Below are 57,671 nucleotides of genomic sequence, written 5' to 3'. Positions count from 1 at the left end.
TCAAAACGACTGATAATACCAACAGCAGGCGTCTTTTGTGCACCGCGCCCTTGGGTATAGGGGCTAGCACTATCATTGCTTGCCAGCGGAATGACTACGTTTTCTGGTTTAAAACCTAATGCTACGGCGACGGCTTCTAACGCCTCACTATCCCAAACTTCTTGCACCGCAATAATATCAGCGTGGGTTTTGGCTAGTAGTTCTGTAATACCCCGTACTTTTTTATCGTAAGCTTTATGGTCGTAGGCTGGGGCGTTATCGTAATAAATTCGATTGGGATTGGCAAGGTTAAGTAAATTAGCGGTAGCAATATAGAACTGTTTACGATTGTCCGGGCCATCACGGTGCATGATAAGTTACCTGTCAGTTATAGTTATATTTTTTGAGGGTGTTAACTTTTTGTGGTTGTTAATATTACCTATAACCTGACAATTATTATTGGTTGGTACTATTACACATTAGATTTTCTACTCTTTACTTGGTATTAAACCTGTAGGAATAGAAGTTTGTTTGTTTAATTGCTCTAAATTTTAAGTATACTATATATAAGGCCTACTAAATATATAACATTTTATTTTTATCTGCGTATAAACCATTGAATAACAGAAAAGCTTTCAGAGTTTACTCTGAAAGCTTTTCTGTAGCGCTATAAAAATCATTTAGAGCTGCTGCCCAGTAGTTATCTACAATTGTGTGGGCCATAATAACAAAATGGCCCATTTATATACTGTTTATTGAGTTTAGACTGAGCCGATGTCCCTAGATTTGAGTCTGTTGATGATAACCTACTAACTATAATACTTTACTAATAACGTTGCAGTTTATGACACATGTTATGACACGCGATTCCAAGCATCACGAGAGGCTATCCGAGCATCTCCCCAAGCCATACGTGAATCACCTTTAACCTCATGCCAAGAGCTTTCTAGATCTGCTTCATGATCTTCAAAACGGGCATCAGCAGGATAACGAGCACGATTAGCATACCCTACTGCATAAGCGGGATGCATGTCACGATCAAAGTCATAGCCTTCTTTCTGATAGTCGAGATTGGCATGTTCTGCGCGCCAATAAGCTTCTTCACGTGTGGGGTCAATTGCTTCTGCTGATGCATGGCCTGCACCGCCACCTGCAATGGCACCGATTGCGCCACCGATTAATGTGCCTAACGGTCCGGCCATAGTACCGATAGCGGCACCTACTGCTGCACCGCCTACACCCCCAACGCCAGTACCTACTGGATGTGAACCCGGCTCGCCCGTAATAATATCGGCATTAAGATCTTTTTTTGACTCTTTTGATAAGTGCTTTACTGCATCGCGATCGATACTATCATGATTTTCTATAATATTATCGTCTTCATGTCTAATTACCGTATTATCAACTGCATGATGATCACTGCCAGTTACTCTACGCTCGTTATCGTCAATGATTCGCTCTCTATCACCTACTTCAAGGTAGTCATCATCAATCACACGATTATTAGGGTCTGTAATACGGCCATCGTTATTCATAGTATTGTCCTTAAATTATTTGTTGTATTTTGCTTTTATTGATTGCTAATCTAGACCAGGTCAGCAGTCTTATTTAACTCATCTAAAGTATAGGAAATTAAACACGAAACCAGATAGGCCGAATATGTAAATCTTGTCCAAATCACAATGACCTTAGGTTACAGTTTGTAGCCATATAGTGCTTCTGTATGACCGCATAGTATTTTGAGTAACTTTTAAGCTAGCCGTCTATATATCCATCAAGGCTCTCTTAACAGCTTGCTGCCATTTATAGAGATGCTGCTCGCGGCTATCAGCTGACATACTCGGCTCAAAGACACGATCAACCTGCCAGGATGTTTTCATTGTGGCTTCATCATATAAGCCACTTTTTAGACCAGCCAATAAAGCCGCACCTTTGGCGGTAATTTCGGTATCTTTGGGTCGTAGTACGGGCACGCCCAGTAAGTCAGCTTGAAACTGCATTAGTAAATCATTATTAGCCGCGCCGCCATCAACTCTTAGCTCGGTGAGAGGATGAAGACTGTCCTTTTGCATCGCAACTAATACATCATAAGTCTGATAAGCAACCGCTTCTAAGGCCGCTCGCGCAATATGCGCTTTGGTAGTACCGCGGCTCATGCCACTAATACTGGCACTGACATCAGAGCGCCAATAAGGGGCACCAAGTCCTGTGAATGCGGGCAGCACGACTACCGATTCACTACTGTCTACTTGTAATGCTAACGCTTCGACATCACAGCTTTGCTTAATCATACCTAAATTATCGCGTAGCCATTGCATGATCGCCCCAGCCATAAACACACTCCCTTCTAGTGCGTAATTTATTTCTCGGTTCATACCAAAACTGGACGGCTGTAACATGCGTTTTCCGGACTGCATAATCTGCCCTAGTGACCGATTGTCTATACGACTGGGCCCAATTTTTCGTTGCCAAGCTATGGTAGTTAGCAATTGATGTTCACTAAGCTGGGGGTTTTCACCGATGTTCATAAGCATGAAGCAGCCGGTGCCATAAGTATTCTTAGCCGTGCCAGCATCTAGGCAACCTTGTCCAAAGAGCGCTGCTTGCTGGTCCCCCAATACGGCATGAATCGGGATTTGCTTAGCGAATAAGCCTTTCTTGGTTTTGCCAAAGTCACCATCAGAGGGCAGTACTTTGGGTAATATGGACATCGGTATATCAAAGCGTGCGCACAGCTCATCCGACCAGGCCAATTTATGAATATCAAACAACAAAGTACGTGAAGCATTGGTGATATCAATGACATGCTCACCCCCTGTCAATTTATAGATTAGCCAGCTGTCGATAGTACCAACGGCTATCTGTCCACTGCTTGCCCGTGCTTTAATTTTAGAATTATTCTCAAGCAGCCAAGCAATTTTACTGGCACTAAAATAAGGATCTAAACGCAAGCCCGTGATACGTTGAACCTGTTTCGCCATATCCTCATTACTATTATCAGTACTGTTACTGACGCTTTTAGCAGCAAGTGCCTTACAATAATCTGCCGTGCGTCGATCTTGCCAAATGATGGCAGGTGCCAAAGGTTTGCCAGTTTGTTTGTCCCAAATGACAATAGACTCACGTTGATTGGTAATGGCAATACTACCGACATCAGTGGCCAGTAGCCCAGCTTGGTTAATGACATCATGAGCACAGCTGATTTGAGTCTGCCAAATTTGTTGTGCATCTTGTTCGACATAGCCAGCTTTTGGGGTTTGTAAAGTGGTCGGCTTTTGCACCATTTTAATCGGGCGGGCATGGTCGTCATACAAGATCGCTCGACTCGATGTTGTCCCTTGATCTAAAGCCAAAATATACCCTTCCATCACTAGTCCCTTTTTGTTTCTTAGATTAAAATATGTCTTAAAAATTATATTGCCACAGCATAATTATTAATTTTTAGTGTAGCCGATTCAATATAAAAGAAAGTCACTGCTAGCAAGGTACTACTGGTGTAATTTTTTCTGGCGTACTGCTGGCAGGCCTGTGGGAAGCGGCAAAAAATTCATCCCGATAGCACTGTGCCATTTCTCATTTGGATTGGCTACACGCGTATTTATAACAGGTGAAATATAGCATACACCATCATTATCTGACGATTATTAGCGCTACTGTATAAAACCAAAAAACTTATCAAAACTATAATGATTACTTCTAATAAACCTTTTATAATTTGTAAATGAATGGTGCTATGTTTTGTATCAAAAATTCTGTATCAAAAGTTCTGTATTAAAAAAATCCTGCGCCATGAATAGATCGTTTATTCAATGGCTAATAAAGGAACACTGAGCATTGACCTGTCATCATTGTCGCTCTAAAGTATACGCCTTGTTGTTGGCGATAGTTTTTTGGCGCCTGTAGCTGGTTACTCCTATCAATATTGCCTGTTATGGCCGATCCAGAAAGACTAATAGTGTGACTTGCTTGACAACACCCTACAATCTACCTAATGGCCTATGTAATTTATGAAACTTGTTCTGTCGTCTTTGCCTCCTACTATGGTTGCCATTATATTGACAGGGATATCTGTACCTACCTTGACGCGCTGATACAGTTAATCCAATTTAAAAACGACACAGTGCTGCTATTATGAATTTTTCGTAGACTCGTTCACGCTTGCGAACAGCAAGCAAGAAAATTTTATACCAGTAGCAGGCTGACACAAAAGTATCTATTTTATTTTGAACTGGCGATATCGACGTAGCAAGTAATCAACCCCAGAATACAGCAATGCCGATGACGGTCACCCAAATTGTCGATGCTGATATTCAGCTGCCGACATTATGCAAAGAATAATGCTTGTAAAAACGATGATATTAATCATATCGAAGACAACTGAATAAAGCGCTCACTACTAAATGGCTATGCTATGAATAAATCTACTCTGAATAACCCTACTCAAGCAGCAAAGTGGCAACACCTTATACTCAAAACATGGCGAAATACTAACAACTCTAATGTTTGGGCACATTGCGCCAGCGTAGGATTTTTTGGTTTTTTATCTATTTTTCCAATAATGGCCGTATTTGTACTGATTTATGGTTTGGCCTTTTCACCTGCTGAAATGGCAACACAAATCTCGTTTCTGCGCCCATTCATGCCTCCAACAGTATATGACGTCATTGATGCACGCTTGAGTGAGCTGGTTGCTAACACCACATCACGCCTGACTTACAGTCTAATCATCTCAACATCGTTGGCACTTTATGCAGGCTCTCGTGGTATCAAATACTTAATTATCCTCATAAACCTTGCCTTTAATATCACTCAAGAGCGAAATTTTATACAAGGGCTCATCCGCGCAATTGGTCTGACTTTTGCAGCACTGGTCATATTTATCATAGCGCTGGCATCAATTGCTGCCATTCCTTTAATAGCTGCGTATTTTCCTTTTCCGCAGATAGCAAAGACGATTGCGCTTTGGAGCAGATGGCCTATATTGGCGATCATCATATTCTTTAGTTTTCTAGGCCTTTATCGTTTTGCGCCAAACCGCGAAACAGTACGTTTCAAAAAACTAATACCAGGGGCTACCTTGGCAACCGTGCTTTGGATTGTATTGTCTATTGTGTTCTCAATCTATGTACAAAACTTTAATAACTATAGCGCTGAATTTGGTGCGCTTTCAGCTGCCGTAGTGATAATGCTGTGGCTTTATTATTCGGCGTTTATTGTGGCGCTTGGTGCTGTTTTTAACTCTGAACTCTTAGCAAGTGCTGATGCTGATGCTGATGCTGATGCTGATGCTATTTGAATATATCCTTGAACAGCTCGTTAAACGATTAAATTAGCCCTTTATTGTCTCCTCTACTGCTTTGGGAAACCTGCTGTTATGTCCGAACCTCACAATGAATCTGATAATGACTCTGATAATGACTCTGATAATGACTCTGATAACACTAAAGAATTAGACCCATCAGATACTCTTGATAACGAGCAAACATCTAATGCAGTTGAAACTGGTAGCGTAGAGCAAATAGCGCCTGATTATGATCGCGTTAAATCAGCAGCCACATCTGCGAAAAAATTGGCCGTAATAAAGAATCTATCCTGACGCTGTTGGTCATTATTGGGCTGTGGTTCCGTCAACGCGAACGCGGTATGCAAATTTTAATTTTTAGCTCGCTACTAATATTCTTCTTAAGTGGTTATCCTTGGCCGGCAGACCAACTGCCCGCAGCATTACAAGTCGTACGCTGGCTAGTACCAACCACTCTCGGTATTAATACTTCTGCACAGCTCAACCAAATATAGTTAAAATACCTTAAAAACGCGACGGTACTAAAAACTTACGCCAGCAGTAGGTTATGTATCGATATTACTTTTCATTGACTATAGCTGTCACCGAAGTATAAATAGGCAAAAAAAAGCGCCTGTATATTATACAGACGCTTTTTTATTACCACACACTTCCTATTTATAGCTTATTAAAATACCCGGTTTAAGCCATTTAATGCAGCTACCCGATAGGCTTCTGCCATGGTTGGATAATTAAAGGTGGTGTTCACAAAGTACTCAAGGGTAGCATTACACTTCATCACCGCCTGCCCAATGTGAATAATTTCTGAAGCATGATTGCCGTAGCAATGAATGCCTAGAACCTCAAGGGTCTCACGATGGAATAATATTTTTAAGACCCCAGAACGTTCACCAATGATTTGCGCACGTGCTAGGTGTTTAAAGAAAGCTTGACCCACTTCATAGGGGACTTTGGCATCAGTCAGTTCTTGCTCAGTCTTACCAATACATGATATTTCAGGAATGGTATAAATACCGGTCGGAACACTGGAAACAAATTCAGCATCACTATCGCCGACCATAAATGCTGCAGCACAGCGTCCTTGATCATAGGCGGCAGAAGCCAGTGATGGCCAACCGATAACATCACCAGCCGCATGAATATTCTCAACCTCAGTACGATAGGTGTCGTCTATTTTTAACTGGCCACGACCATTAGCTTTTAGACCAACTGCTTCTAAATTTAGACCTTCTGTGTTACCTGAGCGCCCATTTGACCATAAAATAGCATCTGATTTAATTTTCTTACCACTTTTTAAATGCAAGATAACACAGTCATCATGAGTCTCTAAATGATCAATCTCTTCATTACTACGAATAACCACCCCAAACTGTCTAAAGTCATGAGCAATAGCGTCACTAATCTCACTGTCGAGATAATTCAATAACTGGTCTTGGTTATTAATAAGATCCACTTTATAGCCCAGACCGGTAAAGATAGACGCGTATTCACAGCCAATCACACCCGCGCCATAAATAATAATCTTTTTGATGACATAATCCATTTGAAGGATTTTATCAGAGTCAAACACCCGAGGATGATCAAAGTCCAGAATATCAGGACGATAAGGGCGACTACCTACCGTAATAATGGCTTTATTAAAAGTAATGGTTTCAAAGGTATTTTCGCTGATTTCAATCCGTAAGGTATTTTTATCGACGAAATTTGCCCAGCCATGAATAACTTCTATTTGGTTACGCTCGTAAAAGCGTGTGTGAGTACTGACTTGCTGACGTATCACTTGACGTGCTTTAGCAAGTACAATGTTCAATGGTACTTGATGATAGTCCATCGCTTTAGTAAACATCTGATCGCGGCGAAAGTTGATCAAGTTAAATACCGATTGACGCAGCGCTTTACTCGGAATCGTACCAACATGAGTACAGTTACCACCAACTTGCTCGCGCGGATCAACCACCACTACTTTTTTGCCAGACTTAGCCAGCTTCATTGCTGCCGCTTCGCCAGCAGGACCGGCACCTAATACCACGGCATCGTATTCAAACTCATGCTGGTCATCTTTTATACGTTTTGAGTCTTTACTAAAGCCCGACTTGATATCGATACGCGTATCATCGAGCGGATTGACCAAATCAGGATGATGTATGAAGTCGTCAGTCACTTGCTCATGCGTTTGCTCAATTTGTTCTTTCTTGTCTTCATCTTTGGTGCGTTCAGGCGTGGTCACCGGCGCGCTGCCACTGTCTTTGTTAGAAACGTCAGTATGAATATCTTCACCAGTATCGTTAGTGGTGTCGTCTTTACCTTTTTTTCCCATGGTGTTCTCATTACTTATTGGTTTATTGTATAGTTTGGCTATTTATTGATTTATTTATGGTTTGCTAGAGTATTTTTGTGTGCTGCTAACAGGCTATTCAAGCGAGCCCACCATACGTTGTGGTTAGATGTTTTGCAATATTCAGTGCCCCATCAATCTCGTATAACCTTAACCAATACGACGCTTTAACCCAGTCATCTGCAAAATTCGCGTGGCAATCTCTTCAACTGACATCTCAGAGACATCAAGACTTGGAATACCTTGCGAGGTATAGATGCCTTGTATCGCTCGCTGTTCTTGCTGACACTGCTGATAGCTCGAATAGCGACTGCCCGCACGGCGTTCTTGACGAATTTTTACTAAGCGATCAGTGTCGATGATAAGACCGAACAGCTTGTCTTTATGTTCACGTAGCGCCTTAGGCAACTGATTGTCATACAGGTCGTCTTCAGTCAGCGGGTAGTTAGCAGCGCGAATACCAAATTGCAAGGCTAAATATAATGACGTTGGTGTTTTGCCTGAGCGTGAGACCCCAATAAGAATAATGTCTGCCGCACTATAATGACGGGTACGCGCGCCATCATCATTATCTAACGCGAAATGTACCGCATCAATACGTTCTTTATAGGTTTCAGAGTCGACATTATCATGTGCATGACCTGAGTCTGCATCAGGCTCAATACCGGTTTCTTCGGCGATACGCCCGATTAATCCCTCATACATATCCAAATTACAGCCATGCGCCGAATTTACTTTTTCGCGAATATCAGGATTAACAATGGTATCAAATACCAGTGGCAGCAAACCATCACGTTGGTACGCCATATTGATTTGCTCTACCGCATCTTCAGCGCGCTCCAAGCTATCCACATATGGCAATACCCGAGTTTCAAAAGGTACAGAAGCAAACTGACTCAAAATAGAGCGGCCAAGAGTCTCAGCAGTAATAGCAGTGCCATCAGAGATAAAAAACGCGCTTCTTATCGTCTGGGAGTTGTCTAAACTCAAGGCATGGCGATTTTGGATAGTGGATTTGTCTTGTTCAGATGGATTGTTAGCGTACATAGTGTAAAGACCTCGATAGTAGCGCGCTATGATGGGTGTTGATAAGATAGATGATACTGAAATAGATAAGTAATAATAAGATGAACCGTAATGTTATAAACAATGCTGCAAGGCGGTCTTGACTTTTTGTTGCCTCAGTATCTTCGTTGCGTAGTTATTTTGGACGTTACAATATCATTTAGGCGGGTCATCGTAGACCGCTATATATGAGTGATAGTTGTAGATAATCATCGTTGTGAATAATAATAACAGCAGCTATTGTTTTACTTGTTTTCACTGCTTGTTGTTATGATGTCCATTAGTTCCATAATCAAGATCCTAGCAGGATAAATAATGCCCTATGGAATAATAGTAGCCTTAGTAATCGCTCGTTAAGCGGCGGCATCGTACCTGCATTTGATCGTTATAAGCGTCATTGCGCACTTGATATTTTACCCTACATTATACGCATAATAGACGCCCAATAGGTATCAATGTTAGCATAACTGGCTAGCAACAATACTGGCTTGCAACTCCGGTTTTTTGTGCTATCTTCTATAGCATTAAATATTACGTGTGATATCTAGAGCTATCACTTAGAGGAATATCTAAGGCGTTATTGCCGTTTTATATTACATACTTATCGGCCGTTGTCTGGGTCGGTTATCACCATACTCTACAATTTGTATCTTTTTCACAAGTTTTTCGGTTCAGCTCTCGAAATTGTCCTAATATAGCGGTATAATTTAGCGTTATAATCCTTACTAAATAACCTTATTTCTTGGAGTTATCATGGCAGCGCAATCTTCAACACTTGTAATCAATCTTGATCAGCTAGGAAAAAACGATGTTGATACGGTTGGTGGTAAGAACGCCTCGCTTGGCGAGATGATCAGCCATCTATCTGATTTGGGTGTTAGTGTCCCAGGCGGCTTTGCCACTACCTCAAATGCTTTTAATCGCTTTTTGACTGATACCGGTCTACTTGACAAAATCAACAGCGAGCTTAGAGAGTTAGACGTCAATGACGTTACTAAGCTGGCGGCTACTGGTAAAAAAATCCGTAACTGGATTATCGAACAAGAGTTACCAAAGGATTTAGAGCAAGAAGTTCGCAAATCATTCGAGGAAATGAGTGATGGCAAGGATATTGCTGTTGCTGTGCGCTCTTCTGCGACTGCTGAAGATTTGCCAGATGCCTCATTTGCCGGTCAGCAAGAAACATATCTGAACATCCGCGGTATTGATAACGTTCTTATCGCTATAAAAGAAGTATTTGCCTCATTATATAATGACCGAGCTATTTCTTATCGAGTCCATAAAGGCTTTGAGCACGAAGGCGTTGCTTTGTCTGCAGCAGTTCAGCGTATGGTACGCTCAGAAACTGGCGCTGCGGGCGTTATGTTTACGCTAGATACTGAGAGCGGCTTTGATCAAGTGGTGTTTATCACTTCAAGCTATGGCTTAGGTGAAATGGTTGTGCAAGGCGCAGTTAACCCAGATGAATTCTACATCTCAAAACAGCTGTTAGCTAATGGCAAGCCTGCAGTTATTCGTCGCAATCTAGGTAGCAAGCAAAAGAAAATGATTTATGGCGATGAAGGCAGTACCGCTAAATCTGTCAAAGTCGTTGACGTTGAGAAGCAAGAGCGCATGCAGTTCTCTTTATCAACTGAAGAGCTGACTTCACTTGCCAAGCAAGCGATGACAATCGAAAAGCACTATGGTCAAGCGATGGATATTGAGTGGGCAAAAGACGGCGACACCAATGAAATATTTATCGTTCAAGCCCGTCCAGAAACCGTTAAGAGCCGCCAAGACAGCAATGTTATGGAACGCTATGTAATCAATACCACTGGCGCTAAAATATTGTGCGAAGGTCGTTCAATCGGTCAACGTATCGGCGCGGGTAAAGTGCGTATCGTTGATAACTTAAATGAAATGGACAAAGTACAAGAAGGCGACGTGTTAGTCTCTGATATGACTGATCCGGATTGGGAACCAGTCATGAAGCGCGCGTCAGCCATCATCACTAACCGTGGTGGTCGTACCTGTCACGCGGCGATTATCGCTCGTGAACTTGGTGTACCCGCTATCGTTGGTTGTGGTAATGCCACTGAGTTATTAGTTGACGGTCAAGACGTTACCGTTTCTTGTGCTGAAGGTGATACTGGCTTTATTTATGAAAGCCAAATTGATTTTGAAATACAGACCAACTCTATTGAGTCTATGCCAGACTTAGCATTCAAAATCATGATGAACGTTGGTAACCCAGATCGTGCGTTCTCATTTACCCAAATGCCAAATGAAGGTATTGGTCTTGCCCGTCTAGAATTTATTATCAACCGTATGATTGGTGTGCATCCAAAGGCGCTATTGAATATGAATAGCTTGCCACGTGAAGTCGCTCAAGCGATTAATGAGCGCATTGCAGGTTACGCCTCACCCGTTGACTTCTATGTTGATAAATTGGTTGAAGGTATCTCAACTCTAGCCGTCGCTTTTATGGATCAGCCTGTAATCGTTCGTATGTCAGACTTTAAATCAAACGAATATGCTAACTTGCTGGGTGGTAAATTATACGAGCCCTCAGAAGAGAACCCAATGCTAGGCTTCCGTGGTGCAAGCCGCTACGTCTCTGACAACTTCCGCGACTGCTTTGAGCTTGAATGTAAAGCCCTTAAACGTGTCCGTGATGACATGGGTCTAACGAACGTTGAGATAATGATTCCATTCGTCCGTACCGTTGATGAAGCGGCACAAGTAATTGAAATACTTGAGAAAAATGGTCTTAAACGTGGCGAAAATGGTCTACGCATCATCATGATGTGTGAGCTACCAACTAACTGCTTGCTTGCAGAAGAGTTCCTAGAACACTTCGATGGCTTCTCAATCGGCTCTAACGATTTAACCCAGTTAACATTAGGCCTTGACCGCGACTCGGGTATCGTCTCACATTTATTTGATGAACGTGATCCAGCGGTTAAAAAGCTACTATCTATGGCGATTGATGCTTGTCGCAAAGCTGACAAATACGTCGGTATCTGCGGTCAAGGTCCATCAGACCATCCTGATCTTGCTTTGTGGCTCATGGAACAAGGTATCAGCTCAGTGTCATTAAACCCTGACTCAGTACTTGATACTTGGTTCTTCTTAGCAGGTGAAGAAGTAAAGTAAACGGCCTAAGCTGCCACAGTAATAGGCAATAACACACTGGCGTAATAAACTTTGTCATTAGGGTCTGTTTGATATGGACAATACATTTTGTTAACTGTCTAGCAGACCCTATTATAGTGAAGCAAATATATAACCAGTACATGACAGACCAGCGGAAATTTTAGCTTGCTTGTCAACGCTGATATATTAAGTGAGTCTCACGTAGTAACAGGTTGATAATTGGTTTATTATACAATGACTTAAGATATGACTAACTATACAGGCAACTATGCAGATTTTCCTTGCTCGAAATAATGTACAAGCCGGTCCTTATGATTTGGATCAGCTCAATATCATGCTGAAATCCGGTGAAGTGACCCTAGAGGATTTGGTCTGGCATGACGGCTTAGATCAATGGCAGCGTCTTGGGAACTTAACCGGTAACCAATATACCTATCGTCCGGTAGGCAGTGCTGCGCCTAACGATTCTATTATTAACAATGTCACTGTTTTCCCTGAAGATGCTGATACTAATAGTAGTCAAGGTGCCAAAGATGTATCTATTGATAGATTATACGGCAAACCTGAACGTCCAAAACCTGACGCTAAAAGTGGCAAAGCCGACATGACCAGCAACCGTCATCAAACGCCGCATAACAATGTGTCATTGAACAAGACTGGTACTAAAAAACCTACTACCGCCAAAGATAAAGTAGTGGGCAGCATGGTACTGGCGCCTATCATGTCACGAATATTAGCCACCGCAATTAACGCCCTCATGTATTTATTAGCAATTTTTCCGCTCGTGATGGCCTTAACCAAGATGGATGTGGACTACTCTAAATTTCAAGACATCCAAAATATGGATGCCGCATATCAGTACTCAATGACACTAATGGAGAGCCTGCCAAGCGCCACGCTAATGGTGTCGCAGATTTTGGTCTTTGGTCTGTTTGCCCTACAGCTAGTATTTATCACGCTGCGCGGTCAATCATTAGGTAAGCTGATTACAGGGATTCGAGTGGTGGATCAGACTACCCATCGTCTACCGTCTTTAATTAAACTGATCGGTATGCGTACTCTGGTGCTGTTTGTAATTTACAATTTACTCTTCTCCTTCACTAGCTTTTTAGGCTTTGTAGTCATTGCCATTCATTATTATATGGCCTCTAAGAGCCCTGAAAGTATTGGTTGGCACGATAAGTTAGCCAAAACATTGGTGGTGAAAGCAGACAGCAGTCAATTGATCAAACAGCCAAAAGTAAAATAATTTATGAATACGGCTGTTTGAAACAAATAATATAACCATTATAAAAAGCAGCGCTCAGTCGTTGCTTTTTTGTTTGCGGTCATTTAGTCATAACCATTTATTTAAAAGTCTTTATTTATACTTATCTTTTTATAAACAACTACACCCTGATTAGCCTTTGTGTTGGCGCGCAGTTACTGTTATAATATGGCGCTTTATAAAATAAGCTTGTCTCCTAATTTTTGTTCGTTATTCTATTTGAGATAAGGCTTACTTTATAGATCTCCTTGCTATTAACATAGGGTTGATAGCTACTAATCCGTAAGGAGTCCATATGCGACATTACGAAGTGGTGTTAATTGTACACCCAGACCAAAGCGACCAAGTGGTCGGCATGGTTGAACGCTACATTAAGTTAGTTCAAGACAACAATGGTCTTATTCATCGTCTAGAAGACTGGGGCCGTCGTCAACTGGCTTACCCAATCAACAAGATTCATAAAGCTCATTACCTTCTATTCAACATAGAAACTGACGGTGAGACTTTAGCTGAACTTGAAGAATTATTCCGTTATAACGACGCGATCATTCGTAGCCTAGTTATGCGCCGTGACGATGCTATCACTGAAGAGTCGCAGTTAGCTAAGAATGCCGATGAAAAACGTGCACGCAAAGCTACTAGCCGTCGTCCAGACAGTCGTAATGAAAACGACAGTGACGATAATAACGACGACAACAACGACAACAGTGAAGACTAATTAAAGGAGAATACTCATGGCACGTTTCTATCGCCGTCGCAAATTCTGCCGTTTCACTGCTGAAGGCATCACTCACATCGATTATAAAGATGTTGAATTGCTCAAACAGTATATCAGTGAAAATGGCAAAATCGTACCAAGCCGTATTACCGGTACATCTACCAAATATCAGCGTCAATTAGCGACTGCTATCAAGCAAGCTCGTTATCTTTCGCTACTTCCGTATACTGACAATCATCAGTAATTGACGATTATCTAGGAGTGACACATGCAAATTATTTTGTTACAACGTATCGTCAACCTTGGTAAACTCGGTGAAACTGTCGATGTTAAACCAGGTTACGGACGTAACTTTCTTATCCCTCATGGCAAAGCATTGCCTGCGACTAAAGCGAACATTGAAAAGTTCGAAACACGTCGTGCTGAACTTGAAGCTGAAGAAGCTGTAGAGCTTAATGCTGCCCAAGAACGTGCTGACGCATTAACAGATGTTAACGTCATCATGCGTGCTAAATCAGGCGACGAAGGCAAGCTATTTGGTTCTATCGGTACTCGTGATATCGCTGAAGCGTTAACCAATTCAGGCTTAGAAGTTGACCGTTCTGAAGTTAAGCTTCCAGAAGGCGCACTACGTCAAGTTGGCGAATATAACGTTGATATCCAGTTACATCATGACGTTGTTGCTACTATTCTAGTCACTATTCTTTCTGAAGATGGCGATGACCAAGTAGAAGAAGCTGACAGCGAAGAAGATTATTCTGAAGAGTAATCTTTAGGATCATCTGCTTTAATGTTAATAAAGAAGCCAGTGACTTAGTTGCTGGCTTCTTTTTGCTTATCAATACTTGCAAATTTTTCATAAAGGTTTTATTTAATTGAGAAGCTAGCAGCTACTGGCTTTATTTTTCGCTCAGACATAACGTCATTTGGTTAAGACCAAACTTCCTCTATCCCATCTACTAATTAAAGCACTTCCATGTAAAACTATTTGATATGGACGTAACCGTCCATTACTATGAATGTTATTGACATATTTTTAAGATATTTTAAAAATATTATGATGTTTTTATCATGACGCTAAATAGTGCTATAAGTGTCTTTTTTTTATGTACTTATCACGAACTAGAGAATTCATATGACATTTTACTCAACGCCCAATTATTCTAAATACCTACATGAATGGCTCAAGCGCGGCAGAAATTGGCACATTGAATATGGAGGCTATCTATCAAATCACATCACCCACAATTGGATTGCGTTAGATGCTGCTGGTGCTAACCAGGAAAAAATGCAGTGGTGGGAGGATGTTTATACTAACAAAGCTGCCAACAAAACCACTGAAGCTACTGCCACAATATCTATCAGCACTGCAAATAAGCTAGAAGCGCCTCGCAATAACCCAATAGACTACACAGAAATAACCGATGCCAACTGGTTGAACAATTTGCAGTCTATTCGGATTGCTTTTCCTTTGTATCGTGATTTTTTTGATAAAAAAATAGCAGAGCTAGGCTTAAGCGCATGCCTTAAGCGCTACTACCCTGCGCTGTCAGAAGGCATGGCTGGTGCAGCCTTGCATGCCACGATACACCTCGGTTGGGCAGTTGATATTGACTCTACTGATATGGCAGCTGAAGGGTTAGCCTACATGGCAACCGCATTCCAACCTCTGGCTACTGGCTCAATCCACACCAAACATCAGCTTTGGTCACCCGATGCACCTTGCCCTATTCAAGCGCTTAAGCAGATCTTAGGTGATGACAGAATACTGCAACTGGCTGAAACAGCCTATTCGTTAAGTAAAACCCAAGACTATAAAAAGCTGAACAGAGGTGGTTTTCAGCAGCGATTGATCACTTTTGATAATCCACAACAACCGATGTCGCTGTTTCTCAACGAGATGGTGACGCTTAGATTGCCAGCTATTGGGCATGACTTGACCACAGCAGTTGAAGAGTTGAGCGTTATTACAGCGAGTGCCTTACGCAGCAGCAACAACGAATTTTTTATACTGCATGGGTTAACGAGTCTACACGCTGTTTTATCTGTACTACCACATCTTGATGAAAATGCGCAGAGAAATGCATTGGGTTATTGGTTTAGAGCGCTAGTGGCTACTATCGTAGTTCAAGGCAACCCCGGAATAAAAGATAGCCTTACATCACTTGAGGAATGGGGCGCAAATAGAGGTATAGAACAAGCTATTGGATATCAATTAAGTGACGAACAAAAAGCTTGGTGGCTGCAAACTCTAAAATCTGCCACCGACAGTCTGGATGAGCATGTGCCGAAGGCGGTTTACGTTTTAAAGCGTTGGGCTGAGTGGCAGGTTTTCTCAAGTGCATCCAACGATGTCTATGCTAAAGCGGCTCGTCATGTTGTAGCAGCCAATGAGAATGGCGGAGTACAAGATAACTTATGGTTTAGTAAAGGATTCTCAACGACCTCGCAAGACAATCGCAACAGGTACGATTAAGCTATATGGCTAAAGAAGAGGATCTTGCGTAATAATTCGTACCTATTGCACTACTTTGAGTTGAAGTAGCGGATGTTCATATACGCATAAAAAACTATTAAAATAGAACACCGCTATAGTGTGCTTACAATTTTAGCTAGTTGCCGTCGCTGTGCTTATTAAGTTGCTTGGTATCAATAGAGGTACTGCTAGGTGCTAGCTTGTTGATGATGGTATGAGTTAAAGGCGTTTTGATAAGTCCTGTTGGTATTGAGCATATATAAGTACTTCGATATCAACAATAATACCAACATTTTATATAGGACGCTATACCCCTACATAACCCTAGAACCTAAAAAACACGCAAAAATAAAGGCTTACCGTGTCGCTACGAGTAAGCCTTTATTAGTGTGTGGTGGAGATGGCGGGAGTTGAACCCGCGTCCGCCAGTATTACGCTCATGAATCTACATGTTTAGTTTCTGTCTTTGGCTTTAACTCGCACCGATCCGACAGTCAGGATGGATAGAGCGATTCTCTACTTTTGAACCCAAACGATTGAGACAATCGATTGTGGCGACCCTACATGCGGACGCTTCAACTTAGTTGACCAACTATAGGTGATCAGCAACCAAGTAAACAGGGTTTAAGCTGCTAGAGCGTAATTTTCGTCGTTTGCGACTATAACAATATATGTTGGATTAACGAGAGGACATATACTCTCGACATGCATCATTGAGTTTCATCACCAGCGTCGAAGCCAGAACATCCCCAATAGATGGATGTATTATACATCAGTTAGAGGTCTTATTGCAATCGATTAGTCACTAGTATTATATTGCGTTACAGCTGACAAAGTCATGCTATATCTGATGTCACATCCCTATAACCATAACGCTAGCCTAAAAATTTATTTAACCATTTCCCAATGCCTTGAATTTGTGGCATACAAACTTGATGCGCCATCGGATAGGTCCGATAGTCAATATTATAGCCTTTGGTTGATAACAACTGATTTGCTTGCTCACCGAGGATAATAGGCACGACAGGGTCTTGAGTACCATGCTCAATCAAAATTGGTAAATCTTGATTGGCTGCGCTATAGTCAATATTATCATTGGTTGCCAAATAAGTGGATAGCGCCATCAGTCCTGCTAAGCGTTGTGGATAGCCAAGTGCCACATGGTAAGCGACCGCCCCACCCTGTGAAAATCCAGCCATCACAATGTGCTCAGGTGCAACGCCGCGCTCAATTTCACGAGCAATTAAGTCATGGATTTGTTGGCTAGACTGTTCAATTTGTGCGATATCAACTTTGCGTTCCAGACTCATCTCAAAGATGTCATACCAGGCTGGCATCACCATACCGCCGTTAATAGTCACTGGACGCTGAGGCGCGTGCGGGAAAATAAAGCGTACTGCCATATCATCGGATAGCCCTAGTTGCGGTACCACTGGCTCGAAGTCATGACCGCTGGCACCCAAGCCATGTAACCAAATGACTGCCCGGTCTATCGTTTTTTGGCTAGGGTTGTGCTCAACGATGACGCACTCTAAATACTCACTCATGATTCATCCTTAATACCATTCAAAGAATTCGAATATAGGTTAATTTTGTAAAGGTGATTGGGTTGTCATCATTCCTTAAGCATAACTTGATAATTTAAGCGCTAGATTAATGACAGTAAAGTTAATAGTTATCACTTTTGCATTTTTTGTAGGGACAGTTTACATGACAATTTCAAATAATTCAGGGCCTATGCTCAATCGGTCTAAGAAAGCAGCAGTTAAAAAATTTAGTAAAATAAGTCTCACTTTATCATTGACTATTACCAGTGTTCTGCTGATAACAGGCTGCGGTAAATATAATGAATTATCGGCTGAATTTGCGCCCATTCCACCAGCCGCTGAGCCGACTCAGGATCTGGCTTATACCTATGGGATTCGGCCATTTTATTTGGTCAAGGATATGGACGATAGCCCGCTCAAAGACCAGTTATTGGCCTGCAAAGGGCAGATGCCAAGTAAGACTAACTTCTCTATTGCCCATCGAGGGGCTCCCTTACAGTTCCCAGAGCATACTTATGACAGTTATTTTGCTTCAGCACAAATGGGCGCCGGCATATCAGAATGTGATGTTACCTTTACCGAAGATGGTGATTTAGTTTGTCGCCACGCACAAAATGATTTACACACCACCACCAACATTCTCATGACTAAGTTGGTGGATCAATGTACTGTACCACCAATAATAGATGCCAATGGCATACTGACCAATGCAGAAAATATTGAATGTAGAACCTCAGACATTAGTGCAAAAGAGTTCAAAAGCCTTACAGGGAAAATGGACGCGGCCAACCTGCAAGCAACCAGTATTAGTGAATACATGGATGCCACGGTCTCATGGCGAACTGACTTATACTCGCAAAACGGTGAGTTACTGACTTTAAAAGAGCACATTAACCTAGCGCGAAGCCTGGGTATGAAGCACACTCCTGAGCTTAAAGCACCGGTGGTCGACATGCCGTTCAATGGCTATAGTTTAGACGCTTATCGTCAACAGCTGATTGATACTTATAAGACCGCTAGCGTGCCCGCAAATGAAGTATACCCACAATCATTTAATATTGAAGATCTTGATTACTGGATCAAAAATGAGCCCGCGTTTGGTGCGAATGCTATCTATTTAATGGACGATAGCAATGAAACCGCGATAGGCAAAACTTTTGATAACAACAACCCAGCCACATGGAAGCATTCATTAATAAATATCAAAGCGCGTGGCATTAACACTATCGCACCGCCGCCTTGGATATTGGTCACCGTTAATGATAACGGCAAGCTGGTACCATCAGTATATGCCGAACAAGCCAAAGCCAATAGTCTGGACATTATTACCTGGTCACTTGAGCGCTCAGGACCGCTGGCAGATAGCGGCGGTTGGTACTATAGTGGTCTTGGCGATGTCATTAATAATGATGGCGATATAATGAACTATATCGATGTATTGGCACAACAAGTAGGTGTCCGAGGAATCTTCTCAGATTGGCCTGCGACCGTCAGCTACTATGCCAATTGCAAAGGCCTGAAATAGTCTGCCTGGTAACAAAAAATCCTATTAAATTAGGAGATCAACTTAGCAACAGTTAAGTGGGTCTTTTGATGGCTGTTGCTAATTAGTAGTGTTAGTATTATTTATTTTTAGTGGGTCATAGGACAATCTAAGCATAATTTTATGCTAGGATAATTTGATAGCGCGAGTATGCAATACTTTTGGTATTTGTAATCTTATATCTGCAACCGCTTTATGACGATTTGAAGCTATTTCCAATAACTATTTCCCAACACTTATTTTCTATATTATTCATGTCTCAAATAACTGTGTAGCACTTATGACTCATATTTTATTAGTAGAAGATGATCCGGCTATCGCCATGTCTTTAAAAGTCACTTGCAAACGTGAAGGTTGGCAAATCACATGGCTAGATAATGCCAGTAGTGTGCTACCGATGCTACACAGTGAGCAAGCACAGACCCTATCAGCTATTATATTAGATGTTGGTCTGCCCGATGGAGACGGTTTGAATTTATGTCAACAAATTCGTCATACGCCTGACATCAAGGGTTTAAAAGATATTCCTGTCGTATTTTTGACCGCGCGTAGTGATGAGGAAGATCGGATTTTAGGTTTGGAAATGGGCGGTGATGACTACTGTGCCAAACCCTTTAGCCCTCGCGAATTGGTTGCGCGTCTTAAAGCCATTTGGCGTCGGGAGCAACTGCACTCTCAGCAACTGTCTACATCCAGCGCAGCGGCTCCTTTGTCATCAGTTATTCACCAACCAGCGTCACCAGAGACCACTATTAGCCACGCATCTATAAATACAGCTGTGAATATGAAGTCAGAGCGAACGTTAACCTTTGAATACCACTCTGGTATTTGGCACTATTATCCACTCAACTATTCTCTGATATGGCAAGATCAGAAGTTAGAGCTGAGTAATACTGAACGCAAGTTATTGTTAACGTTATTGAAAGCACCCAATCAGGTCTTTAGCCGTCAGCAATTACTGAGTTCTGTAAGTGACTATCCAGATCATCGCTTAGCGAGAACCATAGACAGCCATATCAAGTCCATTCGCAAACAGCTGGCAAGCGTAGACCCTAGTATCGATGTCATTCATACTCACCGCGGACTCGGTTATGCGCTGTGCCCTGCCTAGTGATTAACACTCTCTCATTTAGAATAACCATATTTAGAATAAGCGAATGACCTTATATAAACCTAATTCGGCCAACCATAAAGCCAATAACAGAGCTAAGATTAGCCAGACTAATTGGTACGCTAAGTTGCACCCTATTGGTACAGCTCAACAGACTAAGGCACCTAAAACAACTCTGAACTTAAGTATATTTTTTAGAGTTTGGTTGGCCCTCGCTTTAGTACTGATTATCTGCGGCATGGTAGTCTTTAATCAGTTATTTGGTTATGTTAAGCCTATCGCCCAGCAAGTCATTGAAGACACATTATTAGATACCAGTAAGTTGCTGGCAGCGAGTTTGCAGATGCCGTTACGCTCAGGCGAGCTATACAGTGAGGCTTATCAAACGCAACTTGATTCTGCTTTTACCGGCGCGCCAGTAGCGAATATTTTAACCAGTCCGCAATATGAACAACAAATTTATAGCCGCTTTCGAGTATATGTGACTGATAGCGATGGCACGGTCGTTTATGATTCACTACCAACGCCTGCCAATTCCGAAGGCAAAGACTATAGCCGTTGGAATGACGTCTATCTGACATTAGAAGGTGAATATGGCGCAAGAAGCACGGTGCGTGATGACTTCAAGCGTAATAGTTCAGTCATGTATGTGGCGCAACCGATAACAGATCCATCCGGCAATCTTATTGGTGTGGTCAGCGTTGGTAAGCCGGTCGCTAGTGTGTCGCCCTACCTAGACAATACGCGCCGGCGCATGTTTATGACCGCGCTACTGGTCAGTATTATCGCGCTGATCTTAGCAGGGCTAGTAGCATGGTGGCTTAAACAAAGTATTAACTTAGTCACTCAATATACGGATACATTGGCAGAGGATACTCAAAAGCCTTATTTTTATTTAGGTCATGAGCTTAACAGCTTGACCGACACTATTGAAACGATGAAGCACAGATTAGAAAACAGAGCTTACGTGACTGATTATGTACACACTCTGACTCATGAGCTCAAAAGTCCATTGACCGCTATTCGGGCCAGCAGCGAGCTGTTGGAAGATGACAGCCTAGATAATGACGACCGACAAATGCTCAGCCATACCATTAGTGAGCAAAGCGTTAAAATGCAACAGTTAATTGATCGCTTATTACTGCTAGCTAAGGTTGAGCAACCGACATTTAAATTAAATCGCCAAGCATTACTGTTATTGCCCATGCTTTATAAATTGGTAAATGAGAGTGGTGCAAAGTTACAGCAGCAACATTTAGCGCCTATTGCTATCTACGTTAACGGCAAACTGCTTATTGGCTCGCCTGAGGACAATAATGACCAAGTTATTGATCGAATATTGGTATATGTTGACCACTTTTGGTTGGTACAAGCCCTACAGAATATACTGGATAACGCCATTTATTTTGCTAATAATATCGTCACTATCTATGTTCACACTTCAACTTCGAGTACAGTGACTGGTACAGTGACCATTGATATCTTCAATGATGGCAAGCTCATTCCTGATTATGCAGTTAGTAAGATTTTTGATCGCTACTTTAGCCTATCGCATCAAAGCAGCACCAATCAAACCTCTATCCAAAATCTAAATAATGTGTCTATCAGCACCCCAAAAAAAGGTACTGGATTAGGCTTAACTTTAGTAAAACAAGTCATGGAGCACCATGGTGGCAGTGTTACTATCACTAACGTTGCAGCTGATAGCTCAAGAACACGCGATATCAGTATCTATCCTGCCATTGATCAATCCGAAGGGGTGCTCGTTAGTATGACTCTGTTGTTAACAGAGCCTATCGTTGGTTAGGTTTTTACAAGAAATATCTTATACCAGCAGTACCGTCGCGTTTTTAAGGTGTTTTAACTATTTATTAAAAAGGATAGATTAAGTAATTGAGCTTACCGGCTGCTCGACATCGGCATTTTGACCACGATGACGCAAATAATGATCGAGTAATACGATGGCTAACATGGCCTCAGCGATTGGCGTCGCACGGACACCCACACAAGGATCATGACGGCCTTTGGTGAGCATTTCAACCGCTTCACCTTGGGTATTAATACTTTTACCGGCAGTAGTGATACTAGAGGTCGGCTTGAGTGCAATACTGACACGGATATCTTGCCCTGAAGAAATGCCACCTAAAATACCGCCAGCATGATTGGCGGTAAAGCCATCTGGCGTTAATTCATCACGCGCACTATGACCAAATTGCTCAGCGACTGCCATACCATCACCAATTTCAACACCTTTTACCGCATTGATACTCATCATAGCATGAGCAATCTCGGCATCTAATCGATCAAATACTGGCTCGCCCAAACCTACCGGCACCCCACTGGCAATGATTTCAAGACGCGCACCACAGCTAGTACCTTGGCGGCGCAGGCTATCTATCAAGGTCTCAAAGCGACTAACAGCCTCTTTATCCGCACAAAAGAATGGGTTACTATTGACAAAGTCCCAATCAATTTTACTTGAGTCTAGAACCTGACTTTTTTCAGGACCTATTTGAGTGACATGTCCACGAACTTGTACTCCCAAACGATCTTGTAAGTACTTTTTGGCGATCGCGCCAGCAGCGACCCGCATTGCCGTTTCGCGAGCTGAAGAACGCCCACCGCCACGATAATCACGAAAGCCATACTTCATGCTATAGGTATAGTCAGCGTGACCAGGACGAAAAGTGTCTTTAATCTCGGTGTAGTCTTTAGATTTTTGATTGGTATTGCGAATGAGTAGACCAATAGACGTGCCTGTGGTTTGACCTTCGAATACGCCAGAGATAATCTCAACCTCATCGGACTCACGACGCTGGGTCGAATATTTAGAGCTACCAGGCTTACGCCGATCTAAATCAAGTTGCAAGTCTGCTGCGCATAGCTCTAAACCTGGCGGCACGCCATCTACAATGGCCAGCAGTCCGGCACCATGTGACTCACCACAGGTGGTCACACAAAAAAGCTTTCCAATACTATTGCCTGCCATATCTGTCCTTAAACGAGTTAACTCTATTGATTGGTCGTGGTTATTGGCTTCTATACCCCACTCTTGACTGTCTAGCCACAACTGTTAATGGCTGTTATCTAGTAACTGTACATAGCTTGCAAACAGCTCACGATGTTTCATCAACTCATCAAAAGTGATTGCAAATACACCATGACCACCGTGTGCAAATTTTAGCCAATCAAACTGAATATCTGGATAAGCCTGGCTCAATGCCCACTCGCTATCGCCCACTTCACAAACCAGCAAGCCTTCAGGGCTAAGATAATCTGCAGCCTCGAATAAAATATGATGTACCAATTCTAATCCATCTTGGCCAGCAGCTAGCGCATGTTCAGGCTCATATAGAAATTCGGGCGGTAAATCTGCCATAACCGCCGCATCGACATAAGGCGGATTGGTAACGATCAACTCATATTGATGCTCTGCTGGTAGCTTAGCAAACAAATCAGATTCGATCACATTGACTTGATGACCCAGATCATGATGGTCAACATTGACCATTGCTACTTCTAATGCCCCTTTGTCAATGTCAACAGCATCAACCAACGCGTCAACAAAACGTGTTGCCAAAGCAATAGCAATACAGCCTGAACCAGTACATAAGTCTAGGATGCGCTCTGGTTGTGACAACTGTTTCATATCAAGGCCATGATCGTAGAACGCTGCTGGCTGATCGTTGACTGTTGCCCCAAGCCGCTTGGCAAGCTCATTAGCATCGAAGTAAGGATAAAACTGTTGACGAATCAGCTCTGCTACGGGTGAGCGTGGAATTAATACCCGCTCATCAACATAAAAAGGTAAATCACAGAAATAAGATAAGTTAATCAAATAACTCAGTGGCTTACGCTCAGCGATACGCTCTTCTAATAGGCTCAGTACTGCCTGCTTTTCTGAGTTGGTCAGACGACAGTCCAAAATCTGGTCATTCGCTGACCAGTCTAAAGACAAAGTATGCAAAACAATCGCTGCCGCTTCAGCAAACTCATCCGTCGTTCCTTGCGCCACTACTACGTCATAATTGCGCAGCTGCGTGACTGAAAAGCGAATAAAGTCGCGAATGGTAAACAGCTGCTCGCGCGCTTCTTCAAGCTCTGCATGCAGGGACGCAAAATCGCTGTGCTCAGTGTGAAGTCCGGTATCACCCGTCTCTAGATCGTGACCCAGGTTGTGCTCTAATTCTTGAGACTCAGGGTCACTGAAATATTGATTCTGAAAGTCTTTTGCACTCATGATCTGGTCTTCTGGCATATTGCACCTTGTTAATATTGGTCTTGTTAATATTAATTATGAATGTATTTGCTACGTTTGGGCTGATTAAACGGCTTTAAATTACTGGCATACATATTAGATAAAAACGGTCTAAGCATTATAGACGCAAACGTTAGACAGCGCCAATCACTGTGGTCTTTACTTTAATAAAAAACTATTTTAATAGAAGATAACTGTAATAAAATAGAGCGTTACTATACTAAGTTAGTATAATAAACAGTAACTTGAGTAGAGTGTTACTTTAACAAAGAGTATGTTTCATGCCGTACATTACCCAGACCATAACTCAATTATCACCACATTGTAGTGGATACGTCAAAAAATGACGCTTGGCACTCTATATGCAAAAAAAGATGTGTCAAAAGTTTGCGAAGCGCCCAAATTATGCGCATAATAGCCCCATTAGTAGCAACCAACTGTGACTTAATATGATGAAAATAAAGCTCCTCGTTACCTCTATATCTATTGCTATTCTTACTGCTAGTGTTAGCGTTAGCGCGCTTGCTGCTCCCGATGGTAAAGCTCGTACCTTGCCGGTACGCAACGTCGACAGCCTGCCTAATCTTGCTAAATTAGCTAGCCTCAAGGTGCAAGAAAACCGTAGCAGCTCAATCGATGGTCGTGCTCAAGTAGCGGCGTCTACGGCCAAGCCAAAAGCTAAACCTGCTGCTAAACCCAAATCAGCTGATCGTATGACTCAGTTAATTGATGCCAAACAAAATGACCAATTAAAAACAGCATCCCAGGCAGTCGCTGCTGACAATATGAGCGCAGAAGAGCTGACGCGTAAAGACGAACAATCTGATAGCACTGACGATATTAGTGAAGGTCAAGCCTTCGCCGCTCCTATCAACGCCGCCTCTATTGACTCATCAGACCCTTTGTCCTTTGAGCTGCCTGATCATGAACAGCGTCAAGACTTTAGTGACGACCCTACCATTAAAAATATCGAAGATAAAGATGGTAAAAGATATACCACACTGAATCTGTCTAGTTATGCCAAACAAGTAAATGATGCGGCATGGTCACCCAATATGAAAGTCAACTCGGCGATGACGATCAAAATGCAAGCCCTACTAGATTGGAACCATGCCTCACCTGGGCCTATCGATGGCGGTTGGGGCATGAATAGTAAAAAAGCCTTAATTAACTTCCAAACTATGAAGGGTCTACCAGCAAACGGTAAAATGGATCAAAAAACTTGGGCTGCCTTGATTAAAAATGTGCCGACTAATAAGCCAGTTTTAGTCACTTATACGATTACTGACGATGACATTAATACTAACTTTGCAGTCATGCCTACCACTTCAGAAGCTAAGTCAAAAGTGAAAGGTCTGTATTACCAAGATATTAAAGAGATGCTTGGTGAGCGCTTTCATATGGACGTGCGTTATCTTGATAAGTTGAATAAAGATAAAGCCTATCAAGCAGGCGAAACGGTCACTGTGCTTAATGCCCGTCCAGCGCTCAAGCAACGTATTAACCGTGTGGTCGCTAACAAAGCCGACAAAACACTTTACGCTTACAATGATGACAAGCTGGTCGCTACCTATCCAACCACTATTGGTAGTGACAGCACACCATCACCACAAGGCACCTTCAAAATCGTTAATAAAGTGAAAATGCCATGGTATAAAGCCACCGTTGGTGAAGGCGACCAGAAAAAAATTCATATGCTACCACCAGGACCGAATAACCCTGTAGGTGTGGTATGGATGGGTTTATCTAAGCCCTCTTATGGCCTACATGGCTCGCCTAAGCCCGAAGGTATCAGTCGTCAAGCCTCAGCAGGTTGCGTACGCTTGACGAACTGGGATGTGTTAGAGGTCTATGCCAATATTGAAAATGGCGCGACGGTTGTACTGAACTAATTGCAATACAGTTAAACTGAGCTGGTCGCAATATTGATGGTGTCAAATATATTTATAATGACAAATAACGCTTTTTGCTAAGGCCTGGTTTAATTCCTTAAGAAATATTAATTACAACAAAAAAACAGCTCCTTTTTAGGGGCTGTTTTTTTGTTGCTTATTTTTTACTATCTAGTTTTTACTATCTGGCATTGTCAAATATAAGGGGCGATGCTGCTTGTTCGAACGAGCGTGTTAACTAACGCGTTTTCTTATACTTAAACGCTATAGTCAATGAGAAGTAATATCGATATAGAACCTACTGCTGGCATACATTTTTCTTACTTGCTGTGCCTACGCAGACAGAGGCTGCAAAAAGCTTATACCAGCAGTACCGTCGCGTTTTTAAGGTATTTTAACTATATAACTTTCTTCGTTATCAGTTTTATAACCTTCTTCATTACCAGTAATGCTACCGATTTTTTTGGTGAAGTGCCAGGCCGCAGGAATAGATATTAAGATGCCCGCTACCACCGCCATTTGAATATGTGGAATTTGATCAAATCCGGTTACCAATGCTGTAATCATCAACACGCCCATACTAACGGTTGCTGCTATCGAATAGATCACAGAGAATAATGGCCAGTTCATAATGTAATCCTTATAATTGATGTGGGTATAATACCTTTATACACTAAACCCACACCAATAGTAAGTCTTTCCCATAAGCCCTTACGGTCGTTATATTACCTAACATTTTAGTAAAGCCATGTTAATGTTGGGGTTATTGATCAATAACCTATGTAAAAATATTTTTTTCATTTAGGTCTTTTTAAAAAATCTCTATTTCTATGCTGGTTGGCTGTCTTTATTATCTTTAAGTATTTTATCAACTCAACTGATACGACTTTATTGGTCGTACCTACATGCTCGGTGCTTGGCAAAAAATTCATACGTGGCTAATGATTTATCATTACAATAGTGCCTGTCTTTTATTTTATTCATAAAGCCTTGTTATCATGACCTCATCTACGAATACTCCACCATCAAAAAAAGAGCCAGACTCTCAGTCTTCAGCTCATACGTTAGATAATGATGAAACTGGTAACAGCAATGCAAGCAACCTTTTACCAATGCTCGACAACAGACCTTTGAAAGTAATACCAAAGAAACCATTAACCGTTACTTTATAAACAAGGGTAACGTGCTGACCAACACCCAATTTACTAATGTCAATGGCTATCAAACCATACACGCTGTTATTCGCGGCGAGACCACCCCTAGCTCATACGATGTGCGCCGGATTGAAGCGACTATTACTCAAGACATGGCGGATAATTTTCCCGAGTATTTACCCATAAAGTTACAGCTGCGCTATCTACCCGTACAAGTGATTGAGTCCGATCCAATGATTCAAGATAAACTTGATCAGACTGATGCCGCGATTTTAACCAAGTGATTTATGTACTGTTCTTTATCTAGACCCACGGAATAACGTAGCAGTGTGTATATGGTTTACCAAGAGCTGGGGTGATTGTGCTAAAATCGCTTGCAAAATTATTTAATCTGTTTTTGTTTTATTGTGGTTGTTATTCAGTTATGCAATCCATCACTCATTCCATTCGTCAGTAAGGAGCCGCTGTGAGCCAGCCATTTCGCTCAGCCGATATTCGCCAAGCTTTTATCAATTTTTTTATAAGCAAGCAGCATACCCCCGTCCCCTCATCGAGCCTTATCCCGCACAATGATCCGACATTATTATTCACCAATGCCGGTATGAACCAGTTTAAAGAGACCTTTTTGGGCATGGAGCCTCGCGATTATACGCGAGCGGTGACCTCACAAAAATGTGTGCGCGCTGGTGGCAAACATAATGATTTGGATAACGTCGGCTATACCGCGCGACATCATACCTTCTTTGAAATGTTGGGTAACTTCTCTTTTGGCGATTATTTTAAGCAGACAGGTATTGGCTATATTTGGGAGTTTCTGACTTCTGCTGATTGGTTGGCGATCGATAAGGACCGCTTGTACGTCACCATCTACGAGACCGACGACGAAGCGTTCAATATATGGCATAAAGATATCGGCGTGCCAGCGGAACGTATCATTCGTATTGGTGACAATAAAGGCGCACCCTACGCTTCTGATAACTTTTGGACCATGGGTGACACGGGTCCTTGTGGTCCTTGTACCGAAGTCTTTTATGACCACGGCGCGGATATCGAAGGTGGCTTGCCCGGTACGCCTGAAGAAGATGGCGACCGCTTTATTGAGATTTGGAACTGTGTCTTCATGCAGTTTAACCGTCAAAAAGACGGCACCATGCTACCGCTACCCGCGCCTAGTGTTGATACTGGTATGGGTCTTGAGCGTATTAGTGCCATCATGCAAGGCTTGCACGGTAACTATCAAATTGATTTATTTACTCATTTAATGGATGCAGCAGCGGCCATTTTAGAGATTAGTAATGAGCAGCAGTCGTCACTAAAGGTCATTGCTGATCATATACGTGCGGTATCATTTTTGATTGCTGATGGTGTTATGCCGAGCAATGAAGGTCGCGGTTACGTGCTACGCCGGATTATCCGTCGTGCGGTTCGTCATGGTAATAAACTTGGCGCAGAAAGTGAGTTTTTCTATAAAATGGTTGCGCCTTTAGTCGCTGAAATGAGTGATGCTTATCCAGAGCTTAAAGACCAGCAAAGCGTAATTGAAAACGCCATTCAAAAAGAAGAAACTCAGTTTGCTAAGACCTTAGCGCAAGGCTTACGTTTGCTGGCCACTGAACTTGAAGGCTTAAAAGATGGCGATGTTCTATCTGGTGAAGCAGCATTTAAACTTTATGATACTTATGGTTTCCCGCTTGATTTAACCGCTGATATTACGCGTGAGCGCGGTATTAGCATCGATGAAGCTGAATTTGATGAACACATGCAAGCGCAACGTGAACGCGCCCGTGATGCCGGTAAATTCGACGTCGATTATAGTAGCGTCATCCAGGTAGATACCCCAACCACCTTTATTGGCTATGAGCAATTAAACGACGATAATGTCAATATCGTTGCCCTTTACCAAGATGGTCAAGCAGTCGCTGGCTTAGAAGAAGGTATGGAAGGGGTTATTGTCCTCGATCGTACGCCGTTTTATGCCGAAGGCGGCGGACAAGTTGGTGAGCTGGGTGAAATTCGTAGCGCTTCAGGCGTCTTTGAAGTGCAAGATACCAAAAAGTCTGGTCAAGCCATTATTCATTATGGCGTTGTCACTATGGGTACCGTTAGTGCAAGCCAGGTGGCTGAGGCGCAAGTACTCTCTAGCATTCGTGCTGCCAGCGCCAAAAACCACTCTGCCACTCATTTATTACATGCGGCCCTACGCCAAGTCTTAGGCGCGGCAGTGACTCAAAAAGGCTCATTGGTCTCCAGTGACGTGCTGCGTTTTGACTTCTCTCATGATAAACCGGTTACCAATGCTGAAATTACTCATATTGAACGTTTGGTCAATGAGCAAATTCAAGCCAATACCCCAGCTTATATCGAAAACATGTCTATCGATGAAGCCATGGATAAAGGCGCAATGGCGCTATTTGGCGAAAAATATGGTACAGACGTTCGGGTCCTGACTATGGGCACGGCTTCGGGTACAGACGGTATGGTTGATGGTAAACGCCAACCCTTCTCGATTGAGCTATGTGGTGGTTTGCATGTCCAACGCACTGGTGATATTGGAATATTGAAAATCACTAGTGAGTCAGGTATTGCCTCAGGTATTCGGCGAGTTGAAGCCGTTACGGGTATGAACGCCGTCAAATATATTCAGCAAAGCGAGCAGCAATTAGGCGAGTTGGCCAGCCAACTTAAGGTCAAACGCCCAGAAGTGGCGCAGCGCGTCCGCACCATGGCAGACAAACAGCGCGATCTTGAAAAACAACTTGAACGCTTAGAGCAAAAAATTGCCAGCGCTCAAGCGGCTAATTTACTCGCTGACGTGCAGACTATTGCAGGTACGCCAGTATTGATTAGTATCTTGAGTGGTGTGGATGGTAAATCGATACGTACGTTAATGGACGATGTCAAATCCAAACTGCCCGATAGTGTGATTGTACTGATTGGCGACAAAGATGAGCAGTTAGCATTGGCTGCCAGTGTGGCCAAATCTGTCACTAACCGCGTCAAAGCCGGTGATATTATTCGTCATTTGGCGGGCGAATTGGGTGGTAAAGGCGGTGGCAAACCTGATTATGCACAAGGTGGCGCTCCAAAAGCGGCAAATACCTCAGCAGTTATCAGTGCCCTTCCTGTGTGGCTTGAATCGCAGCTTGGCTAAATCGCTGGTTTAATTTTTGTGCAAAATACTAGACTGCTGCGTTTGAATGAGGCAATTACTTATAAATTTATGAGCAATTGCTCTATCCAGCCCCCTGCTGTGGCTTAAAATGTCGGCGCAAATATGGTATAAAGTACAGCGGTTCGTTAATACGTCAATTAATAAGACGGTCAATAAACAGCAGCGTAGTTTTTATAATCCGGCTTCCTCGTTATTAGCATTGATTTAAAGCGATACAAATCTGCATAAATCAACGCTAACCACTCACAGATAGCCTTTGATGAATAATAGGTAATACTTTTATGGCGTTAATAGTACAAAAATACGGCGGCACGTCAATGGGCAGTATCGACCGCATCAAAAATGTCGCCAAACGGGTCAAACGCTGGCATGATAACGGTCATCAGATTGTAGTCGTAGTGTCTGCCATGAGCGGAGAGACCAACCGATTGATTGATCTAGCACGCCAAATCAGTAATGATCCTGATCCTCGTGAATATGATCAAATGGTGTCCACCGGTGAGCAGGTCTCAATTTCACTGCTCGCGATGGCGATTAAAGAGCTGGGCATTGGTGCGCATTCCTTTACCGGTCGTCAAGTAGCGATTAAAACTGATAGTGTGCATAATAAAGCTCGGATCGAAAGTATCGATGACCAGAATATCCGCGCACAACTAGACGCTGGTAATGTGGTTATCGTGGCAGGCTTTCAGGGCATCGACGCCGCTGGTAACGCCACCACCCTAGGTCGCGGTGGATCTGATACTACTGGGGTCGCGATTGCGGCAGCCTTAGGTGCGGATGAATGCCAAATTTATACTGATGTCGACGGCGTCTATACCACTGACCCTCGTGTCACTTCAAAAGCCAAAAAGCTTGAGAAGATTACCTTTGAAGAAATGCTAGAGATGGCCAGCCTGGGCTCTAAAATTTTACAAATTCGCTCAGTAGAATTCGCTGGCAAATATGGTGTGCCATTACGCGTACTCTCTAGCTTTGATGAAGACACTGATGGCAGTTACGACGACGATTTCAAAAATAACGTCGGCACCCTAATTACGATAGACGAAGGAGATAATATGGAACATGCAGTCATCTCAGGTATCGCCTTTAACCGCGATGAAGCAAAAATTGTAGTGCGTGCCGTACCAGACCATCCTGGCATTGCCTCTGCGATTTTAAGCCCCATTGGCCGCGCGAATATCGAAATTGACATGATTGTTCAGAACCTATCTACTAATGGTACTACTGACTTCAGTTTTACCGTGAACCGTACCGACATGGATAAAACCATGAAAGTGCTTAATGAAGAAGTCAAAGACGAGATTGGTGCCAAAGAAGTCTTAGGCAATAGCGATGTCGTAAAAGTCTCATTAGTTGGTGTTGGCATGCGTTCACACGCTGGTGTTGCTAGTCTTATGTTCCAAACCCTTGCTGAAAACAATATCAACATTCAAATGATATCGACCAGTGAGATTAAAGTCTCAGTCCTTATCCAAGAGCAGTATCTAGAAAAAGCGGTCAGATCACTGCATACTGCTTTTGGCCTGGACCGTGAAGATGGCGAAAGCAAGATTGCTGGGTAGTCTTTTATAAAATAATCATTGACAATATTTAGTCAGTTTTGATCAACGGGGTCTTTATGACGCCGTTTTTTTGCATTTGTGACTGCTACGGTCAGTCTCTATACAGTAGTTTTGTGAAAAGCCGTGACAGTATCTGTTATGCCACCTATAATGGAAGCTTCATTTGGGCTAAATGAATTTACCTATTATCACCATGACGCGCAGCGTTTTGGGCAATTTGCCTAACGGCTATGTTTTTTGTTAATAAATTTTGAATGATATTTTTTATTTTGAATGAACTTAGTGGTTCTGCTGCGTGGTGATACCCTGCAATTGAGATGTAATTTAATGAGCAATGACTTGTTAATGCGACATAAGGAGTGTGACGCATGTTAATTTTGACCCGCCGAGTGGGCGAAACTTTAATGGTTGGCGATGAGGTCAGTGTGACTGTCTTAGGCGTCAAGGGCAATCAAGTACGCATCGGTGTTGACGCGCCAAAAGATATTGCCGTGCACCGTGAAGAGATTTATCAGCGCATTCAACAGGAGCGTTCGGTACAATCACAGATGCAGCATCTTGAACAAGGTAATTTTGCACCTTCGTTTGATGACGAAGACTACTTTAATCGATAAGCTGTCGTACTTACCATTTAATCACTAAGCATAAATTAAGTGCTAATTGTTTCTGGCTCTTTAATCTGCTTTGAGGTCACTTACTTATGAGTATTCGCCAATCAGATGTATCAGCTCTACTTAATGGTTTGAATAAAAAAGCCATTAAATTCAACGATGTCATTAGTTTTATCGATGATTTTTATCGTTATGCGCCCGCCTCCTTTACCAATGGCATGGTGAACAATGCCGCTGGTGAAAATGAAGGTAGCGCCAAGGTTTTTGGCTTTGCTAAACACCATGGTTTAAGCCAACTGGATACCCTGAAACTATTTGGTGAGCATTATGCGCAAGTGCAGGCAACGCCAAATGGTACTGATCATGCCAATATTCGTAACTTTTTACATTGGGGCTGGCAAGGTTTTTTGATGCAAAAAAACCCGTTGACTATGCATACCAGCGTTAAGACTAAGGCGCTTTAATATTCTTTGAATCAATCTTAGTGTTATCAATTTATTTAATATTGATGAGCGAGATTAAAAGAGCCACGTTATCATTGATAGCGTGGCTCTTTTGTTATTCTATACTCTAATATTCATTAATCTAGGAATTATGATCTTTTAAACGGCTAACCACCTAAATTGTTGGCAATCCGACTCGATAATAAATGACGACTAATGCAGCGCTTTATTTATCACGGAATTTTACTGGCTGAATGGCGCCTTTGGGGTTGGGCATATTGGGATATTGATTCTCGTGCTCAACATCACACTCAGCGCCAACGATAGAGCCATCACCTCTTACTGGCTTGTGCATATACCCAATACGCTCAACAGGTGTTAAGTGTTCGTGCTCCCAAATCATCGTCGCTTGCATACAGGTTTCACGCTGCTCAGCCGTCAATTTTCGCCCATCAGGCCATTTTCCCAGCTCAATAGCCATGCGAAATTTATCGACTACCTCAGGTGTTAAGCTTGCTAATATCGTTTGTTTGTCCATGCTGCTTACTCTCCACTGCTATTTTTTATATTATATATAATACCTTTATTCTTCGTCTATAATATCATCATCAACGTCAAGACTGAACTCTTCGGCATGTACGTTCCAGTGCAATTTGGTGCGGCAGGCCTCGTAAAAGTCGAAACCTGGTGGATGTAGTAAGGTTAGCTTGTCAGGATGCTTACGGATATACAAGCGCTGCTCTTGCTCTAGCGGCACGCTTTGCTTGCCATCAGCGCTAACCATAGGCTGAGTACGATTGTCCTCGTGAATGCGAATACTAATTTCACTGTTGCCACTGACCACAATCGGCCGACTTGATAAAGTATGCGGATGCATGGGAACCAAACAAATGGCATCCATGCTGGGATGAATAATCGGTCCACCACCAGATAGCGCATAGGCGGTTGATCCGGTTGGTGTAGCCACAATCAAACCATCACTGTGCTGACGATAGACGTCTTGACCGTCGATTTTCATCTGAAAATCAATCATATGTACCGACTTGCCAGCATGTAGGACAATATCATTTAGTGCCATATCTTCATGAATGATTTTTCGACCTTCCCGAATTTCCATGGTCAACAAAAACCGATGATCCAGCTGATAGTCACCCATCAATACTTGGCGTAATTTGAACGCCGCTTCATCAGGCTTCACGTCCGCCAAAAACCCAAGACGACCGCGATTCACACCAAGTACGGGTACTCGATAGCGCGCCAACGCTTCGGCAGCATGTAATATTGAACCATCCCCGCCTACCACAATGACCAGGTCACAAATCTCGCCAATCAAACTGCGTTTGACGAGTTTGACCTTTTCTATTTCAGTAAGATCTAGGGTGGGTAGATGAGCCGTTTGCACATCCATGATCAAAGTCAGGCCCATCTCATTAATGGTTTGGGCAATCTGGACCAAACTTTGGGTCACGCTACGTTTTCCTGCTCGGCCCATGAGACCAATACGACGAAAAGCGGGGTTTTTGATGGCATGAAACAGCTCTGATTCATGTAAATGTGGCAATCTTTCTGACTGCGCTGAGTTTTCCATAAAACGACTCGGCATAACTTAGGATAATTGACAATAATTGTATGATAAAAATTATATGACAATAATAGCGATAAACGAGCCGTTAAACTAGCATGTTTTATTAATTATCGTTGTTAACTGTCGTAATCAACCCTATATATAAGCTATGAGGTGCACTTTATGACTGAATTATTAACACACTAGTGCTGCTACTGGACGTTGCTTTATGAGTGGGTGAATAACGGGTTAAATAGTAGCGCTAGCCCTTGAATACAGTCACGTAAACACCGTTGACAATAATAGCAATTTTGCTAAAGTATCTATCATCTATTTCATTTATATTTTTTATTGAGGACACATATATGGCCAATCCTATTGTCAGTCGCGCAGAACTTGCGATCGGTGGTGAGCCGATGACCGTCAAAGGCGTAATACAGAAAACCAGTCTATTATTGGGGCTGTCTGCCACTACTGGTGTGGGCTTTTTCTTTTATGCTCTTATGACTGGTCTATCACAAGGCTTTATTACTATGGCTGCCTTTGGCAGCATGTTCGCCGCCTTTGGTCTAGCGTTATATATTACTTTTAAGCCACAAAAAGCCAAAACTTTAGCGATACCTTTTACACTGCTAGAAGGCATCTTCTTAGGCGGTATCTCGCTATTCTTTATGAGAATGTATCCAAGCGTGCCAGTCACTGCCATGTGTGCAACTTTCGTTACTGCAGCGGTGATGCTCGGACTGTATCGTTCTGGTCTGGTCAAAGTCACTGAGAAATTTCGCTCAATCATGACCTCAGCTATCATTGCTATTATGTTGGTTTATGTCGCTCAATGGGTACTGTCACTAGCGTTTGGCTCTAGCTTACCGTTTTTGTTTGAGGGTGGTGCCATTGCTATTGGCTTCAGCCTATTTGTGATCGTTATCGCTTCTTTTACGCTGTTATTAGACTTTGATAATATTGACCGCGGCGTAGCAGCGGGTATCTCTGAAGACTACGAATGGTTGTTCAGTATCGGCATCCTTACCACCCTAGTATGGATGTATATTGAATTTATGCGTCTGCTAAGCTACTTACAAGACTAGTTCGACAGTGGTTGTAGAAACTTGTTTTGAAAAGCTGCTACTGCTTAGCTTTTCGCTCTAAAAAGCAAAAACCGCCTGTTGCTAATAATAGTGACAGGCGGTTTTTTATGATTAAAAGTTGAGTAGGTGGTTAACGGTTCACAAACTAGGCACGTTTTAGACGTAACGCATTTAACACCACTAGCAAAGAGCTAAGCGACATACCAATGGCCGCAAGCCAAGGCGGTACGTAGCCAAATATGGCTGGCAATAACACAATGCCGTTATAGCCCAGTGCCCAGCGGAAGTTTTGTTTGATGATCCGTTCGGTTTTATCAGCGATACGCTTAGCAGCTACAATAGCTTCAATTTGACCATTTAAGATAATACTATCGCTTGAGACTTGCGCTAAATCAGCCGCCCCAGCAATTGAAGTGGAGACATCAGCAGCAGCCAATACCGGGGCATCATTAATACCATCACCGACCATCAGTACTACCGCGCCCTGCGCTTGTAGTTGTTGGATATGGTTGACCTTAGCCGTGGGTGATAGACCCTTGTATGCTGACTGTATGCCCAAAGACTCCGCCACAACTAGCGACTGCGGGCTTGGATCACCAGTCAACATTACTGACTCGATACCCAATACTTTTAGCTTGTCCAACATGGGCTTCGCGGTATCACGCACCTTATCATTGAAGTAAAAACAGGCCAGTGCTTGCCATGAATCTGCTAGCGTCTCATCATGAGTATGAGTATTAGCTTGTGACGAGGGTTGACGACAAGACAATACCACAGCTGAGCTGGCACGATGCGCCACTAAATCTGGATTGAGATCATCATTAGCATTTATACGGTCAATGCTGTCGATGTCGTCAGTGCCATCACTCTCATTATCAGCCATTCTATCTAAAGCAAAATCAACATGACCTATTCGGTATAGTACCCCATCAATCATCGCCTCTACGCCGCCTGCTGGATAATGCTCCAAAGCTTGGGTTGCTGGTAGATGCAACTGATAAGCCGCTGTCAGCAGCGCGTGAGCAACTGGATGACGACTGCCTACTTCTAGAGCAGCGGCTATTGATAATACCTTATCTTTTTGGTCTGATAATTCTGTGGTAGCCTTAGTCGTTGGAGCATTATTGGGTGCTAGCAATTCAATATTTAATAGATTGGGCTTACCATAAGTCAGCGTACCGGTTTTATCAAAAGCCACATGGGTAATTTCGGCCAAAGTTTGCAAAGTATGACCGCGAGTGGTCAAAAAGCCATAGCTGGCCAGGCGGTTAGTCGATACTGTTAAGGCGATAGGAGTGGCTAAAGACAAGGCGCAAGGACAGGTAGCTACTAAGACGGCAACTGTTGCCCAGATTGCCTGGCTCGGATCAACGATATACCAGCCAATAAATACCAATACCGACAATACTAAAATCCGCGCCACGAACCAACGTGCCAGCTTATCTGCCTGCTGGGCTAGCTTGGGTTTTTCGCTCATCGCACGGTTCATTAACCGATCAATCAGTCCAATCTGACTGTCTTCTGGTAACACAGTGACTAGCATTTCAAACGGTTGGCTGTCATTCTGCGCGCCACCAATAATATAGTCGCCTTGATTTTTTATAATCAAGTCACCCTCACCAGTCAGCAAGCTTTGAGACACGGTTGCCGTTGGACTAAGTAAGATACCGTCGCTGATGATCTCAGCCCCAGCATCAATCATAATAATGTCACCCACTTGTAAGCTTTGAGCGGTCACCATGCTGCTTTGTCTAGAAAGACGATTTTGCTCTGGGGTCTGACTTTGATTCGAGCACTTATTTTGTTCTGCTGCTGCTGACCTTTGAATACTGGCTTGTTGCCACGCAATAGCAATGCGCTCAGTGACTTCATGCACGCTTGCTTCCATCTTTGACATAAAGTTTGGCATAGTAGCGACCGGTGTATCGGTTTGAGGGCTGATAGCTTTAAAACTTAGGTCTTGGGCGTTTATATTTTGTGAGCTACTGACAGTAGTAGATACGCTAGTAGTTTGAGCAACAGGTAAATTTTTGGATAAAGCAACTGGCTTATTTTCGGTTTTGAGCTCATGGTCGGGTGCATCAAGGGTATCGTTGTCGGACGTATTAGCAGCGGACTGTTTAAGCTGCTGCAAGATAAGCTCAGCCGCTGCTTTATCTTCCGCAATCTTTTGTACTAGGACCGGCTCTACCACTACCAAGTCATTGGCCATAGTTGCCGCTTTTAGTCGCGCATTGTGCTCAATGTAACGCCCTGCAAGCAAGAAGAAAATAAACATACTGACCGAATCATAATAAGTCTGCCCGTATCCGGTAATAGTCGCGTAAAGGCTGGCAAAAAATGTCACTATCAGCGCCACACTTACTGGCACATCCATATTGACTTGGCGAGCACGAATGGCTGACCAGGCGGAAGTAAAAAATGGTACGCCTGCATAAAAGAACACCGGAATACTGACAAACAAAGATACCCAGCGCAAAAAATCACGCTGTAATATCAGCATGCCACTATATTCACCAAAATATAGGGCGACCGCATACATCATCGCTTGCATCGCACCTAAAGCGGCGATACCCAATCGTAATAGCATTTTGTTGGTATGCTTTGCTAGCATCGCTTCATGGGTGTCTTGACGGTAGGGCTTGGCTTCATAACCAATCGCATTAATCACGGCCAAGATACGGCTAATCGGCAGCTTGGTTTCATCCCAGATCACCCGCATACGCTGGTTGGTCAAATTGACTTGGCATTTATTAATACCCTCAATTTCATACAACCGCGATTCTATCAGCCAGGTACAAGCGGCGCAGCGTAGATTATTTACTGACAGCTCGGCGACTGACAGTCCGTCTTGTGCGTAGACAAACTGTGATTTTATTTCATCATGATCATAAGCTTCAAGGTTGGTCATCTGCGTGGGCAAACTTGCAGTACGGTTAATCTCTGAGCGATCGAGATAATACTGCTCAAGTCCCGCTTCAACGATACTTTGCGACGCCAGCTGACAGCCCATACAGCACATCTCACGCGCGCTACTAAGCACCTCGGTATAAAAGGGTGGGCGTGGTACCGGATCACCGCAATGAAAGCAGTGTCCGGCTGGTGGCAGCACTAGCCCCTGAGTAATTGAGAGGTCGTCGTAATGAGAGGCAGTTGAGGACAAGGCGCTGGACATGTTAGATATAATTTCCTTTAAGCAGGCTTGCTTTAACATTGGCTATGTTGAATTCAGCTTAGGCCAACCTGCTATCGACTGGGTGACAGCTGATAATTCGCATAAAAAACATCGTTATAATTCGTATCGATGAGTATCGTAGATTGCTATCTTATATGGTAGTCATTCACCACATTAAAAGCCTAATAATTTTAGTAATTATCCATATAATAGTGGTTGAACACTGGTCAACACTTAAGCTGTTTGATAATAAACAGCTTGCTGACTTTTATTGCTATTCAGTATACACCTTCATAGAACCCTACTCATAAATAGCGAATGAATGCGGCCGTTGATGATGATAGATTGAAAATTTTGTCAATTTGCGTCATTATGAGGCAGTTTTTTATTCTAAAACGGTGCGTTATCAGTGCAAAAATCTCGTTCTAAGCTACCACAGTCGCCTACATCTGCCGTAAACACCCTACCTTCGCAGCAGCGAGGCTTGGTGTTTAGCAGTATCTTATTAATTATCGTTATTGCCGGCATGGTGCTATTGACACTGTATTTAGTCAAGCTCGACCGCACTATTACTAATAAGTTTGAGGGCAAACGCTGGGACATTCCTGCCAAAGTCTACTCACAGCCACTCGAGCTGTATCAAGGTGCCAATGTCGACAAAGATACGATGAAGACTTGGCTTGAGCTGCTCAATTATAGTAGTGATAAGGCCTATGATCGCACCGGCACTTATCGAAAATCGGGTAACACCTACTTTATCCATACCCGCGGCTTTACCTATAGCGCCAATGATGTGGATAAAGAACAAGTCATCAAAATGACCATTGCTGGTAATAAGGTTGAGTCGATCCAAAGTACCTTACCTGCCAAGACCGGGATCATTCGCCTTGAGCCCGTGAGTATTGGTGGTATTTATCCAGACAGTAACGAAGATCGGATGGTCGTCTCTTTAGACGAGGTACCGCAGCCACTGATTGATGCCCTGATAGCGACTGAAGATCGTGGTTTTTATGAACACAAGGGGGTCTCAGTACGTGGTATTGCTCGCGCCGTAATTAATAACTTCACTGGTGGCGCTAGGCAAGGTGGCTCAACCATCACGCAGCAGCTGATCAAAAACTTCTACTTAAACTCTGATCGCACATTAAAGCGCAAAGCCAATGAAGCAATGATGGCGGTGCTACTAGAGCTGCATTATAGCAAAGATGAAATACTACAAACCTATCTGAACGAGATTTACTTGGGCCAAAATGGCAATCGCTCTATTAATGGTTTTGGCCTAGCATCACAGTTCTATTTTGATCAACCGCTTAATGAGCTGCGTTTAGATCAACAAGCGATGCTAGTCGGTATGGCAAAAGGCCCTAGTGTCTACAATCCTCGCCGCAATCCAAACGACTCCAAAGCACGTCGTGACGTTGTACTCAATAATATGCTAGCAGTGGGGACACTGTCACAAGCAGGCTATGATGCTGCAATAAAGCAGTCGCTCGGTGTGGTTGATAAGCCGGTGGAAGGCAAGAGCCAATTTCCTGACTTTTTGGATATCGTCAAACGCGAGCTGAACGACGTTTATTATTCAGATGACCTCAAAAACGAAGGTTTGATCATTATCAGTACGCTCGACCCTATTGCTCAATTAGCGGCAGATAAAGCAGTTGAAAAAGAGCTGGGTGAGTTACGTCGCGGTAGTAATGAAACCAAAGAGTTACAAGGGGCGTTAGTCAGTGCCAACCCTGAAACGGGTGAGCTGGTCGCTGTGGTGGGTAGTGGTAGCGAGTTTACCGGCTTTAACCGTGCGGTCGATGCCAAACGTCAAGTCGGTTCATTATTGAAGCCAGTGATTTATATGACTGCCTTTGAAAGCGGTCGTTACAACTTAGCAAGTTCGGTCGATGATTCGCCGATAACGGTAAACTTAAAAGACGGCAGTCAATGGAATCCTAATAATTACGACAATCGTGATCATGGTTTTGTTCCGTTAACCACTGCCCTTGCAAAATCTTATAATCATAGTGCTGTACGCTTAGGAATGGAATTTGGGATCGACACCTTTGCCAAGCAATTACAACGCATGGGTGTAAAAGAAAAAATCCCTTCATATCCTTCAGTGTTGCTAGGTTCAGTCAATTTAAGTCCGATGGATATGCTTGGTGTTTATCAGGTGTTTGCTACTGGCGGCTTTCGCACGCCGATTCATAGTATCCGCACGGTGATTGATGATCGCGGGCAAATTTTGCAGCGTACTGGACTAAACACCCAGCGTAGCATTCCACCTGAGACCAATTATTTGACCAATTATGCCTTACAGCAAGTGGTCAAAAACGGTACTGGTAGAGGCCTTCAAGCGCTTGGTAGTAATCTGAATCTCGCTGGTAAAACGGGTACGACTAACGACTATCGTGATGCCTGGTTTGCCGGTTACAGCGGTAACTATGTGAGCGTGGTATGGGTTGGTCGCGACGACAATAAACCAATTGGACTCAGCGGTGGTACTGGCGCGCTGCCGGTATGGGTTGACTATATGAAGCGACTAAGGCTCACTCCGGTGGCCTTACCAGAGCCAGAGGGTATTGAATGGCTGTGGCTTGAAAACAACTCTGGCAAACTATCCAACGAGCGCTGTGCCGATGCCCGCTACCTACCCGTCATGTCAGCCTACTTACCAGAAGAGGCCAGTAGCTGCGCGCTCAACTTGTATCAGCAGGATCGCGCACGCGAGCAGAGGCCAAATCGACAAGATTCTATGCAGCAACAGCGTAACCGCGAGGGACTAGACAACCCAAATGGTGAAGAAACTACTATTGAAAGTAACAGTGAAACACCAAACAATAATGACGCTCAAAAACGTGCCGACACCTGGTATGACCGAGCACTAGAATGGTTTTAGGGTTGTTTTTTGACATTTAAGAAAGGGCTTTAACATGCTGTCGTCTATACATCAAACTGTATCATATAAGCAAAGGTGGACTATGAACAAGGGATCTATCAAGCAGATTCTGCTACCTAAAACCGTGCTTGTGACTAGCACCATACTGGTTATGCTAAGTTTAAACGCCTGTCAAACTGTGCCGAGTACAACAACAGGGTCATCCGTCACTACGATTGTGCGTCAGGCCCCTGCGGTCGACAGTAATGATTATGAGGGCGAAGACGACTACATTGACCAAGACCTTGATGGAGATTCTGCCGAAGACCTTGACGAAGACGACTTCCCTATTGAGCCTTATATTCCACCTGAGCCGTCCGCTACGCCAGATCCTATAATAGAACAAACACCAATATTTGCGCCGCCTAGTATGATTGTCACTACGCCCTCTAGCGAGGACTACATCACCATGCCGACGCCAGTAAGGCCGCCTACTTTACCACCGGCACAGCCAACATCGCCGTCACATAATGAACTGTTGGAGCGTGCACGGCAAAACTCTAAGCAACAACCTCGTCAAGCGACTGCTAATAACAGTAAGCTACCCGCATTTCAAAACTTGATGCAGTCCGGTATTAATCAGCTCAAGGCAGGAAATTTAACGGCTGCCGAAAGCAGTTTTACCCGTGCGCAACGTCTTGCACCCAAGTCATCGGCGGTGTATTTTTATTCGGCACAAGTAGCACTCAAAAAAAACCAACCGCGCAAGGCAGAAGCCATGGCACGGCGAGGTCTCAATGTCTCAAAAGACAACAGTCGTCGCCGTGCGTTGTGGCAAATTATTCTGCGCTCAGGACAACTACAGAACAATCCGCGTGTGATTCGCGAAGCGCAGCAGGCATTACGCTAGGCTTTTAGCTATTCAATATCGGCCATCATGTTTAGAATGCCGATACAGCATGTGTTTTTTTAATTCACCCCTATTTATTTTTTATTTCAATCTAAGGTTATCGTTATGGCATGGCAACAACTGCATTTACAATGTGAAAAAGAAAACGTTGATTTAGCAGAAACGCTGTTATTAGAGGCCGGTGCATTATCTATTGCATTGGATGATGCGGGTGATCAGCCCTTATTTGAACCCCTACCGGGAGAGTCGCCACTATGGGATGAAGTAATATTAACTGGGCTTTTTGATGCCACCACTGAAGTGGGTAGCCAGCAAGTGGTTGAGCAGTTGGGCCATGAAATTGCCGCCCAAGTGCAAGCCAGCCGTATTTGGCTGACTGCCGTTGAGGATAAAGACTGGGAGCGCGAGTGGATGACCCATTATCATCCTATTAAGTGTGCTAACAACCTATGGATTGTACCTAACTGGCTGACCCCTCCAGATCCTGATGCTACTAATATTATTATGGATCCTGGACTGGCTTTTGGTACCGGTTACCATGCGACTACCCGTTTATGTCTTGATTGGCTGACCGAACAAGATCTAAGTAATAAGGTAGTGATTGATTATGGTTGTGGCTCAGGTATTTTGGGCGTTGCGGCGTTATTGTTGGGCGCTCGCCATGTTTATGCGGTAGATATTGACCCGCAAGCCGTATTGGCTACCAATCAAAATGCCATACGTAATCATGTTGAAGATCGCTTGCAAGCATTTTTGCCTGAAGACTTTACTACCTACTGCTCGCAGCACAATATCGTGCCAGTAGACGTTATTGTCGCTAATATTTTGGCCAAGCCTCTCATCGGCTTGGCGCCTTATTTCGCCACCTTAATCGCCTCCAAAGGACGCATTGTATTAGCAGGACTCATTGAGTCGCAAACGGAGCAAGTCAGTGATGCCTATCAGCCTTACTTTGCACTTGACCCTAAGCATGCTTTTAGTGCCCAAGAGGATCAGCATTGGCAGCGCTTATCTGGTACATTTACAGGCTAGAAACATTCATTTACATCTGTTACGATAGGGAAACAACGTAAAATGTGCGTGTTCGATGCTACTTTATAATTGCTCATGGATGAGAATGTATAATGCTCGCAAATAGTTGGGTTGAAAATAACAAGCAACGTTTGCTGAGTGGCTACGCGGTATTGAAGGCCATACCTTTTTGGATTCAATCATATGACCACCACGCCAATAAAAACCCAATGCCCCCATTGTCATGCTTGTTTTAACTTACAAAGGATTCAGTTAAATCAAGCAGGTACCACAGTACGCTGTAATCATTGCCAACAAGTCTTTTTGGTGAACGAGTACCTTGTAGTCAACACTGATGCCGCTATCAATACAGTTACTACTGATATTCGTGCCAGTGTTCCTAACACTGCTGAAAATGTATGGCTAGAACAGCTGCTAAAAGACAAAAGCGATGTTGAAGATGGCGGCCAACCTGAGACTGATTTGGCACAATTGCTACTCAACAGGGAGGGTCCTGTTAATGAAGAAGTCAAAGTTAAGATCGACCCAAAATATGCTAATAACACTCGAATACACATGCAGTCCACACCAATGGAGACTGGAACCTCCATTGTCGTATTACTATGGACTATGGGATGCTTGGTACTAGTGCTCCTACTTTTTGCCCAGTATGTTATTTTTAACTTGGACACCTTGATTAAGAACTCCGCTCATGCCGAGCGCTTACAAACAGTATGTGCTATAGCAGCCTGTAGCTTACCCAGTGCAGATCTGACAACCATGACAGTTACTGGTCTCAATTATAGTGCCAGTAGGATCAGCGCTACGAACACGTTTAGCGATGTAACCGGCACCTTGAATAATACGAGTTCACAGCCACAACTGCTGCCCAGCCTTAAAGTGAGTATTTACAGTCCAAATGTGCTCATTGGAGAATTTATCGCCATGCCAGACGACTATCTATTGAGCCCGCAAAATCAGCTGGTCGCCGAAGGTCATAAACAACTCATGTTCACTATACCCGTCGCAGCTGACCAGATTGATAGAATTAGTATTAATCCTATTTATTAATGCATGCGTGCGCAAGGCGTGTTTTAATAGGCGCTAATATAGCAGCGCCGCTCTATTCATCTAAGATGTGCTGAGTTTAACCTCTTATTTTATACCCTTTAATTTCAAGGACATCACCTTATGGCACATCACGTACAACACCCTGCCAACCGTTTTGCCCACAGCTCTGAGAATTTTACTAACTACAGTGAACCAAGTGCTGGTCAGTATGCAATTGACGATTTAGAGCTGTCTTTGAGCGGTGACTGTAATAGCCAAACCAACCATATGCATGAACCTTTGTGCGTGCATGTTGAGCGCGTGGTACGTCAGTATTTTGCCATGTTAGGTGATGAGATGCCAACTGAATTATATGAGCTTATTTTGAAGGAAATGGAGCGACCACTCTTGTCCGTCGTCCTTGAACAGACTCGAGGCAATCAAACCAAGTGCGCGCAGATATTAGGCCTCAATCGTGGTACCTTACGCAAAAAACTTAAAACCTACGACCTCATGTAATAGCTGGTCATACTATGGAAGCATCTATGTTTTTATATCAGTTTGACAAGCCGTTTATCGACACAGTTATTAGGTTTTATAGTCATTACACTGTAACGCTTTAACCACTTAGAGTTTATTGCGTCATCATTCACTGCGCTTCTTGATATAATTAACGACTCTTTATTAAAATTAATACTCATTACCTATGACAATTCATAGTCTCGATCTTATCACTTGTGATACCGTCTGCAATAATCGCCATGACGGTCATTACTATCTTGCCAGACCTTTGTGTCAGGCTTTTTTTATGGAACTGTTTTTATGAGCACAACACCACTTGCACTACTGTCGGTCTCCAACAAGGCTAATATTGTTGAGTTCGCTCAAGGTCTTATTAAAGCAGGTTTCGGTTTACTGTCTACTGGCGGTACTTATCGATTGCTCACAGAGCACAATGTAGCAGTGACCGAAGTATCAGACTACACCGGCTTTCCTGAGATGATGGATGGCCGGGTCAAAACCCTACATCCTAAGATTCATGGCGGAATTTTAGGACGCCGTGGTACCGACGACGCCATTATGAGCGCTCATGGTATCGATCGTATTGATCTGGTGGTTGTTAATCTATATCCCTTTGCCGAAACTATCGCTCGTGCGGATGTGACCATGAACGATGCTATCGAAAATATTGATATCGGTGGCCCTACTATGGTACGTGCTGCTGCTAAGAACCATGCCCATGTTGGTATCGTCACTGATCCTAAAGATTATGATCGAGTATTAACAGCCTTAGGTAATAATACCGAGCTGACTGCCGCATTACGTTACGACTTAGCCGTTAAAGCATTTGAGCATACCGCCCAATACGACGGTATGATTGCCAATTTCTTAGGCAGCCGAGTGAATGAAACTCAGCAGCCTGATACTTTTGCTCGTACTTTTAATTTACAGCTTGAGAAAGTGCAAGACCTACGTTACGGTGAAAACCCGCATCAAAAAGCCGCATTCTATATAGAAAACCAAGTTCTACAAAGTAAGCAAGCATCCATTGCTACCGCCCAGCAGCGACAAGGTAAGGCGCTGTCGTATAACAATATCGCCGATACTGATGCGGCTCTTGAATGTGTTAAAGCCTTTAGCGCTCCTGCTTGTGTCATCGTCAAACATGCTAATCCTTGCGGCGTCGCCATTGATAATGATCAAGTAGCGGCTTATCGTACTGCTTTTAGCACCGACCCTGAGTCTTCTTTTGGCGGTATTATTGCTTTTAACCGTCAATTAACAGTGGCAGCAGCCAAAGCCATTATCGACAATCAGTTTGTAGAAGTCATCATTGCACCAAGTCTTGAAGAGGGTGTGCTTCAAGCCACTGCTAGTAAGAAAAACGTACGGGTATTGGTCTGTGGCGAGCTGACGGCTTCTGATGCACCCATGACCCAGCTGGATTACAAGCGTGTTAATGGCGGTTTATTGGTACAAGAGCAAGACTCAGGTATTATTAATGCCGGCGAATTACAAATTGTGACTGATGTTCAACCCACAGAAGCACAGATTGCTGATCTGTTATTCACATGGACAGTGGCTAAATACGTTAAGTCTAATGCGATTGTTTATGGTAAAAATCAGCGCACTATCGGTGTTGGGGCCGGTCAGATGAGCCGTGTAAACTCAGCACGTATTGCTGCGATTAAAGCCGAGCATGCAGGCTTGATCACTGAAGGCGCTGTTATGGCTTCTGATGCATTTTTTCCCTTCCGTGATGGCATTGATAATGCCGCAGAAGTAGGCATCTCCGCTATCATTCAGCCTGGTGGCTCAATGCGTGATGACGAAACTATCGCCGCGGCTAATGAACATGGTATCGCTATGGTGTTCACCGGCATGCGCCATTTCCGTCATTAATCCATCTTCGAGATGACCGATTTTTAAGACGTCTAATTTTAAAAAAATTATTAGTCCTCCATCAAAAAAGCCACGGTATGAATACCGTGGCTTTTTTATCATTACTATTTTTTATTACGCTATTGATAGCACTCAATAGTGATAATTGTTGAGAAAGTTTTAACGCCCTTGTGCACTTGCCATATTGGTTTCATTTACTTCAACTTTATAAATCAAGCGCAAATAGTCTAAATAATCTTGCAGCTGATCTTGCCCTAAGTTGTCACGAATAATTGCAGCTGTTTGCGCTTTCTCAGCAGCAGACAGTGGTGATTGTTGTTCAGTTTTAATAGAGTCACCGACTATGACTGTCGCGCCTATTTCCGTTTCGCTCGCTAACGCCACTACCCCATTAGCGGGCGCTTGCTGACTGAATGCCAATCCACGTTCTTTTTCTGTCAGGCGTGTGGTCTGACGATTTATTTCACCTAGCGCTTGGAAAGTTACTTTTTGCTTACTGATATCAGCCGCGGTCTTAATACCAGCAGCCAACTGTTTGGCGTCTTTTAACGCCAAGGCGCTGGCTTTTTGCTGACGTAATATTTGCGTGATAGTAGGCGTTGCAGCTGCCAAGGTGAGGGTCTTGGTAGGACGATAATTGCTTGGTTGTACCCAGGCGATACCTGAGCCCACATCAATACCTGTCGTCACTGCTTGATCTTGAATAATAAAATCATCAAAGGCTTGCTTGATAACCGCCGGCTGCGCCAATACCGAGGTATTATTCTCTTTGCGATAATTTTTGAGACGTTTTAATGGCACGTTCTCTTGCTGCGCAATATCTTCGATACTAAAGCCATCTGCTGCTAAATCGTTAATCGCAGTCACTTTATCTGCATAAATTTCCTGACGCTTATATTCTTTAGCTTTAACCGTCAACTCTTCACGCATGCTGTCTAGACTGGGTACTTGACTACCGTTGTCTTCAGTTATAGTAAATATCTGATAGCCAAAGCTAGTCTTGATGGGCTTACTGATGTCACCAACGCTTAATCCCTGTAGTGCTTGTTGGACCGCTTGCGCGTCGCTGCCGAACACCGATGGATTAAAACTACCAATGGCGCCGCCAGTAGCACTTGATGGGTCATCAGACTCATTTTTTGCCAGCGCTGCAAATGATTCACCTTTGGCCAAACGCGCATTAATTTTATCCGCTCGCGCCTTAGCATCGTCACCCGTCAATAATATTTGACTGAGTTTGCGCTCATCGACTATGGCTAACCCTTGCTTATATCCTGCGTACTGCCGCTGCAACTCTTCTGTGGTGACATTTTCAACTTGCATAGTCGCCGGGCTGAGCTGAATGTAGGCCAAATCGACCATAGCTGCACTCTTAAGCGTGCCCTTATTGGCGTCATAATAAGCCTGCACGTCAGCTTTGGTCAATTTGACCTGCTGCTGATAATTCTGCCAATTGAAGCGATATAACCAAACATTGCGCGCTTCTAGCTGTAACTCAATCAACTGACTGACTGCTTTCATTGGATAAATAGCCGTACCAACAATGCTGGCATTCAGCTGATCCAGACTCAATTGATTGCGAAATTCTGTAAATAGCTGGTCCTTATTCATACCGCGCTGACGCAAAAAGTTTGAAAATTGCTCATTAGAAAAGTCACCATTGGCATCTTTAAAAATATCTTCTTGGCGTAACAAACGATTAATAGTGTCATCAGATACGGTCATACCCAGCTTGCCAGCCTGCTGTTCTAATAAAGTGCGATCAATCAAACCTTTTAACACTTGTTTATGGAGCACGTCTTCATTGAGCAAACTGGCGTCATCGAGCTGATCCAAAATCTCCGTACGTCTGCTGTTCACTGCACTTTGATACTCTGATGACCCCACACTCGCCTCACCTACTTGCGCGATTTGGTTGGGATCAACACCACTTTGGAAGTAGCTTTCAATACCCAATAGAGCAAGCGGCGATAGGCATAAAATCAATAAAATGCGACCAGGCCAGCTTTTTAAAAAATCGCGCAATTTATCCATAATTATTTCTGCTTTATTAACCTATATTGATGAAAAACCATTGTAATACTAATAATAACATTCATGCTGTTCGAGCAGGCAATGGCAAGGTGAGGAACATCGGTAACTAATAAACGCCAGCTAAAGCTTGTTTAAGCATCACAGCTAACGCGCCCTATGATACGTGATTTTTGGTGTAGACTCAAAATATTCGCGCGATATGAGCATAAATGACATCTATAAAAAAAAGCACCCCTGTAAGGTGCTTTTTTATTACTCAATTTGCAACTTTAATTGTCAGCTGCAAACCTACTATCTACTGGCTACAAGCACTTTTTTTATTAGTGAATAAAATAGCTATGTAGCATATACCTATGTGTAGCGAACTACTTTAAGTAACCGCTTAGTTCAAGCGCTCTTTTAAGTTTTTACCGGCTTTAAAGCTAGGTACTTTACTTGCTGGGATAGCAAGTTCTTCACCAGTCTTAGGGTTACGGCCTGTACGGGCTTTACGATCTTTTACGCTAAAGGTACCAAAACCAACTAATGAAATGCTTTCGCCCGCTTCTAAAGCTTGGCCAACACTTTCCATTACTGCGTTTAGGGCATCACCAGCTTGGGTCTTATTTAGACCGCTTTTGTCTGCAATGCTATCAATTAATTCTGACTTATTCATAAAATTTCCTTCAGGTTTAAGGGGTATAATAAAGGCTAACGTCAGGCATTGTATCGCTCTCATGCTATTTAAGCAATAAGAACCATCCGACTTATGCATTAGCAGGTTACACTTTGTTAACGTCTTTATATCAAGGCAGCATAAGGAGCGCAAGCGATTTTACATATTTTCGTATCCTATACTACGCATTTGACACTTAACGTTACGCAATACATCTGTAACTTAACTGTCAACTCTTTGACTCACCTCAAATGAGATGACCACTACCTTTCTTATTCATGTTATAACCATTACGTATTAAATACCAACGTTTGTTAAGTATATTATATTTATTTACAACCCAAGGTCCAAGGCAACAATTTGCTAACTGGCAACAATTTGCTAACTGACAGGTACCAACGTTACTTTTTATTATAAAGACGGTACTATAAGCACAACATAAAGACACCGCTTGCACCAATTTTAACTTTTATCTCAACTTGCCAATAAAAATGGACTACCCACATGAAGCGTTCTACGTTGTCTAGCTCTTTTCTTAATATCATTCTAGTGTTCATCGAGTCGGCATTGACACTATTGCTACGTTTAGATCCTGAGCTACGTAAAGCCGCTTATCCACTGGCTAAGAAAAGCACTGTGGTCGCTCTTCGATTATATCTACCGCATGTGCAGGTGTTTGCTACTTTTAGTTATAAAGGCGTGCTGCTAGATGCCAAGCTGCCTGCTGGACGCAGTGAACCAGATGTGATCATTAACGCTTATAGTATTCAAGTCCTAAACGCCATTACTACCCATGATAGCGAAACGACCGATAAGCTACAAATGCGTGGTGAGTCGGCTCAAGTACAGCTGATCAAACAGTTCATCATGCAGCTGGGTCTCGGCAGTCTCATTCAGAGTGTCGTTAAGAAGATCAAAGGCGATAAAAGTAAATCCAAGCCTAGTGACGCTGAGATGGAAAGCAAAAAAGATAACTACAAGCAACGTATCAGTGAGCAACAAACCCAGATTAGCACCCTAACTATCAAGAACCGTGAACTAGAAATGACTGTCAAAGAATTACAAAGCAAACAAAAAACAATGCTAATTACTGCTGTTGTCGCGGGCATCATTGCCATCGGATTACTTATTGTATTGTTCATGAATTGAGCTATTTTTAATGAATAAGATAACGTTGATAAGATAACGTTGAATGGTAAAGATCAATTTTTGGTTCATTCAGCCGCTGTAAGACATCGAAACATTCGCTTACCCTGTTGAGCGTGAATTCCTATTATCATAAAGGTGACTATTATATAGAAGTCGCTTAGCACCTCATTCAGCTTAGCACCTCATTCAATAGTCATCCTAAGTTTTGATGAGCTCCAATTTTGATGAGCTCCAATGAGGCATATGCTTAGCAAATAGACGCTCAGTAGATAAATTTTTAGCAAAAAGTATCTAACAAAATGAGGCGCTGACTCTGGCTATTAAATGCTATTATAAATTACCACTATTTATTCGCTACCTTGGTTTTTTGAACGCCTCTGTCTTGATACCTCCTACCTTTTAGCTGATGAAATGCCTGATTGTTTTTACTCATCATGGTGTTAGATTGGATTAACCATTCAACCACATTTTAATCTTGACTAAATTAGTCGGGATTGAGTATAATAACTTTATCGCAGCACACATCGGGTTAACCATCTGTTGTTTAATGGCGTTAACGCTAGTCTTAGTAACCTATCCATTTATTCGTTCTATAAAACCCCTACTAAGCTCGCTATTGAATTTGGCCTATAACCGATCAGTTTGGAGATATTTTATGCGTTTAACGACTCGAGGCAGATATGCAGTTACCGCCTTGTTAGATCTAGCACTACAAGCTAGCCAACAAGAGGGCGCGGTTTCTTTATCTGATATCGCTAAACGGCAGTCTATATCAATCTCCTATCTTGAACAGTTATTTTCTAAACTGCGTAAGCGTGGTCTAGTAATCAGTATTCGCGGTGCCTCAGGGGGCTATTATCTAGCCAAGCCTTTAGATGAGATTGATGTAATGAGCATCATTTCGGCAGTCGACGAATCAGTTGATGCCATGCAGTGTGAAGGACGTGGCGACTGCCAAGATGGCACAATGTGCCTAACTCACGATTTGTGGTGTGCCCTATCCAATCATATCGAACAGTACTTGAAAAATATAACATTAGCGCAATTATTAAAGATGGAAAATGTACAGTCTGTTTCAGAACGTCAGCATATTGATTCAATCATAAAAGACATCAATACCATTACTTTATCGACCAGCGAGGCACACCCAGCATGAGTCAAAATAATAAACTGATATACTTAGATTACGCCGCTACTACACCAGTTGCCAAGTCGGTCGCTGTGAAGATGAGCGAATATCTAACTGTAGATGGCATCTTTGGTAATCCAGCATCGCGTTCGCATGGCTACGGCTGGCAAGCTGAAGAAGCAGTCGAAACCGCGCGTCAACAAGTTGCTGAAGTCATCAACGCTGACCCTCGCGAGATAGTGTTTACCTCAGGGGCAACAGAGTCTAACAACTTAGCCATTAAAGGCGCAGCACATTTTTACCATTCACGTGGTAAGCATATCATTACCAGTCAAATCGAACATAAAGCGGTACTTGATACTTGCCGTGAACTGGAGCAAGAAGGCTTTGAGATTACCTATCTTGAACCACAAAAAAGTACCGGCCTAATTTTACCGCAACAAGTCAAAGACGCTTTACGTGAAGATACTATTCTAGTGTCATTGATGATTATTAATAACGAACTTGGCACGATCACTGATGTGGCTGCTATTGGCGAAATCACTCGTGAAGCGGGTATCATTTTCCATGTCGATGGTGCACAAGCGGTAGGTAAAATTCTGATCGACCTGGCAACTACCAAAATTGACTTAATGAGCTTTTCGGGCCATAAAGCGTACGGTCCTAAAGGTATTGGCGCATTGTTCGTCAGCCGTAAGCCACGTGTCCGTCTAAAAGCCGAACAACATGGCGGTGGTCATGAGCGCGGAATGCGTTCAGGTACATTGCCAACGCATCAAATCGTTGCCCTTGGCGCCGCGTTTAGTCTCGCTAATGAGCGTTATAAAGAAGACAATGCTCATGCCGCGAAATTGCGCCAAAAGCTTTGGGATGGACTTCAAGATATTGAAGAGATTTACCTAAACGGTGATCTTGAACACAGTGTTCCCAATATCGTAAATATTAGTTTTAACTTCGTTGAAGGCGAATCGTTGATGATGTCGCTTAAAGACTTAGCGGTATCATCAGGGTCAGCATGTACGTCAGCTACCCTTGAGCCATCATATGTCCTACGTGCTATTGGTCGTCCTGATGAATTGGCTCACAGCTCTATACGCTTTAGCTTCGGTCGTTATACCACCGAAGAAGATATTGATACCGTGATCCGTCAGATGCATGGCGCAGTTGACAAATTACGCGACCTATCGCCACTTTGGGATATGTATCAAGATGGCGTTGATTTAGATTCCTTAGAATGGGCTGAGCACTAAGATAACCGTACGGCTATATAATATAGCCGTTGAATAAAGAATCAGACAATTATAGAATGAGTATTTGACCCCAATTACCGATGAGTATGTGAACCAGTAGTATTACTGCTCATCATCTAACTAGGAGAAGAACCATGGCCTATAGTGACCAAGTTATTGATCATTACGAAAATCCACGCAACGTTGGTAATCTTGACAAAAATGCCAAAAACGTTGGTACCGGTATGGTCGGCGCCCCAGCCTGTGGCGATGTGATGCGTTTGCAAATTCAAGTTGATGATAACGGTATCATTGAAGATGCACGCTTTAAAACTTACGGCTGCGGCTCAGCGATTGCCTCAAGCTCACTCGTTACTGAGTGGCTAAAAGGTAAAAGCTTAGAGCAAGCAGGCGAGATTAAGAATAACGATATCGTTGTAGCGTTGGCATTACCACCAGTAAAAGTGCATTGCTCAGTATTAGCAGAAGATGCGATCAAATCTGCTATTAGTGACTACAAAGGCAAGCACAGTGTTGTTGAAAGTAAGGTAGAAGAAGCAGTCAGCTAAGTTTACTTTAATGTATTCGCTCTTTTATTAACAAGACTATTGTTTAAAAGAGCTGCTGACGCAACGCTACGAGGGTGACAATGACAGTTATGTAATTGTCACCTTTTATTTTAAGTGCTAAAAGTTTAAAACTTCTTTAGTAGAACAATATCCATATTATTGACAGTCAATAGGAGTTGGCATGATTGAAATGACAGAACGCGCCGCTCAGCATGTTCAAGGGTTTTTGGACAATCGCGGTAAAGGTGCAGGTATTCGTGTTGGTATTCGCACGGCAGGATGTTCAGGTCTGGCTTATGTTTTAGAGTTTGTCGATGTGCCTGATGAAAATGATACCCGTTATGATAGCCGTGACGTGAGTATTTTTATCGATCCTAAAAGCTTGGTTTATTTGGATGGCTTGTTAATGGATTATGAGAAAGAAGGCTTGAACGAAGGCTTTAAGTTCACCAACCCCAATCAAAAAGGCGAATGTGGTTGCGGTGAATCATTTACGATATAAAATACTTAGGTATTGCTAGCATAATATTATAACTACTTATTAAGGCCTATTTTTAAGACGGCTTTGAAAGACAAATTTGTAAAAAATAAATAAAAATAAAAAGTAAGGCACATATTATGGCAGATCTCATTCCAGAAGCTCAATTCGATAATTTCTTTGCCCTATTTGAGCAGCCGGTACAGTTTGAGCTGTCACAAGATAGTTTAGATCAACATCTACGTCTATTACAGAAACGCTATCACCCTGATAATGTTGCTAAAAATTTAACTGACAAAACAAAAGCTCAGCAGCAGTCTGAGCAAGCCTCCGCATTGATCAATCAAGGCTATCAGACTTTAAGCGCCCCTGACAGCCGCGCCGCTTATCTACTCGATATGGCAGGACAAGCTCAAACACTTGAAAATTCAATTGCAGACCTCGAGTTTTTAGAAGATGCTATGGAGCTGCGTATTGATCTAGGTGAAGCCATCGATAGCAACGACCGCCCAGAACTAGAAAAACTGCATCCACAAATTTTGCAGCGATTGAACAATCAATCGGAACGTTTTAATGCGACATATCAAAACGAAGAATGGTCAGCAGCGATTGATGCCACACAAAAGTTAAAGTTCTTAGTCAAACTTGATGCCGATATCACCACTGGTCTGGATGATATTGCCAGCGCAGCGCAGACAGACGATGATGATTTATACGTCTAATACTTGGCTAAAACTCATAAAGAGGGTTAAAATAGTATCCGTACACCGCGGCATTCATATTTTAAGTCAATAGTTTAAACGCACCACTGTAAGCGCGGCTAATTAGTATTTATTGCCAACTACTGTAGTCTTTAAGTGAGCTACGCCAGCCATCACTTATGCTCTATTTGTTCAATTTTACTTATTCATTTTATATCTGAGTTATCTTATGTCTTTATTGCAAATTGCTGAACCCAATCAAAGTGCCCAACCACACCAGCATCGTTTTGGTCTGGGAATTGACCTTGGTACAACGCGATCGTTAGTCGCGGTGGTACGCTCAGGCAAAGCGCAAGTATTAGAGGCAAATGCAAGTGCAGATACTTTATTGCCTTCAGTGGTCTATTATCCAAGCACAGGTACTCCGCTAGTCGGTTATCACGCCCTAGCTCAGTTGCCAAATGACCCAAAGAATACCATCATTTCCGCCAAACGCTTTATGGGTCGTAGCCAAAATGATATTAAATTTTCGCATCCTTATGAATTGAGTGGCAACGCAGACGCTATGCCCGTTTTTGTCACTGCCCAAGGTGAAGTGTCACCTGTTGAGGTGTCTGCACGTATTTTGGCTACCCTGAAGCAGCGGGCAACAAGTGCGTTACCTGAAGACAGTATTGAAGGTGCTGTAATCACTGTTCCTGCCTATTTTGATGAGGCTCAGCGCCAAGCGACTAAAGACGCTGCACAGGCTGCGGGTATTAATGTTCTGCGATTATTGAATGAACCAACCGCAGCGGCTGTTGCTTATGGGCTCGATAGACCTACCGAAGATAATATTGCTCGTTACTATTTAATTTATGATCTCGGTGGTGGTACCTTCGATGTGTCTATTTTAAAGCTCACTGATGGCGTGTTTGAAGTACTAGCAACCGGTGGCAATAGCGCCCTTGGTGGTGATGATATTGACCGCCTACTTACCAATTGGTTGATTAAACAGCTTAATATTGCACCAGCAGATGTCAGCCTACACGATAAGTCCGTATTGGCTCAGCAAGCCAAAGACTATAAACAAGCTTTAACGGAAGCTGAACAAGTCGATATAGATATTATTGTTAATGAACAATCTTTTAAAGGTGTATTACGCCGTGAAGATTTGCTCACCATCGCTGACCCTGTTAGCAGCCGAACGCTAACTGTCTGCGAACAAGTACTACGTGATGCCAAGTTAAGCACGCAAGAGCTCGATGAAGTTATCTTGGTAGGCGGCTCGACCCGAATGCCAGCGGTTAAGCAAGTGGTCACAGCATTTTTTGCTCAGGAACCTTTATGCCGTCTCAATCCAGACGAAGTAGTCGCATTAGGTGCAGCACAGACAGCGCATCAACTGGTGAATGGTAACAGCGATAATAACTTGCTGCTATTAGATGTCACGCCCTTATCACTTGGGCTTGAGACTATGGGTGGCTTGGTTGAAGTGCTGATTCCACGCAATACGCCTATCCCAGTCAAAAAACGCCAAGTATTTACCACTTACCAAGACGGTCAGACCGGTATGGTCATTCATGTCATACAGGGTGAGCGTGAAACGGTCGAAAACTGCCGCTCACTAGGGCGCTTTGAGCTATACGGCATTCCGTCAATGAAAGCAGGTTTTGGCCGTATTGAAGTGACTTTTAGTATCGATGCCAATGGACAACTGACTGTTAGTGCTCAAGAAACCACGACAGGTACCGAAAGCAAAATTGAGATTACGCCGGCTTATGGCTTATCCGACGAGCAAAAAGAACAGCTACTCACGGCTGGGTTTAAACACGCGGAAGAAGATAAAAATGCACGCTCTTCAATTGAAGCTAGAGTAGAGACTGAGCGTGAATTACTGGCATTACAGTCAGCGCTAACTGAGTTCTCAGCCTTATTAACTTCTGAGGAACAGCAAACCTTGGCGGCACAGATGAAAGAGATGCAAACGGCTTTAGACTCTAACGACTCAACGCTTATTGAAGCACAACAAGCGCAGCTTAAACCACATAGCGATGCTTTTGCTGCCCGCATTATGAATCAGAGTGTTCAGACCAGTATGG

45 protein-coding genes, 1 other RNA gene and 1 pseudogene (2 of these 47 running past the window's edge) are annotated in these 57,671 nt (G+C 43.1%); 32 read left to right on the top strand and 15 right to left on the bottom strand.

The features are described from left to right. From RCH20_RS06335 to glpK, 3 genes are all read right to left on the bottom strand, one after another. On the bottom strand, positions 1 to 350 hold the beginning of the coding sequence (locus tag RCH20_RS06335; protein WP_209957903.1) for an endonuclease/exonuclease/phosphatase family protein. Its footprint begins 676 nt before the window's first position; 350 of the gene's 1,026 nt are visible here — the first part of the coding sequence; the start codon lies at positions 348 to 350; the stop codon falls past the left edge of the window. Positions 351 to 833: 483 nt separating this feature from the next. Then, a complete protein-coding gene (locus tag RCH20_RS06330) occupies positions 834 to 1,346 on the bottom strand; it encodes a hypothetical protein (protein ID WP_327193015.1) in 513 nt (170 codons plus the stop codon). Positions 1,347 to 1,742: 396 nt separating this feature from the next. Further along, complete coding sequence (gene glpK / locus RCH20_RS06325; RefSeq protein WP_327192970.1) at positions 1,743 to 3,347, bottom strand: glycerol kinase GlpK; 1,605 nt, start codon at positions 3,345 to 3,347, stop codon at positions 1,743 to 1,745. A gap of 1,043 nt (positions 3,348 to 4,390) precedes the next feature. Between glpK and RCH20_RS06320 the strand changes: the two genes are divergently transcribed. From RCH20_RS06320 to RCH20_RS06310, 3 genes are all read left to right on the top strand, one after another. Next, complete coding sequence (locus RCH20_RS06320; protein ID WP_327192969.1) at positions 4,391 to 5,275, top strand: YihY/virulence factor BrkB family protein; 885 nt, start codon at positions 4,391 to 4,393, stop codon at positions 5,273 to 5,275. Between the two features lie 78 nt (positions 5,276 to 5,353). Beyond that, complete coding sequence (locus RCH20_RS06315; RefSeq protein ID WP_327192968.1) at positions 5,354 to 5,575, top strand: hypothetical protein; 222 nt, start codon at positions 5,354 to 5,356, stop codon at positions 5,573 to 5,575. Between the two features lie 5 nt (positions 5,576 to 5,580). Continuing rightward, complete coding sequence (locus RCH20_RS06310; RefSeq protein WP_442793104.1) at positions 5,581 to 5,775, top strand: ABC transporter permease; 195 nt, start codon at positions 5,581 to 5,583, stop codon at positions 5,773 to 5,775. Between the two features lie 173 nt (positions 5,776 to 5,948). On the opposite strand, the gene sthA is transcribed toward RCH20_RS06310, so the two are convergent. Beyond that, entirely contained in the window at positions 5,949 to 7,598 is a 1,650-nt protein-coding gene (gene sthA / locus RCH20_RS06305) for a Si-specific NAD(P)(+) transhydrogenase (protein WP_327192966.1), read from the bottom strand. A gap of 168 nt (positions 7,599 to 7,766) precedes the next feature. Continuing rightward, positions 7,767 to 8,663: a posphoenolpyruvate synthetase regulatory kinase/phosphorylase PpsR gene (gene ppsR / locus RCH20_RS06300; protein WP_327192965.1), complete on the bottom strand. Its 897-nt coding sequence runs from the start codon at positions 8,661 to 8,663 to the stop codon at positions 7,767 to 7,769. Between the two features lie 771 nt (positions 8,664 to 9,434). On the opposite strand from ppsR, the gene ppsA reads away from it, so the two are divergent. The 6 genes from ppsA (at position 9,435) to RCH20_RS06270 (ending at position 16,280) form a co-directional block, all read left to right on the top strand. Beyond that, a complete protein-coding gene (gene ppsA / locus RCH20_RS06295; protein WP_209957915.1) occupies positions 9,435 to 11,819 on the top strand; it encodes a phosphoenolpyruvate synthase in 2,385 nt (794 codons plus the stop codon). A gap of 268 nt (positions 11,820 to 12,087) precedes the next feature. Beyond that, the gene (locus RCH20_RS06290; RefSeq protein WP_327192964.1) at positions 12,088 to 13,068 is read left to right on the top strand and encodes an RDD family protein; all 981 of its coding nucleotides are present in this window, start codon (positions 12,088 to 12,090) and stop codon (positions 13,066 to 13,068) included. Positions 13,069 to 13,381: 313 nt separating this feature from the next. Next, positions 13,382 to 13,804 (top strand): 30S ribosomal protein S6, encoded by a 423-nt coding sequence (gene rpsF / locus RCH20_RS06285; RefSeq protein WP_209957917.1) that lies wholly within the window; start codon positions 13,382 to 13,384, stop codon positions 13,802 to 13,804. 16 nt (positions 13,805 to 13,820) lie between these two features. Further along, entirely contained in the window at positions 13,821 to 14,048 is a 228-nt protein-coding gene (rpsR, locus tag RCH20_RS06280) for a 30S ribosomal protein S18 (protein ID WP_209957918.1), read from the top strand. Between the two features lie 24 nt (positions 14,049 to 14,072). Further along, positions 14,073 to 14,573, top strand: coding sequence for a 50S ribosomal protein L9 (gene rplI, locus RCH20_RS06275; RefSeq protein ID WP_209957920.1), 501 nt, complete (start codon positions 14,073 to 14,075; stop codon positions 14,571 to 14,573). Between the two features lie 366 nt (positions 14,574 to 14,939). Next, the gene (locus tag RCH20_RS06270) at positions 14,940 to 16,280 is read left to right on the top strand and encodes a questin oxidase family protein (RefSeq protein WP_327192963.1); all 1,341 of its coding nucleotides are present in this window, start codon (positions 14,940 to 14,942) and stop codon (positions 16,278 to 16,280) included. A 392-nt stretch (positions 16,281 to 16,672) separates the two neighbouring features. Here the strand turns inward: RCH20_RS06270 and ssrA are convergent. Beyond that, positions 16,673 to 17,031, bottom strand: a transfer-messenger RNA (tmRNA) gene (gene ssrA / locus RCH20_RS06265). Positions 17,032 to 17,155: 124 nt separating this feature from the next. Further along, a complete protein-coding gene (locus RCH20_RS06260) occupies positions 17,156 to 17,827 on the bottom strand; it encodes an alpha/beta hydrolase (protein WP_327192962.1) in 672 nt (223 codons plus the stop codon). Between the two features lie 163 nt (positions 17,828 to 17,990). Here RCH20_RS06260 and RCH20_RS06255 point away from each other — a divergent pair, with 163 nt between their 5' ends. From RCH20_RS06255 to creC, 3 genes are all read left to right on the top strand, one after another. Next, entirely contained in the window at positions 17,991 to 19,352 is a 1,362-nt protein-coding gene (locus RCH20_RS06255; protein ID WP_327192961.1) for a glycerophosphodiester phosphodiesterase family protein, read from the top strand. 298 nt (positions 19,353 to 19,650) lie between these two features. Next, positions 19,651 to 20,481 (top strand): response regulator, encoded by an 831-nt coding sequence (locus RCH20_RS06250; RefSeq protein WP_327192960.1) that lies wholly within the window; start codon positions 19,651 to 19,653, stop codon positions 20,479 to 20,481. Between the two features lie 46 nt (positions 20,482 to 20,527). Then, positions 20,528 to 22,288, top strand: coding sequence for a two-component system sensor histidine kinase CreC (creC, locus tag RCH20_RS06245; protein ID WP_327192959.1), 1,761 nt, complete (start codon positions 20,528 to 20,530; stop codon positions 22,286 to 22,288). 78 nt (positions 22,289 to 22,366) lie between these two features. Here the strand turns inward: creC and aroC are convergent, their stop codons facing one another. Both aroC and prmB read right to left on the bottom strand, forming a co-directional pair. Beyond that, on the bottom strand, positions 22,367 to 23,470 hold the full coding sequence (aroC, locus tag RCH20_RS06240; RefSeq protein WP_327192958.1) for a chorismate synthase: 1,104 nt from the start codon (positions 23,468 to 23,470) through the stop codon (positions 22,367 to 22,369). Between the two features lie 84 nt (positions 23,471 to 23,554). Then, positions 23,555 to 24,739, bottom strand: a complete 1,185-nt coding sequence (gene prmB / locus RCH20_RS06235) for a 50S ribosomal protein L3 N(5)-glutamine methyltransferase (protein ID WP_327192957.1) — start codon at positions 24,737 to 24,739, stop codon at positions 23,555 to 23,557. Positions 24,740 to 25,188: 449 nt separating this feature from the next. Here prmB and RCH20_RS06230 point away from each other — a divergent pair, with 449 nt between their 5' ends. Further along, positions 25,189 to 26,631: a L,D-transpeptidase family protein gene (locus tag RCH20_RS06230; RefSeq protein ID WP_327192956.1), complete on the top strand. Its 1,443-nt coding sequence runs from the start codon at positions 25,189 to 25,191 to the stop codon at positions 26,629 to 26,631. A 384-nt stretch (positions 26,632 to 27,015) separates the two neighbouring features. On the opposite strand, the gene RCH20_RS06225 is transcribed toward RCH20_RS06230, so the two are convergent. Beyond that, positions 27,016 to 27,261 (bottom strand): hypothetical protein, encoded by a 246-nt coding sequence (locus RCH20_RS06225; RefSeq protein WP_209957937.1) that lies wholly within the window; start codon positions 27,259 to 27,261, stop codon positions 27,016 to 27,018. A gap of 553 nt (positions 27,262 to 27,814) precedes the next feature. On the opposite strand from RCH20_RS06225, the gene RCH20_RS06220 reads away from it, so the two are divergent. The 5 genes and pseudogenes from RCH20_RS06220 (at position 27,815) to RCH20_RS06200 (ending at position 33,597) form a co-directional block, all read left to right on the top strand. Further along, positions 27,815 to 28,069: a hypothetical protein gene (locus RCH20_RS06220; RefSeq protein ID WP_209957939.1), complete on the top strand. Its 255-nt coding sequence runs from the start codon at positions 27,815 to 27,817 to the stop codon at positions 28,067 to 28,069. A gap of 182 nt (positions 28,070 to 28,251) precedes the next feature. Continuing rightward, positions 28,252 to 30,936, top strand: coding sequence for an alanine--tRNA ligase (alaS, locus tag RCH20_RS06215; RefSeq protein WP_327192955.1), 2,685 nt, complete (start codon positions 28,252 to 28,254; stop codon positions 30,934 to 30,936). Positions 30,937 to 31,238: 302 nt separating this feature from the next. Beyond that, a complete protein-coding gene (locus RCH20_RS06210) occupies positions 31,239 to 32,522 on the top strand; it encodes an aspartate kinase (RefSeq protein ID WP_209957945.1) in 1,284 nt (427 codons plus the stop codon). A gap of 368 nt (positions 32,523 to 32,890) precedes the next feature. Next, positions 32,891 to 33,058, top strand: a pseudogene (gene csrA / locus RCH20_RS06205) (carbon storage regulator CsrA); the annotation flags it as partial. Positions 33,059 to 33,222: 164 nt separating this feature from the next. Beyond that, positions 33,223 to 33,597 (top strand): HopJ type III effector protein, encoded by a 375-nt coding sequence (locus tag RCH20_RS06200; RefSeq protein ID WP_209957948.1) that lies wholly within the window; start codon positions 33,223 to 33,225, stop codon positions 33,595 to 33,597. A gap of 205 nt (positions 33,598 to 33,802) precedes the next feature. Here the strand turns inward: RCH20_RS06200 and RCH20_RS06195 are convergent, their stop codons facing one another. Next, positions 33,803 to 34,114, bottom strand: a complete 312-nt coding sequence (locus RCH20_RS06195) for a YeaC family protein (RefSeq protein WP_209957951.1) — start codon at positions 34,112 to 34,114, stop codon at positions 33,803 to 33,805. Between the two features lie 45 nt (positions 34,115 to 34,159). Continuing rightward, complete coding sequence (locus RCH20_RS06190; protein WP_327192954.1) at positions 34,160 to 35,164, bottom strand: NAD(+) kinase; 1,005 nt, start codon at positions 35,162 to 35,164, stop codon at positions 34,160 to 34,162. A 341-nt stretch (positions 35,165 to 35,505) separates the two neighbouring features. Here RCH20_RS06190 and RCH20_RS06185 point away from each other — a divergent pair, with 341 nt between their 5' ends. Continuing rightward, positions 35,506 to 36,228, top strand: coding sequence for a Bax inhibitor-1/YccA family protein (locus tag RCH20_RS06185; protein WP_209957955.1), 723 nt, complete (start codon positions 35,506 to 35,508; stop codon positions 36,226 to 36,228). 145 nt (positions 36,229 to 36,373) lie between these two features. On the opposite strand, the gene RCH20_RS06180 is transcribed toward RCH20_RS06185, so the two are convergent. Then, on the bottom strand, positions 36,374 to 39,403 hold the full coding sequence (locus RCH20_RS06180; protein ID WP_327192953.1) for a heavy metal translocating P-type ATPase: 3,030 nt from the start codon (positions 39,401 to 39,403) through the stop codon (positions 36,374 to 36,376). A 409-nt stretch (positions 39,404 to 39,812) separates the two neighbouring features. On the opposite strand from RCH20_RS06180, the gene mrcB reads away from it, so the two are divergent. From mrcB to purH, 6 genes are all read left to right on the top strand, one after another. Then, positions 39,813 to 42,293: a penicillin-binding protein 1B gene (mrcB, locus tag RCH20_RS06175; protein ID WP_209957959.1), complete on the top strand. Its 2,481-nt coding sequence runs from the start codon at positions 39,813 to 39,815 to the stop codon at positions 42,291 to 42,293. 82 nt (positions 42,294 to 42,375) lie between these two features. Further along, entirely contained in the window at positions 42,376 to 43,182 is an 807-nt protein-coding gene (locus RCH20_RS06170) for a tetratricopeptide repeat protein (RefSeq protein WP_327192952.1), read from the top strand. A gap of 105 nt (positions 43,183 to 43,287) precedes the next feature. Then, positions 43,288 to 44,214 (top strand): 50S ribosomal protein L11 methyltransferase, encoded by a 927-nt coding sequence (gene prmA / locus RCH20_RS06165; protein WP_327192951.1) that lies wholly within the window; start codon positions 43,288 to 43,290, stop codon positions 44,212 to 44,214. A gap of 183 nt (positions 44,215 to 44,397) precedes the next feature. Continuing rightward, positions 44,398 to 45,264, top strand: a complete 867-nt coding sequence (locus tag RCH20_RS06160; protein ID WP_327192950.1) for a DUF3426 domain-containing protein — start codon at positions 44,398 to 44,400, stop codon at positions 45,262 to 45,264. A gap of 234 nt (positions 45,265 to 45,498) precedes the next feature. Then, the gene (fis, locus tag RCH20_RS06155) at positions 45,499 to 45,762 is read left to right on the top strand and encodes a DNA-binding transcriptional regulator Fis (protein ID WP_442793109.1); all 264 of its coding nucleotides are present in this window, start codon (positions 45,499 to 45,501) and stop codon (positions 45,760 to 45,762) included. Between the two features lie 303 nt (positions 45,763 to 46,065). After that, a complete protein-coding gene (gene purH, locus RCH20_RS06150; RefSeq protein WP_209957970.1) occupies positions 46,066 to 47,646 on the top strand; it encodes a bifunctional phosphoribosylaminoimidazolecarboxamide formyltransferase/IMP cyclohydrolase in 1,581 nt (526 codons plus the stop codon). Between the two features lie 159 nt (positions 47,647 to 47,805). Here purH and RCH20_RS06145 read toward each other — a convergent pair whose 3' ends face one another. Together RCH20_RS06145 and RCH20_RS06140 are read right to left on the bottom strand one after the other, a co-directional pair. Further along, positions 47,806 to 49,680, bottom strand: a complete 1,875-nt coding sequence (locus RCH20_RS06145) for a SurA N-terminal domain-containing protein (RefSeq protein ID WP_327192949.1) — start codon at positions 49,678 to 49,680, stop codon at positions 47,806 to 47,808. 382 nt (positions 49,681 to 50,062) lie between these two features. Continuing rightward, on the bottom strand, positions 50,063 to 50,335 hold the full coding sequence (locus tag RCH20_RS06140) for an HU family DNA-binding protein (RefSeq protein ID WP_209957974.1): 273 nt from the start codon (positions 50,333 to 50,335) through the stop codon (positions 50,063 to 50,065). A gap of 504 nt (positions 50,336 to 50,839) precedes the next feature. Between RCH20_RS06140 and RCH20_RS06135 the strand changes: the two genes are divergently transcribed. The 7 genes from RCH20_RS06135 to hscA all read left to right on the top strand — a co-directional run. After that, positions 50,840 to 51,484: a hypothetical protein gene (locus tag RCH20_RS06135; protein WP_327192948.1), complete on the top strand. Its 645-nt coding sequence runs from the start codon at positions 50,840 to 50,842 to the stop codon at positions 51,482 to 51,484. A gap of 655 nt (positions 51,485 to 52,139) precedes the next feature. Continuing rightward, a complete protein-coding gene (locus RCH20_RS06130) occupies positions 52,140 to 52,640 on the top strand; it encodes an Rrf2 family transcriptional regulator (RefSeq protein WP_209957979.1) in 501 nt (166 codons plus the stop codon). Then, positions 52,637 to 53,863, top strand: coding sequence for an IscS subfamily cysteine desulfurase (locus RCH20_RS06125; RefSeq protein WP_327192947.1), 1,227 nt, complete (start codon positions 52,637 to 52,639; stop codon positions 53,861 to 53,863). Before RCH20_RS06130 ends, RCH20_RS06125 begins: the two co-directional genes overlap by 4 nt. Positions 53,864 to 53,997: 134 nt before the next feature. Further along, on the top strand, positions 53,998 to 54,411 hold the full coding sequence (gene iscU, locus RCH20_RS06120; protein WP_209957983.1) for a Fe-S cluster assembly scaffold IscU: 414 nt from the start codon (positions 53,998 to 54,000) through the stop codon (positions 54,409 to 54,411). Positions 54,412 to 54,592: 181 nt separating this feature from the next. Continuing rightward, the gene (gene iscA / locus RCH20_RS06115; protein WP_209957985.1) at positions 54,593 to 54,913 is read left to right on the top strand and encodes an iron-sulfur cluster assembly protein IscA; all 321 of its coding nucleotides are present in this window, start codon (positions 54,593 to 54,595) and stop codon (positions 54,911 to 54,913) included. A gap of 116 nt (positions 54,914 to 55,029) precedes the next feature. Then, positions 55,030 to 55,611, top strand: a complete 582-nt coding sequence (hscB, locus tag RCH20_RS06110) for a Fe-S protein assembly co-chaperone HscB (RefSeq protein WP_209957987.1) — start codon at positions 55,030 to 55,032, stop codon at positions 55,609 to 55,611. 208 nt (positions 55,612 to 55,819) lie between these two features. After that, positions 55,820 to 57,671 carry the 5' portion of a Fe-S protein assembly chaperone HscA gene (hscA, locus tag RCH20_RS06105; protein WP_209957988.1) on the top strand. It continues 26 nt past the right edge of the window, so only the first 1,852 of its 1,878 coding nucleotides appear in the window; the start codon lies at positions 55,820 to 55,822; its stop codon lies off the right edge, out of view.

The sequence above is a fragment of the Psychrobacter sp. PL15 genome, from assembly GCF_035984995.1.
GTDB lineage: Bacteria > Pseudomonadota > Gammaproteobacteria > Pseudomonadales > Moraxellaceae > Psychrobacter.
Note: the sequence above shows the minus strand (reverse complement) of the source record. Positions and strands in the feature narration are given on the sequence as shown.

Bases quoted from the DNA above. Each gene is read 5' to 3' on its own strand.
- RCH20_RS06270 (WP_327192963.1), top strand. From the start codon at position 14,940: ATGACATTTTACTCAACGCCCAATTATTCTAAATACCTACATGAATGG.
- RCH20_RS06230 (WP_327192956.1), top strand. From the start codon at position 25,189: ATGATGAAAATAAAGCTCCTCGTTACCTCTATATCTATTGCTATTCTT.
- RCH20_RS06135 (WP_327192948.1), top strand. From the start codon at position 50,840: ATGAAGCGTTCTACGTTGTCTAGCTCTTTTCTTAATATCATTCTAGTG.
- RCH20_RS06160 (WP_327192950.1), top strand. From the start codon at position 44,398: ATGACCACCACGCCAATAAAAACCCAATGCCCCCATTGTCATGCTTGT.
- RCH20_RS06185 (WP_209957955.1), top strand. From the start codon at position 35,506: ATGGCCAATCCTATTGTCAGTCGCGCAGAACTTGCGATCGGTGGTGAG.
- creC (WP_327192959.1), top strand. From the start codon at position 20,528: ATGACCTTATATAAACCTAATTCGGCCAACCATAAAGCCAATAACAGA.
- RCH20_RS06315 (WP_327192968.1), top strand. From the start codon at position 5,354: ATGTCCGAACCTCACAATGAATCTGATAATGACTCTGATAATGACTCT.
- iscU (WP_209957983.1), top strand. From the start codon at position 53,998: ATGGCCTATAGTGACCAAGTTATTGATCATTACGAAAATCCACGCAAC.
- RCH20_RS06145 (WP_327192949.1), bottom strand. From the start codon at position 49,680: ATGGATAAATTGCGCGATTTTTTAAAAAGCTGGCCTGGTCGCATTTTA.
- RCH20_RS06140 (WP_209957974.1), bottom strand. From the start codon at position 50,335: ATGAATAAGTCAGAATTAATTGATAGCATTGCAGACAAAAGCGGTCTA.
- ppsR (WP_327192965.1), bottom strand. From the start codon at position 8,663: ATGTACGCTAACAATCCATCTGAACAAGACAAATCCACTATCCAAAAT.
- rplI (WP_209957920.1), top strand. From the start codon at position 14,073: ATGCAAATTATTTTGTTACAACGTATCGTCAACCTTGGTAAACTCGGT.
- prmA (WP_327192951.1), top strand. From the start codon at position 43,288: ATGGCATGGCAACAACTGCATTTACAATGTGAAAAAGAAAACGTTGAT.
- sthA (WP_327192966.1), bottom strand. From the start codon at position 7,598: ATGGGAAAAAAAGGTAAAGACGACACCACTAACGATACTGGTGAAGAT.
- prmB (WP_327192957.1), bottom strand. From the start codon at position 24,739: ATGCCAGAAGACCAGATCATGAGTGCAAAAGACTTTCAGAATCAATAT.
- iscA (WP_209957985.1), top strand. From the start codon at position 54,593: ATGATTGAAATGACAGAACGCGCCGCTCAGCATGTTCAAGGGTTTTTG.
- RCH20_RS06130 (WP_209957979.1), top strand. From the start codon at position 52,140: ATGCGTTTAACGACTCGAGGCAGATATGCAGTTACCGCCTTGTTAGAT.
- rpsF (WP_209957917.1), top strand. From the start codon at position 13,382: ATGCGACATTACGAAGTGGTGTTAATTGTACACCCAGACCAAAGCGAC.
- RCH20_RS06180 (WP_327192953.1), bottom strand. From the start codon at position 39,403: ATGTCCAGCGCCTTGTCCTCAACTGCCTCTCATTACGACGACCTCTCA.
- RCH20_RS06210 (WP_209957945.1), top strand. From the start codon at position 31,239: ATGGCGTTAATAGTACAAAAATACGGCGGCACGTCAATGGGCAGTATC.
- RCH20_RS06255 (WP_327192961.1), top strand. From the start codon at position 17,991: ATGACAATTTCAAATAATTCAGGGCCTATGCTCAATCGGTCTAAGAAA.
- RCH20_RS06320 (WP_327192969.1), top strand. From the start codon at position 4,391: ATGAATAAATCTACTCTGAATAACCCTACTCAAGCAGCAAAGTGGCAA.
- RCH20_RS06250 (WP_327192960.1), top strand. From the start codon at position 19,651: ATGACTCATATTTTATTAGTAGAAGATGATCCGGCTATCGCCATGTCT.
- rpsR (WP_209957918.1), top strand. From the start codon at position 13,821: ATGGCACGTTTCTATCGCCGTCGCAAATTCTGCCGTTTCACTGCTGAA.
- aroC (WP_327192958.1), bottom strand. From the start codon at position 23,470: ATGGCAGGCAATAGTATTGGAAAGCTTTTTTGTGTGACCACCTGTGGT.
- RCH20_RS06260 (WP_327192962.1), bottom strand. From the start codon at position 17,827: ATGAGTGAGTATTTAGAGTGCGTCATCGTTGAGCACAACCCTAGCCAA.
- RCH20_RS06170 (WP_327192952.1), top strand. From the start codon at position 42,376: ATGAACAAGGGATCTATCAAGCAGATTCTGCTACCTAAAACCGTGCTT.
- RCH20_RS06190 (WP_327192954.1), bottom strand. From the start codon at position 35,164: ATGGAAAACTCAGCGCAGTCAGAAAGATTGCCACATTTACATGAATCA.
- RCH20_RS06225 (WP_209957937.1), bottom strand. From the start codon at position 27,261: ATGAACTGGCCATTATTCTCTGTGATCTATTCGATAGCAGCAACCGTT.
- ppsA (WP_209957915.1), top strand. From the start codon at position 9,435: ATGGCAGCGCAATCTTCAACACTTGTAATCAATCTTGATCAGCTAGGA.
- RCH20_RS06195 (WP_209957951.1), bottom strand. From the start codon at position 34,114: ATGGACAAACAAACGATATTAGCAAGCTTAACACCTGAGGTAGTCGAT.
- RCH20_RS06125 (WP_327192947.1), top strand. From the start codon at position 52,637: ATGAGTCAAAATAATAAACTGATATACTTAGATTACGCCGCTACTACA.
- RCH20_RS06290 (WP_327192964.1), top strand. From the start codon at position 12,088: ATGCAGATTTTCCTTGCTCGAAATAATGTACAAGCCGGTCCTTATGAT.
- RCH20_RS06200 (WP_209957948.1), top strand. From the start codon at position 33,223: ATGAGTATTCGCCAATCAGATGTATCAGCTCTACTTAATGGTTTGAAT.
- purH (WP_209957970.1), top strand. From the start codon at position 46,066: ATGAGCACAACACCACTTGCACTACTGTCGGTCTCCAACAAGGCTAAT.
- hscB (WP_209957987.1), top strand. From the start codon at position 55,030: ATGGCAGATCTCATTCCAGAAGCTCAATTCGATAATTTCTTTGCCCTA.
- glpK (WP_327192970.1), bottom strand. From the start codon at position 3,347: ATGGAAGGGTATATTTTGGCTTTAGATCAAGGGACAACATCGAGTCGA.